The following is a 57,671-nucleotide window of genomic DNA, read 5'->3' on the forward strand; positions in this document are numbered from 1 at the left end:
TGGAATGACAATCGCAAAAAGGATTTTGAAAATCAACAAAGTTTTTGAAAGAGTCCATTATCACATTTTTATTATATTAATTATTATATTATTTATTACTTATTTTATATAAATCTTTATTATATTTCAGTACCGCTTTCACTAACAATTCTCTCACCGACAGGCTGCTCCTCTTCAAAGTTACTGAGATAATTCTTATAGATTTCATCACCTTCAGCTGAAAGCTCCATGACATATTTCACAACATCATCTCTTGAATAGCTGAAGTAAACATCATAAGTTTCTTTAATGCCCATTAAATCCCTCTGCCTTTTTAACAATTCATTGCAGTGTTTTAAAACCCATTTCTGGTCATTTGCCACATTAACAATGAATCCAGTAATAGCTGAATCGTTAATGTACTCGGCCACATTCTGGTTAGACCTTTCATTACCTGCTTGAGACTGAGGAGTTACAAAAGTCCTTAAAATATTATTTCTAAAGATTTCAGTCTGCCTAGTATAGTCTGACTGGTAGTTGTTACCCCCCAAAATTTTAGATTCAATACCTGGAGGCACAATAGCTACATTACTTCCAGCAGTTGTACCATAATCAGCATAAAGATTTTCTTTAGCTGTGGATGAAAGCTCAGTAATGTAAGGCTGGCCGTTAGCGTCCATTGCAGGCTTTACTTCAATAATATTATCCTTATTAATTCTCTCTACCTGGTTTCTTTCAAGATTGCACTTGTGATAGATATCGTCCAGGCAATTCAATATAATGCTTTGAGCTTCAGAATAGATTTCATTATACATGAAGTTAATAACCTCATCCGGCTCGTATTGGACCGTTAATGTTCCCTCTTCAACACTAACGAAGTTATTGAACTCTTCAGGACTTCCATTAACAACATCCTTAGGCATTTCATGAAGATATAGCTGCACTTCATTATCATCATTAAACTCTTTCTTAAGGCCATAACCTGTGGCGCCGATTTCTAAAAATATAGGTTTAATGTATTTCCCAATATCCTTGTCCCATCGCTCTACAGGTTTAATAACACCCTCACCATCGACCATCCCTCCTTGCAGGATATTTTTAGCAACTTGGCTGATGTCAATCTTTCTCGCCCACAGGATCAAAGTCAATTTCTGTTCAGCTGAAAGCTTGTTGTCCTTGTCCACCAGAACCAGATTTACATTAGCTTTATCAATTCTATTTTTCAAAATACCTGAAGTATAACCGTCAAGCTTAACAGCATAACGTGCATTAGCTATAGTTTTATTAATCACTGGAGGAAGTGCATCAATCAAATCAAGACCAGTATTGATTCCATCAGTTCTAGGCTGCCTTTCATCCTCTCCCCAATAGCTACGCTTAGTATTATACTGTTCCACACGATTATTCAATAATCTAGTTTTAATATAATCAGTAAGTCCCATATCAACCATTTCCAAATAAGTGTTTCTATTGAATACACTTTTATTATTTTTTTTATTATATTATTTATATAAAATTAGTAATAAAATTAATGCATATGGAACAATGAAAAAATAAAATATTAATTTAAATTTTTAATTAATTAATAAATACAGTGACAGACGTAAACACCTATCCTTAATTCTTCATTATCTATTTTTTCTTCTGCCATATTTAATTCACCTTGTACAAGTCGTGAAAAATATCTAATATATATAAAAAATTGCAATTTAAAATTAGTTTGTAAAAATTTTTACATAGTATTAGATATACTAATGTAGTTAATACACATATATAAAGCTATCCATAAAAAGCTTGGAGTAAACTTTATATACTATGAGAGAAAATCTCTTTAAAATTAGCTTTAAATTTAAAATTAACGTGAAATTTAAAGTATTAAGTCAAATAAAGGATAATTTTCCTTTTTTGATTAAATGATAAATTTAGGTTAATTTAAATTTATACTTTTTTTCTAAATTAACATGATTACTGCCGGCAGTGTAATCAAAGAGATTACAGTGTTGATCAATATGCAGTCCGAGGTCAACTCATAATCAAGTTTATATGTAATTGCAAGTAACAATGACATCATCCCTGCGGGCATTGCGGCCTCAACAATGGAAATTTTAAACTGAAGGTCAACCAGCCCAAGCTGTGTTGCAACAACAAAGGCAACAATAGGGAAAAACATCAGTTTCATGATTGAAGTAAAAACAATCATGGATTTGCTTCTTTTGATAGCTGAAAAATCAATAGACAAACCCAAGGCAATCATGATTAAAGGAATAGCCCCCTGACCTAGATAATTAACAGTATTGTCAATGACAGGCCCTATAGGAATGTTGATAAAATTAAATACAAGCCCTAAAATCACAGCCCACAACGGCGGGAAAAATGTAATCTTTTTTACTGCAGTCTTGACTGTACCGCCAAACTTTAAAATCAGCACAAAAGACAAGATTAGAAAAATGCATAATGTGGCAATATCACAGAATATGGCTCTTAAAAAACCTTCCTGGCCAAAAATACCTAAAGTAACGGGATAACCCATAAATGCAGTATTCGCAATCATTACAGTTACCAATACACTCCACAGTGTAATATCATCTAATTTCAACTGTTTTAAAATAAAAAATGAAACTATACCCGTAACAACTGAAGAAGCCAAAATAACTAGAGGCAATATTCCCAGTTTAGAGATTAATGATAAATCAGCAGAGTACAAAGCATGAAAAATCATGCAGGGAAGTAAAATATACATCACTATCTTATTGAATGGGTCTATGTCCTTTTCACTTAAAAAATCAATCCTTTTAAGGAAATATCCCAACCCAATCATTATAATGATTGATAAAATAGTAACTGCAATTTCATTCATAAAATAATATTAGATAAAAAAAGTATAAAAAAGTTTGGGTTCCGCCAAAATTGAATTTTGGCTGACTTGTTGATTTTTTTTAAAATATTGTTACATCGAGTTTTAATTGGTTTTTTATGGATGTGCTTTCGCAGAAATCTTCTAGGTCTTCTGTTGTGTTTTCTATTTCTTGTTTTATGTTATGTAGTCGTATTAAATTATATGCAAGTGCATCTAAGCATATTCTTTCTTCTGTTTTTACCATTCCGATGACTACTTCTTTTTCTATTTGGAATTGTTCTTTTAATATTCCAAATGGTCCTTCAACGCTTGATCTTTTGGCGTATTCGTCTTTATATTCTTGTTTTTCCATTTTTTGGTTCATTGCTTTTTGCATTTCTGATCCGTATTCTGTGATGGTTCTGTGTGTTTGTGAGTCTGAACAGCATTTGTTTCGTGCAGGGCAGTGTTTGCATGCTTCGTAATTGTTGTAGAGTCTTTTTATTTTGTCTGGTTTTTCTGGGTCTTTGTGTGGTTCGATATATTTTGCAAAAAAGTGCAAATAGTTTCCTTCTGGACATTTAAATGCATCTAATTCGTAATCGTAGTCGAAATGGTCTTTGTGATATGGATTTTCGTTTAATTTTCCGATTTTTTCTTTGGATTGTTTTCTTGTTGGTATCAATCCGTTAATTTTCTTATCTGCTAAGTATGATAAGCTTATTTGATTTAAGTATATTGTATCGGCGCTTATGTATTTTGGTGTTGTTTGTATGTTTCTTATTGCTCTTTCTGCGATTGGTGGGAGTTCATAATGGTCAGTAGGGTTTTGTGTGACGTTTATTGCACAGATTAATTTAGTGTCGTAATCGACTGCAGATTGGATATTATAGGCAACCATGAAGTTTCCTTTCTTTCCTTTCATAAATCTTGCTTCAATATCGTTTACTGGTATTCTGTCTTGTCCTGTGAATGTGAACTGTGTTTCTATTCCATATAATAGTTCTAATTTATCTTCATCATTCATGTCTTTCTTTTCCAATAATCTTTGGGCTGGTTTATGGAGTTTTTCAAGGCATTGAGGGTCGATTGGTCGTCCTTCATAGTAATCGACTAATATTTGTGTTTCTTTTTTGGTGATTGTGTTGTTGTTGGAATTGTATGCTTTTTTGATGGTTCCATCAATGGCAACGTGATTAAATTCTGTGAATCCTTCATCAAAGGCCTTTTTTAAGGTCATTTGCAATAATACTTCGAAATACTGGCCGTATTCTCTTCGATATCTTTGAATTGATCTCTCAGAAGGTCTGATATCATCACAAACGTATTTAAATATGTCATGGTATCTTGCCATGTCTGCAATTATTGATGTTCTATCAATATGTTGGATTTTAGCATAAATTAGCAATTTTAACATTGAATCTACTGGAAGAGAGTCTCTTCCTTTCTTTTTCTTCGGTTCTTTAATATTTAAAAGTGGAAAAACTTCTTCAACAAATTCCACAACAAAATGAGAAATATGATTCTCTGGAACGTTCCAATCAAGAGTCTTAATACCCAATTTTGTCTGATTCCTATCAAATTTTCTTTTAACCATAAATAACAACACCAAAACAACTTATACCTAATATAAAATATGTACAACAAAGTATATAAACTTAACTATCTTAAAATCATTAAAAACAAAAAATAAAAATAAAATAAAACCAAATAACAATTTAAAAAATAATAAACTTAAATTAAATAAAATAAATAAAAATTAGTTTAAAAATATGGAAAATAATGAAAATTAAGCCAAAAATTTTTTCGACAAAAAATTAAAAATCAATTTTGGCGGACACCCTCCATTTAGAAAAAAAAAACAAAAAATAAAAGGAAAAAAAAGAATTAAGGGAAAAGATTTACTCCACAAGCTTCAATCATGGACTGGAAACCTAAAATAATGATAACTACTCCACCGAATATTTCAATATAATCGGCATATTTGATAGCAACTTTAGTCCCATATGTTCCAAGCAGGAACCAAACGATTACTGCAATTAAACTTAATCCCCCTAAAATATACGGATTAACATGCGCAACTGCACCTTGTGAAGCTAGGACTAAATTTTCTATGTTCCCAAAAATAATCAAACCAGAAAATGGAGCATAGTCTTTTAAATTAACCATTATTCTCGCCTCTTTCTTTTTTTTCAATATTTTGGACAGCACCATGAATTGCTTGGACACCCAATATGACTATTGCAAGCCCCCCAATAAATGTAATATAGTTTGAATATTGGATTGCCACTTCGGTAGCTAAAGTCCCAATAGTTAACCATATTATTACAGCAATAATACTTAATCCACCTAATATTTTAGGATCAGCACCCTGAACAACACCTTGTGATGCTAGAATCAGGTTTTCAATATTCCCAAAAATAATTAAACCTATAAACGGCAAAAATGCTTCTAACAAAATTATCACCAAAAGATTATTTATCTTTAATAGTATTTAAATGTAAAATATATTATTAAGTGAAATAGATGAAATATTTACAAATTAAATAATTTACAACTAGTTAATAAACAAAACAAAATAAATGATACCGTATCAGTTTCAATATATTATTTTCCCCATTGTCATCTACTTGTCACATTTTATTAATCCCCATTAGTTTGGTGAATTGATTTTGATTTGTCAACTGCATTTATTAAACTAAACCTAAATAATTTTTAAAAAATACATTGCTAAGGTTTTATTGAATTAACCGATATTTCTGCAAGTTATTGAATAAAAAAACAAAATTTATGAAATGTAAAAATTTTTACAAATTAAATAATAAATAGCCGAAATCATATGAGAGCAATATTTTTACAACAACAATAGTAAGTATAATATATTTGTTAGGATACAAATATTATATTATAATATTTTATAAGCTTTTAATAATGTTGGAGGGAAATGATGATTAAAGTATATGTTTCAAGGTTCAATAGCGAAACTGACAAAGAACCTCATTTAGAGTGTTATGAAATCGAAAAAACACCTCAAATGAAAGTATTAGATGCACTTCAAGCTATTAACGAAAAATATGATGCAGACATCAGTTTTAGAAGTTCATGTAGAGCAGGACAATGCGGGTCATGTGGCATACTATTTAAAGGAAATGGTGCTCTTGCCTGTCAAAAAGAGATTAAAGATGGGGCAATAATTGAACCGTTGAATTTCCCAGTGATTAAAGATTTGATTGTTGATAAATCAAGTATTGAAGCTAAAGTTAAAGATTTGGAATTATCCCTTCAATGTGACCATAAATGCAATGAGCTCGATACTTCAATAACAAAAGAAGACACAAAAGATACCAAGAAAGTGAGAAGCTGTATAGAATGTTATTCCTGCCTTTCAACATGTCCGGTCGTCAATATAGCAACTGAAGAGTTTGGTGGACCATACTTGATGAGATACATAAACAAATTCGAAACCGACCCTAGAGAAAACTTCGACAGACTCAAGGAGGCACTCGATGAAGGATTATATAACTGTACCAGTTGCGGAAAATGTTTGTCTGTTTGTCCTAAAAACATAAACACATTTGGTGATGCAATCGAAAAAATGAGAGCAATTGCAGTCGCTAACGGTTCAGGACCTCTTCCAGAACATGTGGCCTTTAAAGAAAACATCTTAAAAAGTGGAAGATCTGTAAAAACGGATAAAATTCCATTCATTGAACAGGTTGAAAACTACAAAGGTTCAAAAATTGCATTCTTTACCGGATGTATGGTTGACTACAAATTCCCGGAAATCGGCGAAATATTAATTGATGTTTTAAATGAAAATGGAATTGATATTGATGTTCCGGAAGGTCAGGTTTGTTGCGGTTCCCCACTTCTAAGAACCGGACAAACTGAAATAGTTCAGAACCTTGTCGATAAAAATAAAGAAGTTTTTAAGGATTACGATACAATCATTACAATATGTTCAGGCTGTGGATCCACACTTAAAAATAACCACCCCGAATTCGGTTCAAAACTGCATGTAATGGACATTAGTGAATTTTTAGTGGACAAACTGGACACCAGTAAATTAAAAGAAGTTGACATGACTGTTACTTATCATGACCCATGTCATTTAGGCAGAGGACAAGGCATAAAAGACCAACCCCGTGAAATTATAGAAATGATTCCCGGAGTCGAGTTTAATGAAATGAAATATCCATGTCAATGCTGCGGAGCCGGAGGAGGGATAAAATCAGGAAAACCTGAAATTGCAATGGATTTATCAAAATCCAAAGCAGAAATGATAAAAGAAACTGGTGCAGATGCAGTTATTACCATCTGTCCATTCTGCAAATTAAATATTCAAGACGGATTAAATGAAATCGGCTGTGAAAACATACAAACAATGCACATGCTTGAATTACTGAAAAAATCTTACGAATAACCAAATTAGGAGTTGATTAATATAGGAGATACTGCTGTAAGTGAACAAAAAGTCGTGGAAACCAATGCAATAAGTTCACCAGAAAAAAAGGAAGAAAGCGAAGCAGAAAAAAAATCAACTTCTACAAAAAAATCCAAAGGAAGGAGTCAGTCCCGAGGAACTGCAAGAGCAAAACTTACACGTGAAAATGAAGAAAAAGAAGTGAGTTTTTTCAAGGAAAATATTTATATTGTTTTTGTGGAATGTGAAACTCCTGGAAATGTTGGATTTCTTGCAAGAACTATGGCAAACTTTGGATTGAAAAATTTAGTACTTATAAATCCTCCAAAATTAACAAATGAAGCATATTATCAAGCCACACATGGAAAATACATTGTTGAAAATGCGAAGATTTATAAAACTTTGGATGAATTTTACCAATCAAAAAGGATTGATTTTAAAGTTGCGTCTACAGGAATGGCTGGTGGAAGTTATAATCTTTCTAGAATACCTATAAAACCGGAAGAGTTAGGAAAGTCCTTGAATGTCTCAAATAAGATAGCAATATTATTTGGAAGAGAAGGGGACGGGCTTTCAAATAAAGAAATTGATGACTGCGATATCTGTGTTTCCATTCCTACAGATCCCACCTATCCAATAATGAACATATCCCATGCAGCAGCAATAATATTTTATGAATTATTTAAAAATAAGCACGAATATGGAGTGGAAGGTTTAAATGAAAGCACACCTCTAGAAAAAGATTACTTATTAAATGATATGAAGGAAATAATTGATTTCTTGAATATTCCAGAACATAAAAAGAAAAATGGATTGAAAACATTTAATAACATTATCTCAAGAGCCTTCATAACAGGTAGAGAAGCACACACATTCAAAGGCATTTTAAGACGAGTAAAAAATAAGTTGGGTGAACAATGAGAAGAATAAGTTTTGCGGACATCAGCATATTTGTCCTTAAGTATATTTTCAATTGGAGATTTAGGATAGCTGAAATCACAAAAAAATCAAGAATTTATAAAAAGTTCATAGATAAACTTCTCTTTGAGGACGATGAAATTGTAGTAATTCCCAATACAATCAATATTAATAAGAAAATTGAATCAGAAGGTTCCGAATTTCTGCCAACTGAAGTTATTAAGGACGTCATCAGACGTTGCGACGACATTGTAATCATGAATTCCTGCTTATGCAGAACTTCAAATAAATGTGAAGACTATCCACGGGATATAGGATGTATTTTCCTTGGACCGACTGCCAAAAAAATTCCAAAAAATATTGGAAAATCTGCAACTGTGGAAGAGGCATTGGCTCAAGTAGATAAAGCTGATGCAGCAGGTTTAAGTCATATTATTGGAAGAAATAAAATTGATACCGTTTGGATGAATGTGAGACCTGGAAAAGGATTACTTACAATATGCCACTGCTGTCCATGCTGCTGTCTTTGGAAAGTCTATCCGAATTTAGATACGGACATAAGTGACAAGCTAGAGAAACTTGATGGAATAACAGTCCAACTTCATGAAGAAAATTGTAGAATGTGCAAGAAATGTTTAAAAGAAGTTTGTATGTTCAAGGCAATTAGTTTAAAAGACAATAAAATTTCCATTGATTATGATAACTGCAAAGGCTGTGGTCTTTGCGTTAATGCATGTAAATTTGATGCAATCACAATCGATTATACTGATAAAACTATTGAAAATGTAGTCAATAGAATTGATAATTTATATGAAAAAGAATTATAAACTACTTGTGTGAAAATATGGCAATTTTAAGTGATAAAACTATAAAAGAATATTTAAATGAGGAAAAAATAGCTATTGAACCTCTTTTAGATGAAAAACAAATACAACCATCTTCTGTTGACATGAGACTTGGAGATGAATTTAAAGTATTTAAAGTTATTAGAAAACCTTATATTGATCCGAAAGATGAAGAAGACATTGCTTCATATATGGAATCAACAACCGTTAAAGAAGGCGAAGCATTTATAATACATCCTAATGAATTTGCACTTGCAACAACATTGGAATATGTTAAAGTGCCGGAAGATTTAGTGGCAAGAGTTGAAGGCCGTTCCAGTATGGGACGATTAGGAGTTACAATGCACGTCACTGCAGGTTTTATAGATCCTGGATTTGAAGGAAAAATCACCCTGGAAATTTCCAACATCGGTGCAATGCCTGTAGCACTTTATCCCGGACAAAGAGTGTGTCAGATAGTATTTGAAACAATGACAACACCTTCAGAAGTGCCATATGGACATCCAGATAGAAATAGTAAATATATGGGTCAGACTCGTCCCGAAAGCAGTAGAGTTAAATTAGATTATGAATTAAAAAAAGATTAGGAGATAAAGTTTATGAATCATGATAAAATGACCAATATTAGTGCAAAAAGAGGATTTTTATGGCCTTCTTTTGAAATTTATTCAGGAGTGTCCGGTTTTACTGATTACGGACCTCTTGGAGCAAGTTTGAAAAATAATATTATGCAAAAATGGAGGAAACAATATGTTTCCGGTGAAGGATTTTATGAAATTGAAGGTCCTACCGTAATGCCTAAAGAAGTTCTAAAAGCATCAGGACATGTTGACAACTTTACTGATCCCATGTGCAAATGTGAAAAATGTGGAGAAGTGTTCAGGGCAGACCACATCATTGAAGAGGTAATTGGTGAAGATGTGGAAAGCCTTGAAAATGAAGAGCTTGACCAAATTGTTATTGACAATAACATAACCTGTCCCGAATGTGGCGGTAAATTATCAAATATCTGGAACTATAACCTAATGTTTAAAACTGAAATTGGTGCGAAAGGAGATAAAGTAGGTTATATGAGACCTGAAACCGCTCAAGGAATATTTATTTTATTCAAACGTTTGGAAAGATTTTTCAGAGGAAAACTCCCATTCGGAGCAGTTCAACTTGGAAAAGCATATAGAAATGAAATTTCACCAAGACAGGGAGTTATCAGACTAAGAGAATTCACACAAGCGGAAGCTGAAATATTTTTAAATCCGAAAGATAAAACCCATCCTAAGTTTGCACAGATTGAAAATGAGATTTTAACATTAAACTCACAGGAAGTTCAGGAAAACAACACTGAACCTATACAGATTACTGCACGTGAAGCACTAGACAAAGGTATTGTAGCTAATGAAATGCTGATTTATCAATTATACTTAGCCCGTAAATTTTTAAATGAAATAGGCATTCCAAATGATGTTTTAAGATTCAGACAACATTTAAAAGGAGAAATGGCACATTATGCTCTTGACTGTTGGGATGTTGAAGTGAAAACCGATAAATACGGTTGGGTTGAAATCATTGGAATTGCAGACAGAGGAGATTACGATTTATCTTCCCACTCAAAATTCAGTAATGATGAATTAAATGTATTCGTGGAATATGACGAACCTAAAAAAGTTCAAAAAACAATCGTCAAACCAAATTTATCAAAATTCGGACCTATCTTCAAAGGAGATTCCCCTAAAGTAAAACAGGCAATCGAAAGTGCAAATCCCAAAGATATAAAAGAAGCTCTTGAAAAAGATGGTAAATTCACTGTTGAATTGGATAAAGTTTATGAAGTGGATGAGGAATTGCTCATTTTTGAAGATGTGGAAGAAGAAATTACCGGAGAAAAGATTGTTCCCCACGTAATAGAACCATCATTCGGTATTGACCGTATTGTTTATTCCGTATTATTGCATTCATTTACCGAAACTGATGAAAAAGACTATTTTAAATTTAATAAGACCATAGCTCCAGTGCAAGTTGGAGTATTTCCTCTTGTGAATAAGGAAGGACCTCGTGAAATAGCTCAGGAATTAACTGAAAAATTAAGAATGTCCGGATTTAGAGTTGAATATGATGCAACAGGAACAATCGGTAAAAGATATGCAAGAGCTGATGAAATCGGTATTCCACTCGCAGTTACTGTTGACTTTGACACCCTTGAAGACCATCAGGTCACTGTAAGAGACAGGGACAGTGAAGCTCAAGAAAGAATATCTATCGATGAATTGAATGAATATTTAGAAAAATATTATAAATGAGTTTAAAACTCATTTATTTTTATTCTTAAAATTTTCAAATAGGTTTTCTGCCCATTTGATTGAATCTTTATTTTTAGAAACCAGTAACCTGTTTTGATCAAAAAAACCATCTTCCTTAAACAAACCCAATATCATCACACTATCTGTAAGAATCAGTAAGAAATTATTTTCTTCATTAAAAGAAGATAAGTTCTCAATGTTTGAATCCTCTTTAAAAATATGAAAAATGTTTTTATATACAATGGCTTCAACATACTTGTCTCCTTCAACCAGATTATCCAACTGTTTATTGAACTTCTCATAATAAAATGGTAAAATACACCTAACTGAATTTGCCTGTTGTAAAATATTTTCAATATAATTATATGTCCTGTATGCATCAATATCATTTGACTCAATCAAAGTTGCCTGACCAAGAAGATACAATTCCGCTATTGAATCATTAGGAATCATTTCAACCAAATGCTTGTCCAGTATGTTGAAAAACTTGTTTAAAGTATGGATAATTTCATTTAACTCCAATATATTTTCTATCTTTAATTTCATGCAGTTAGATAAATAATATTTACTTGATTCCCGATAAACATAATTATCCAATTCCAATTTATGCATATTACTTGATACAGAACTATAACTTAATCCAGTATCCTGAGTTAGATCTTTCATAGTTTTTGGACATTCGTATAACGTAGCCAATATTTTTATCCTTGATAATGAATTTGTCAAGTGTTTTAGCTCTTCTGAAATTGATTTATAACTTTCTAAATAATTTTTATTTTCGACCACTGTAAGACCACCTATTAGTATTACTTATTCTATTATTTTTATTACTGAAAATATAAAATCTATTGAAGTGAACAAATGCAAAAAGTAACACTACCAAAAAGTATAAAAAGATATGAATTTTGAGATATTTTTTTAAAATATAATATACATACTAAAAAGCAGATAAAAAACACAAGGAGGATAAAAATGATTGATACACACATGCATGCAGATTCAAGAAGTGGAGAAGATTTTGAAAAAATGTATTTATCAGGCATAGACACTGCAATTACATGCAGCTACTATCCTTACAAAATAGAACATGAAATGATTCTTTTAAACCATCTGAATAGGATTCTTGAATTGGATACCTCAAGAGCTAAGGAACATGGCCTTGAGCTGAAAGTAGCATTAGGAATTCATCCAACCAATTCAAATGTAAATCCTGAAAAAATTTTTGAAATGCTATACCAATGGATAGAAAATGAGCAAATTATCGCCATTGGCGAAATAGGCCTTGAAGACTTGACAAATACTGAACTAAACATATTCAAACAGCAATTGGACATTGCAGATGAAACAAAATCAAAAGTTATCATCCATACACCAAGAAAAAATAAAAAAGAAGTCATTGCCGAAATTTTAAAAATATTGCCCCAACATCTTGATGAAAAACAGGCAGTTATCGACCACATTAATCCAAAGGTCATAAAAGATGTGATAAATACCGATTGCATGCTTGGTTTAACTGTGCAACCACAAAAAATGGACAAAACAGAAGCAATATCAATATTAGATGAATACGGCTTTGACAAATTCTTGTTAAATAGTGACATAAGCAATAAACCTTCTGACCCCCTTTCAGTTCCAAAAACAATACGGGAACTGCAGAAAAAAGGATACGAAAAAAAAGAAATAGCTAAAATATCCCATAAAAATGCTGAAAATTTCTTTAATCTAAATAATATATAATCACAAAAAATACTATTTGTTGGCAATCAGATTTCCAACAATACTTTTTTAATTTTTAAAAGATAATATACAACCATGATTGAAAAAATACCAATCCCCATTTGCGGATTAATTCTTGCATTGTTTTCCCTCGGAAATCTTTTAAATGACTATAACCCTTATTTTAAGGTAATATGTGGTACAATTGGAGGGATATTCTTAATATTGATACTTGCCAAACTAATTTTATACCCCGGTAAAATAAAAGAAGATTTCAAAAATCCGATTATTGCAAGCAATTCAGGTACTTTTTCTATGAGTTTAATGATTTTATCTACATATCTCATATCATTCATGCCGAATTTTGCATATGGTGTTTGGATATTGGGAATATCATTGCATATTCTACTAATGATTTATTTCACTTATCATTTTATAATACATAACTTTGATATTTCAACAGTCTATCCGAGTTACTGGATAGTGTTTGTGGGAATAACAATGGGAGCAATAACAGCACATGCACACAATCTTGATGAAATAGGATTTATATTTTTCATTGCTGGTTTTATAGGCATGCTGATTACATTGCCTCTAGTAATATACCGATACTTAAGATACAGAGAAATTCCGGAAAGCAACAAACCATTAATCTGCATTTTTACTGCTGTTTTAAGCATATTAATTGTAGGATATATCAATTCATATAATAATATATCAATTGAATTCTTACTGATAATGTACATTTTTGCTTGCATATTCTACATATTTGCATTGTCCAAATTCATAGAATACAGAAATTTAGAATTTTATCCGAGTTTTGCGGCATTTACATTCCCTTTCGTTATAAGCGGACTTGCAACTAAAGGAGTTTTAGCAAAAATAGATTCTAATATCTTATTAAATAACATTTTAAATATAGAAATAGTAATAGCTACAGTAATTGTAGCATATGTTTTAGTAAAATATATAAAATTTTTAAGTAGATGAAATCTACTTAATTTTTCTTAACCAATTTCACTTTCTTTGGTGAAATAATAATTAAATTTTTTTCTTCTGAACGTGCAAGCAATAATGCCTGAGCACCATATCTTTCTCTCATTTTTTTGATTTTATCTCCAGCCAATCTAAAATTAGCAGGACTTTCCTTTTCTAAGAAAGATAAATCCAATATGACCGGATTTTTTTCCTCAATAACCTGATCAACAACATAGTTAACATCATCAAGTGATTTTGGTCTTATAAGAGCAATTTCATAATATGACTGTTCAGGAGTTATAACATAATCAAAATCATCATAAACCGGAGTGGATCTCGGCATAGAATTATGATTTGTATTATAATTAGGATTATACTGTTCACGAGGATTATAATCCTGTGAAGGCATTGAACCTTGAGAATCATTTTGCAGGGAATTTTGCAAATTAGAAACTCCAGATTTTATATTATCACTTAAATCATGAAATATTTCTGTAATACTAGAACCATCATCGTTTTTTTCATTATCAGATGATTCTGTTTCTTCGAATCCTAAACTTCTTTTCAAATTATCAGTGAAACCCATTATAACTACTCCTCCAAATATTCAAAAATAGCATCCAATAATTTATCAGCGCCATTGTTATATACATCCTCAGCAGGCAATCCAAATTCAGTTTCGAAAGATTCAATAGTCATGTCTGAATCTGCATTTTTGAGGTTGACTGATAAACCTACAACTTTAGTTGGTTCAACAGATTCAATAGCTTTAATTTCTTCAGCGATTCCTCTTGGTTCCCTATAAGGATGATTTGGCCTATGTCCAACAATAACCGCATCAGGAGCAGAACCTATCAATATTGCTGCAGATAAACCTCTAGGATGAGGGTTTCCATCTTCAGTTAAGCTAGATTGACCTTCAATAAAAATAATATCCGGATTTTTTGTCTCTTCCACATATTTAATAGCAGATAATACTGCTGCTGGAACATCCATTGCAGATAAACTTCCAGCTCTAAAATTAAAATCAGTTGGCTCTTCCAATCCCATTTCATCAGTAGAAATTATTGCAGGAGTTAAATTTCTTTTAATACATGCTTTACCTAATTGTTTTGTAGTGGTTCTTTTTCCACATTCCTGAGAGGTCCCCCCTACAAAAATTACTGGAGCTTTAGGAGTATAGGAAATTTTCGGTAAAACTTCACATGACCTTTCAGGAGCAGTACCAGCTATCATTTCAACAACATCCAACCTAGGACCTATTTCCTTAATAACAACATTTTTTGAGGATGCAAATTTTTTTAATGATAAGTTTTCATTTACTGACAAAGACCTGAAAGAGGTTATTACATTCAGACCTGCATCGATAGCCTGAACTGCATATTTTAATGCTGCACCTTCAGCACCTATCGGCAACATGATGACAAGAGATTTTGCATCTGGAGCCTGCTTTAAACATTCATCAAGACTCCCCACCACATTATGTCCACAAAAATCTTTTCCTTGTTTATTTACATTATCATCAATGAAGCCAATAGCTTCAATTCCTTCAAGATTGGAGAATTTTTCTCCTCCTCCCCCACAACCCACTACAATGAATGGATTTAAATCTTGAATATCTTTAACTGATTTTACTGAATACAACAATTTCACCCCTATAAGTTATAATTTATAATTATCCCTGTAATTTATTATCCTACTATTTTTGAAAAAATCATAAAAATAATATTATATTATTAAATATAATTTTTCATATTAATAAATGTAAATGTTTTAAGAATAATAATTTATAAATATAGTATCACTAGAAAAAAATAAAGGAGAAATTCGGATGAAAAAACCTTATGTTATTTTGATTGGCAGTGCATCTGGAATTGGAAAGTCTACAATTGCTGCAGAACTAGCCAAACAACTAAATATCAAACATTTAATTGAAAGTGACTTTATTAGAGCTGTTGTTCGTGGAATTATTGGAAAAGAATATGCTCCAGCTCTTCACAGTTCATCTTATGACGCATATAAACATTTAAGAAATAAAAATCGTTTCAACAATTATGATGATCTGGTATCTGCAGGATTCGATGAACATGCAGCATATGTAATTCCTGCGCTTGAAAAAATAATTCAAAGGGCAATAACCGATTACGATGACCTCATAATTGAAGGAGTACATTTGGTTCCGGGTTTAATAGATACTGAACAGTTCAAGGAATATGCAAATATTTACTTTTTCGTATTGAGTTCAGATGAGGAATCACATAAAGAAAGATTCGTTAAACGGGCAGTCCAAATCCATAGAGGAGGAAAACAACTGGATTTCTTTAAAGAAAATAGAATTATCCATGACCATTTGCTGAAACAAGCGGAAAAAAATAATGTTGAAGTTATTAACACAGAAACAATTGAAAAATCTATCGACAGCATATTATCCATAATCAATCAGGCCTGCACAACAATAAAACTAATTAACAACGTTGATGAGCTTGAAGATGTTATAAACATTATCATTAAGGAAAATAATGGCTCAATTGAGAAAATAACATACAATATCTCCGGATTTAAAGAACCGTTAGTCAGAAACATTAAAGTTTCTGATGTTAAATCCGCTGAAAAGTTTATTAAAACTATCAGTGAAAATGAAGATAGAAAAGAGTATTTAAATAAATTATATGAATTATCAGACTACAGATCTACTGTTATCTGTGCTTCAAATCAAGAAAAAATAGATAAAATTACAAACAAATTAAAAGAAAAAGGGTATGTTTTAAATGAATGAAGAAGAAATTAATGAAATGATTATTAAATGTCCTGCATGCGGTATTGAAGGCGTAGCAAAATCAATTATGAAAGAACTTGAAATTCCTCATTTTGGTAAAGTTTTAGAAACAACAATACAATGTCCACATTGCGGATTCAGACATAGTGACGTCATAGCATTGGAACAAAATGACCCTGCAAAATATGTTATTGAAATAAATAAAAACACTTTATCAGTAAGAGTTGTAAGGTCCCAATCAGCGACTGTTTCAATACCTGAAGCAGGAGTTAAAGTGGAACCCGGTCCAAAATCAGAAGGATATGTGACAAATGTTGAAGGTATTTTGACACGTTTTGAAAGTGCTGTGAAAAAAGCATTAAACCTGTTTGATGATGAAGAATCACAAACAAATGCTAAAAACACCTTAAAACATATTCAAGAACTAAAAAAAGGAAATGGTACTGCAACCTTAATTATTTTGGATCCGTTCGGACAAAGTAATATTGTGAGTGAAAATGTAGAAATATCAGAAATTCCCGAAGAGGAATTACATGAATTAAAAACAGGTTTTATTCATATTGAAGATGATTAAAGAAGATTATTCTTCTTCAATTTCTTCATCATTGTTTGCTGAAAAGTCAGTGAATGAATCCTCTTCAACAACATCTTTTAATTTTAAAGTTTTTTGAACATCCATAGCTAATGCATTACAGTCAGCTTTAATAGCTTCTAAATGCAATAAGATTCTTTCTTTTTCTTGATTAATCCTTTCAATATTTGTGTAAGGATAAGTAGATTCCTTAAGCATTTCGTATTCAATTGTAGTGTATGGATAATCATTTAATTGTTTACATACATTTTTTAAAACATCACCTAAGAATTTGTTCATTTCAACTTTTACTCTTTCCCTAATCATTTTGTCATCGTCCAAGTTTTCTTTCATTAAACGGACAACTTCTGCTTTAGCGAAAGGTAATTTTTCTTCATCTTCATCAACAAACTCTTCAGAAGTCTCTTCAATCATTTCTTCTTCGGACATAATTACACCTCGTTTGATTAATTAAAAATATTGAATCTATATGCAATTTTTAAAAAAAATTATCAATACATCAATATCTAATTAAATATTTGTCAAAAGTTTTATATAAATGTATTGATTAAATTGGAAAAATGAAGCAGTATTTAGGCATTTAATAACGCAAGTAATAAAATAATGATAGTAAAAATTAATAATTTTGATACTTACAAATTTTTGAAAAATCGTTTGAAAAAAATAAAAAGTAGTAGCATAAAAGCTACTTTAAATTATCTTTTCTTTGAGAATGTACCTCCTACAAATACTAATGAAAACAAGACGGAAATTACTAAAAATACTAAAGGATTACCAGTAACATTAGCTTTTAATAAATTTAAACTTTCCCCATCTATTTTATCTCCATTAGATATTTTATAACTAGAATTTGGATTATTTAATTTAGGAGTATCGTTTTTAGGAACTTTTTCCTTTTCAGTGACATTTACAATAGAAACATCATCATTATTCTCCAAATTATAATCGAATGTTTCACTAATTGCTGATACTGCATTTTTCACAATGCCCTTAGATGTTGCTACAGCTTTAATTAACAATTCTGCTGATTCACCCTTATCCAATTCATCAATTGACCAAGAGTTAGTCATTTTATTAAAATTTCCTTTTGAAATCCTGAATGATTTCAATACTAATGAATCATCAGAAACTTCAGAAACTTCAATATTTTTGGCTTTATCAGGCCCATTATTAGTCAATTTTATTGAATATTTTATAATATCACCAACAGAGTAAAAATATTTAGAAGCTGTTTTTGTTATAATCAAATCACATGCCGGAGGGACAAAAATTGACTCTTCATCATTATTATTAATTAATTCAGGGTCAAATTCGTTTCCTTGAATGCTTACAACATTTTTATAAGTTCCAGTAGCCACAACTTTACAAATTATATCCAATTTTTTAACCTCTCCCACGGAGAGTTCACCAACATACCAGGTCCCATCAGAGTAAATAAAGTCACTAGCTTCAAGTAAAGTCAATCCTTTAGGCATATTATCTCTTACAAAGACACCTGTAGCATTATTTGGACCATTATTTGTAATGGTTATTGTCCATTTAATAATTTCACCATAATTAGGTGTAGATTCATTGACTACCTTAATAACTGATAAATCGGCAACAGAAACCGCATCAATAAATTCAGTATCATTATTGTTTGACATGTCCAAATCAAATTGGTTGCAGTTTGCAAAAGCATAATTATGAATTCTGCCAAGACCATCAACATTACAAGAAATATTTAAATAAGCAGTTTCTTTACTGTTCAATTGATTTATAATCCATTTGTTTTCTGCAAATATTCCGATAGATGCTTTATAACTATTGAATATTAAATTATCATCCAATACATCATATAACACAACATTTGTTGCATTATCAGGACCATGATTTTTAATAGAAATGAACCAGATAATATCTTCACCATAATACGGTTTTTTATTTGAGACCTGTTTAATTACCTCTAAATCAACTGTTAATGGAACATCAACTGTTTCATTATCATTATTATTGATAATATTCGGATCATACTCTTCAGCACTGATGGAAGCGAAGTTAGTAATCTTTCCAGTCTTATTGACTTCACAAACAATTTCCAAAGATTGCTCTTCACCATTTTCCAAACAGCAAACACTCCAAATACCATTATCATAAAATCCTTTAGTTGCCACAGCATCAACTAAAATTAAACCATTAGGCAAGACATCCTGAACTGATACTGCAGTAGCCTTATTAGGACCGTTGTTTTTAGCGATCAAAGTCCACTTGATAAGATTACCATAATATGGATTTAAGTCATCGACAATCTTAACGATTGAAACATCTGCAGTTTTATTTACTTCAATAATGTCTGAATCATTATTATTTGACAAATCATAATCAAACTCACTGGATGAAACTGAAACATTATTCTGACTTATACCGGTTGCATTTACCAATGTGATGATATTTAACTGGACAAATGCATCAGAATTTAATTGTCCGATTGTCCAATAACCAGTTTTTGGGTCATATTTACCATTGCTGTTATCACTTATCCAAATCAAGGATTCGGGAAGAACATCGAGAGCCACAACATCATGTGCCACATCAGGACCGTTATTTCTAACAATTATGCTCCAGACCACATAATCACCAAATATAGGATTGCTTTCATTAACTGTTTTTTCTACTTCTAAATCAGAAGCAGGATTTATTAATATTGATTTATTATCCTGATTATTAGATAAATTAGGGTCATATTCGTTTCCAGTGATATTTGCAAAATTAATCAATTTTCCAGTAGTTTTAACTTTAGAAATTATCTCCAAAGTCACTTTTTCACCAACAATTAATTTACCAATGCTTATAACACCATTGGAATAACTGCCTTTTTCCAATATGGAATCAACATAAACAAAACCTTCAGGTAACATATCAGTCACAACAACACCAGTTGCATCATTAGGACCATTATTTGAGATAACTAATTTCCATCTAACCAAATCATTAAAATCCGCCTGAGAAACGTTGACTGATTTAATAATAGACAAATCTGAAGCAGGAGATACTTTAATTATTTCAGAATCATTATTGTTTGACAAATCATAATCAAACTCACGGGATGAAACTGAAACATTGTTTGTTATTAACCCTGTAGAGTTTACACGACATATAACATTTAATCTAGCTTCCTGATTAATGCCAAGAGTTCCAATATTCCAAATTCCAGATATATGGTCATAATTACCATCATCACTAATCCAAATTAAAGATTTTGGAAGAATATCATTTGCTACAACATCATGTGCCACATCAGGACCGTTATTTCTGACGACAATAGTCCATTTGACAAGATCATTGAAATTTGGAAAAATTGTATTTGCGATTTTTTTCACTTCCAAATCACAGGTTGGAGGAATATTAATTTTTGCTTCATCATGATTATTGGTTAAATTAACATCATATTCCTTAGAAGTAACGTTTACCTTGTTTGATATTTCCCCAGTTTTATTGACAACAGTGAAAATATTAATAATTTTTTCTTCACCCACATCCAATTCGCCAATGTTTAAGATACCTGTTGCGGCATCATATTTTCCGCCGCTATCATCACGAATATAAATCAATCCATCAGGCAATATATCTCTTACTACAACCCCTGTTGCTTTATTTGGACCAGCATTAGTAATGTTTAATGTCCAAACAACGACATCTTCGAAATTATAACTATCTAAAGAAGGAGATTTTCTGACTTTACTGTCAATTTTAGGAGTGACTGTAAAGGTTGTCCTATTGGAAATTGCCTTATAGTATGTATCTTCATAATGTCTTGCGGTCACATAATATTTTCCAGGCTGCAAATTGTTTAATACATCTGAAACCTCACCAAGATAATTGGAGTTCAATGTTTTGTTATAAACTACTGCACCACCATCTTTTTCCACAATTAACTCAATTTCCATATTATATTCACGGTCATCCTGATATAATCTTCCATCATTAGTTGCTCCGTTAATAGGATTTTCATTGTCAATTTTTATTTTTGAATAGCTAGCGGCATTGTATATTGCATTTGAAACCGCCAGATTATTATATTTAGCAATATTGTTTCCTCCATGTATGATAGATTTTATGATTTCACTATCACCATAATAAATATCTTTGGCGAAAATTGGTAAAGCATATACCCATGCCTGATTTTGATACATAGTATTGTTTAACAGTATTGATTTTTCACTGGATTTATCCAGATAGATAGCACTGCCGTTTCTTGCAGTATTATAATAAAAATCATTGTTTTCAATGTTTGTATTGGTACTTTTTACATAGATTGCTCCACCTAAACCTTCATTATATTTATTAACATCGGGAATTGCACTGTTGTTCATAAATGATGAATTGGCAATTAATGTGTTTTTTCCTTTAGTAAAAACTGCACCCCCATTAATTTCGGCAATATTACCTTTAAAAGATGATTCTTTTAAAGTAACAGTTGTAGCTTCCATATTTATAGCTCCACCATAAGTAGATGCATAATTATCATTGAAAATTGAATTGTCGATTTCAATGTTTGATCCGCATAACTGAACTGCACCGCCCAACGGTGCTTCATTTTCAATGAAAGTACAATCTTTAATTTTCAAAACCATTGACGCAAAATTTACAAGTCCAGTAGATAATGCACCGCCAAATTCAGAAGCGGTATTGGCGATGAAAACACAATTATTTAACTTTCCAGAAGCATGATATGTTAATGCACCACCTTCATCAGCAGAGTTATTTATAAATCTGCATCCGGAATATTCCACCCCATCACGAATGCATCCAGCACCGCCATGAGTATGGCCAACTTTTGAAGATACATAATTATTAGTGAAATTGCAGTCTAAAACATAAGCTTTGCAATTAGGTTCATCCATACCAATCTGAATAGCACCACCGAAACAATCTCTTCCGACTGTATCAACTACCCGATTCAAATTAAATGAACAATTTATCACTTTAGAATTCTTACCGAACAAACCTAAAGCACCGCCTGCCAAATTTGCAGTATTCCAATTGAATTTACAGTTTTTAACAACAGTATTTAATGCCATTGAAGAATCGTAATAACTACTTATACCACCACCACCGATTGGAGCGTGGTTATTTTGAATAATACAATTGTCTATAACGACATTATCACCCAATATTAAAATTGCTCCTCCACGATATCTCTCACCATTGAAAAAATTTATATTACTTATAACCGAACCTGATCCACCCTTTTCAATCATGAAAATTCCTACTTCATGCCGGCCATTTAGAATAGCTGAAGATGACGAGGTTATTGTCAATCTTTTGTTTATAACAATGCCATCATTATCATTTTTAGATAAAAAAACACCCTTTAAAATAATTTTATCACCTGTAACTGCCTTATCCACAGCATTCTGAATATCTGAAAAACTTCCACCATTTAATGTGTATGATTTTGCCTCTAAAATTTCATCATCCTGATTATTTACCACACCCAACACTTCATTTTGAGAATTTTCTAGCTTATCTTCAACATCCAAACCAATTTCCATTTCATCACCAGTTTCATTTAAATCTGCAGCATAAGAATGATCCATGTCAAATCCCAATGTTGCACATACCAAACAAACAAATAGCAATGAAATTAGGAAATTTTTGCTAATCATTATCTTTTGAATTTTATTCAACATTTAATCACCTACACGAGGACGATGACAAATACTATTAATTAACAAAAGTTATTAACCAGCAATTAAACTTTTTACCTTAATTAAAACTCTAAAAAGAATAAATCAACATATAAAATTTAACCGTAATTCCAAAAATCTCTAGAAAAGCTATATAGTAGCATTCCAACACAATATATTTTCAGGAAATATCTGCACAAAATTCAGAACCAAAATAATTTTATAAACTAAAATAAACTTTTTTAAAATCTTGCTAAATTTACCTTAAAATAAAAGATAACCTCCTTTAAATCCTCAAAATAATTATTAAATCATTATTTATTTAAATTTTTCCATATAAAGGCCTACAATTTGATATTATTAAAAAATATTCTGTTGAAAAATAAAAAAATACAGAACACCAGAAAAAAATATTTTATTGATAAAAGAGAAATAAATGTATACAATTAGTTAAGGTAATAGACATGAGAAAAAAGATTGCAATATTAATTATGGCATTGTTATTAATTGCACCAGTTATACAGGATGTAACTGCAACAAAAACTGTTTTCATTACAACTGACAACATTGTTGACCATGATTTTGACGTAGGATTAATAACTTCCATTAAAAACTATATACAGGAACTTAGTGGTGGAGAACTACAAGTAGTAATAGATAACCAAGCCCCTGCGGCAGGGGAAGGATATCGATCAATAGCCGTTACAAGCGATGTAAGTATAGATCTGGCAGCATCAGACGCCGGAAACTATATACAATTAGCCAATTACAGTGCAAATTCCGATAAACAAATTGTTTTTGTCAATATTGGAGATTATGATTTGGATAACTCTTCAAACTATCTCAGAAGAGCATGGGATGACAATTACACAAATGAAAGTCTTGCAGGAGTTCATGACCCTGGAACCCTTCTTAGAAATGCAGGAATATTCTATGTTCAGCCAGCAAAAGAATATCCAAATAACTACAGAGACGGTGTTTTAGATAACTACGATGACGAAATGACAAAACAAATTGCTCAGGAAATTGTAGACATCATAAATACACATGATAATGATACCAAAGTATTTTCCGATGAGTTAGTAGTGAAAAACAAGATTTCTCCAAAAGGAATGGCTGATGCAAGTAAAGAGGTAGTAAACAGTGATGATAAAGAGTTAAAAGGCCCATTTGGAGCTTATAGCGGCCCACAATTATTATATCAGACCAGTTCCTATTTAAATGGTAATGGATTGGATATTCCTAAAACATTTAACGAACCTGAAAATCCAATGGGAATATCATTATTTACCAGAGACACATATTCAATTTCAGACTACTTTAAAATGGGAGGAATAGTCAGAAATTATATGGACGAACATGGACAAGCTCCAGACTCAATTGAATACGAAGGAGCTAGAATAGGATATTATGATTTACTGTATAACTTTGCAAAAATAACACAAAACCATACTGATACTGCAAATATGGGCTTTGAAAATGAATATCATTTCGATAGAGTTAATGATTCATTCTTACTCCACGCATTCCCATTCATATTAATATTATTCATATTATTCTTAGTTTATTTGGTTTATAAACGAATAAGAAGGTAGTCATTAAATATAATGAAAAACAAATTTAACATATTCATTTTAAAATGAATAAATATAAAATAGAAGGGAAAATTTATGAAAAGATATATTGCAGAATTGATAGGAACAATGGTTCTCGTCCTATTTGGATGTGGAAGTGCTGCTATAGCAGGTTCCGTTCTAGGTAACTTAGGCATTGCAATGGCATTTGGATTATCAATTGTAGCCATGGCATATGTGATTGGAGACGTATCTGGATGTCACATCAACCCTGCTGTTTCAATAGGCATGTGGATTGATGGAAGAATGGAAACAAAAGATTTAATCATGTACATTGTTTTCCAGTGTATTGGTGCAATCATAGGTATTGCACTTCTTGTTGCAATCATTAACTCCGCACCAAGTCTCGGAGGATATGCAATGACTGGATTAGGACAAAATGGTTTCGGAACTGCATCAAGTGTTGGTCTTGGTGTTGTAGGTGCAATCATTGTAGAAATTATCTTAACTTTCGTATTTGTATTCACCGTTCTCGGTGTTACTAAAAAAACAGAAAATGCTGCTGTTGCAGGTATTGTAATTGGTTTAACATTAGCATTTGTACATATTATGGGAATTCCATTAACAGGAACCTCAGTCAATCCAGCACGTAGTTTAGCTCCTGCATTATTCATGGGCGGCCAAGCTCTCCAACAAGTTTGGGTATTCATTTTAGCACCGATTGTAGGTGCAGTAATTGCAGGATTATTATACAAAGGTTTAATATCAGAGGATGCTTAAGCCCTCTGATTTCTATTTTTTTAAATTCGGACACTTCCAATATAAGTGTGTCCTTTAAGATTTTCAAAATTGCTTTTTACTTCAAATTTAAAAGTATTTTCATTGGTGACATACAAATGAGCCAAAGCAATACCTACATCAATAGGATTCCATTTTTTAAGAATTTGACGTTTTAAAATATTCTGTTTAACTTGATACACATCAAATCCTTCATCCGTACGTGTAAAATACCATGGTTGAGAATTAATAGCTGAAGGCGCCAATTGTGCAGGCATTAATCTTTCATCAACAACATTACAGATTTCACTTAATTTTTTTCTTTTAAAATCAGATATATCTCTTGTTTTATTATCAGATTTTCCAAAAGCAATCAAAATAATAAATTCAGGATCATCATTTTTTATTGAACCCATTCCAACCCAGCAGCTACCAACATCAATGCTTTGTAAAAAAAGGGAAACCTGCTGAAAGATAAATCCTATATTTACAAGATAATTCTCTTTTTTCTCAGAATATAATGCCAAATAATATGGGGCACTCCAACGAGTTTTTAAATTAACATTATCTTTTTCTAAAATTTCATATCTATAGTTAATATCTTCATTCAAAGGTTTGACCTGTGCTATAAATTCATGGATAGGACCCATATCAATAAACTCATCAACATATTTTCGACAGGATTTCCTAAGATATATCTGTTTTGCCAAATTCACAAAAATCACCTTGTTTATTAAATAGAATTTCAAAGGATATAAAATTTAAATAATATTGAAATGATACATTATATATAAGGTGAATTTATGAAAATTGTTGTTGCAATTGGAGGATCAATTTTATTGAAAGAATATGATTGTAAAAAATTCCAAGAATATAGTGCTATCTTGAAAGACTTATCCAATGAACACGAATTATTCGTTGTTGTAGGTGGTGGAAGACCTGCAAGAGATTATATTGGAGTAGTTCGTGATTTAGGTGCTGGTGAAGCACAATGCGATGATATTGGAATAGAAGTTACAAGAATCAATGCTAAACTGTTACTGTCTGCTCTTGGTGATGCGGCATATCAAAGAGTGCCTCATAACTTCCAGGAAGCTTTAGAATTCTCAGCTAGTGGGAAAATTATTGTTATGGGTGGAACTGAACCGGCTCACAGTACTGATGCAGTCTCTGCAATACTTGCAGAATACATTAATGCAGACAAATTAATTAATTTAACTTCCGTTGACGGAATGTATACCAAAGATCCAAATAAATTTGAAGATGCTGAACTCGTCCCAGAAATTTCAGCTACTGATTTGCTTGAATTTTTAAGCGGAAAAGATGTTAAAGCTGGAACTTACGAATTTTTCGACACAACAGCAGTTCAAATGATTAAAAGGTCAAATCTGGAAACTGTAATCACCAATGGTTTTGAACCTGAAAACCTGATTAAAGCTGTCAATGGCGAAAAAATTGGTACTAAAGTTATAAATGAATAGGTGATAATGTGGAAAATCTCATTGATATCGGTTTGAATTTAATGCACTCCTCTTTTAAAAAAGATAGAATTGAAATAATAGAAGATGCTAAAAAAGTTGGAGTGAATCAATTCATAATTACCGGAACCAATGTACATTCAAGCCATATGGCCGCAGAATATACATCAAAATATCCTGAAACATTATTTTCAACATCAGGAGTTCATCCTCACGATGCAAAAACTTGTAATGGACACACAATAAATGAATTGGAAAAAATTGCGGGAAATGATAGTGTGGTGGCTATTGGTGAATGTGGTCTTGATTACAATAGAAATTTTTCACCGCAGGATTTGCAAAGAAAATGGTTTGAAGCTCAAGTAGAATTGGCTGAAAGATTAGACATGCCATTATTTTTGCATGAAAGAGAAGCACACAAAGATTTATATGATATATTGAAAAGGCATGAAGATATCGTTGAAAAAGCAGTTGTTCATTGTTTTACAGGAACAAAACAAGAAGCACAAAATTACGTTGATTTAGGTTGCAGCATAGGTGTTACCGGATGGATTTGCGATATGAAAAGAGGAAGAGACCTGCAGGAAGCTGTAAGTGTTATTCCTCCAGAAAAACTGATGATTGAAACTGATGCTCCGTTTTTAATACCTAAAAACTTTGATAAAAAACCTAAAAAGAACAGGAACGAACCGAAATATTTACCTCACATCCTCGAAACAATTGCACTATGCATGGGCCTTGATGCAGAGGAACTTGCAATTCAAGTTACAAAAAATACTAAAGAATTTTTTAAAATATAAAAAGGAGATGAAAAAATGGCAGTAGAACCTCATAAACATTGTCCCATCTGTGGGACTCCAATACCTTTAAATGAACTTGTATGTTCACCAGATTGTCAAAAAGTATGGGATGCAAGATTAAACCAAACTAAAAAATCAAGAATAATATTATACATTGTTATTGCAATCTTTTTAATTATTTGGGCAATAATGACATTCATGAAATAGGGATAATCATGATTTTAACATCTTCAAATACCCTTGAAAATAAAGAAGTTATAGAATATATGGGATTGGTTACAGGAGAAGCGTTAATTGGTTCAAATATTTATAAAGATTTATTTTCCGGTGTTCGTGATGTTGTAGGTGGAAGAACCACTAGATATGAAGAGGAAATTCAAAAAGCCCGTGACATTTCATTAAACAGTATGATTGAAAAAGCTGAAAATTTAGGTGCAAATGCAATCATTGGGCTTAAAATTTCTTATGATAATCTTGGGGGCACCATGGGAAATACCATCCTTGTAACGGCTTATGGTACTGCTATAAAATTTGAATAACATGGATTCAAAAGACAAAGAACTTGATAAAAAAGAAAAAAGAAAAGCAATTCTCTGTGTAAGTTTTGGTACAGCAGTCGGGCTTGTTGTTTATGGAATTTTCTTATATTTCAAAATAGCCATATTCGGATGGAATTTGGGATTGATTTTTGCACCATTGGCAGCAGGTTATGCCGAAACCATCTTAGCAGATCGACTTATTGGCCAAAATGTAGGGGCAATAAGTGCTTTCATTCTTTTTATCGACACTACTTTTTACAGTTTTATTTTAAAAAATCCTACATTGGGTTTTAATCTGATTACTGCAGGATCAATTTTTGTTATTTTACAGGCAGCATTCCCCACATTAATCAATTATATCATATTAGTTGTAATTGGTGGAATTATAGCCAATTTCATAAATACTCTCAAAAAGTACTGGAGACAAATTAGATCAGCCCTTAGAAAGCAGCAATATGTGAAATGGGATGGACCAACAGTTGAAATAGACATCGATTCCATTGTAAAGTTTAATGAAGATGAAAGCAATGAAAGACTCAATAATTTGGATTTTTACTTTATAACCAGCACAGATATGGTAAATAAAACATATAATATTGTAGGACTTTACCAAGCTGAAATCATCTTAGAAAAAGACACCAGCTTGATAGAACTGGAACCTGAAAAAGCTGAAATCAAACAACTCTACAACTTAAAAAAGGAAAAAGACAATTGTTTAATTCAATTAGCTAAAACAATTAAATCCAATGGAGGAAATGGAGTTTTAAATTTATCCATAAACTACAATTTAGTAGGATTAAAAGGAGACAATATTCAGATTACTGCAAAGGGAATGGGAATAAACATTGAATAAAAAAAAGGAGTTATAATATGGGACGAGGAAATATCATCATACCTATCATTGGATATGTTATTGCAATAATCTCCCCATTAATTGGTTTGGTCTATGGCGCAATACTATTCTTTACACAAAAAGACATTTATCTTTACAGAAAGCATGGCAGACTTTTAATTTACTTTTCAATAGTAGTATTTGTCGTAAGTTGGATAATTAGACTTCTACTTTAAAAAAAAAAAATGAATCGAATCTTACGAAGATAAGATTCATTTAATTAAAATTGATTATACTTTAATTGTAGGTCAAATTTTGCAAATTCAGTTTCATTTAGGAATTTTTTCATATCTTTATCTAATTTCATTGCCAAATCAACAACCACACCTAAAAAATTATCGAAATCTTCCTCAGATTGTGATTCAAGGCCGTGAGCTAAAATAGAATTATTTCTCTTTTGAGTTAAATCCTTAATCCTGTTTTCATTTTCCTTATAATATTTGCCTAAATCATCACCTAATTCGTTAAGCAATAAGAAATCTGCAATTAAACCAATTTTTATTTTTCCGTCATCACGCATCTTTTCAAGATAATCAATGAACTCTTGAGAAATATTATTCTTTAAAAGTATGGACACATCAATATCTGAACTCAGGAGGTTATATTTGGACAACCTAATTTGAGCAATTAATTCAAATGATCTATATAAACGAGCAATTGCATCATCATATTTATATTCAGCAGCTTTTCTTTTAGAATTATTAATCAAACTTGCAAGAATATAACAATTTTTCAGATTTGCAGATTTTGAATTGACCATAATTCCCAAAGCATTTAAATTTTTCTTTAATTTGACCTTAACTTCCAAAAATTCCATATTGTTAATATTAACTTTAGTCAAATAATCATAAGCTTTTTCAAAATCCATTGTATCCCAGTAATAATAGGATTTGCACAAATTCAGAAAAGATTCCTTATGTATACTCAAATCAACAATATAATTTAAAATATCAATACAAGGCATGAAACGGTTTGCATTGAAATTGTTTCTTGCTCTCATTATAGCAAACCTATCATAAATCTTGTAGAGATTTTGATAATTGATAATTTCTGTTCCTGCAGAAACTTGACCTCTGGACCTATCACCACTTACGGAAATTAGATCTTTATTATAAAACATACCACAACATGCCATTGCAGCAGACATTGTTTTAGTTCCAGAGGTATAGTCCATAATAATCTGATATTCTTTTGTTATGTCCATATCAAATTCCCAAATTTTAGATTCAAATGCTTCAAAACAAGTATTAAAGTCATCTATAGCATAAAGAGGAACAATTTGATAGTCTTCACCTTCAATAAACTCATCATTATCATTTTTAAATAAATTCTCAATATATCCAATAGTTTCTCGAGATTCTTCGGATGCAAAAAAGACCACATGATTCGGATAAATTTTAGTAATAGTGGAAAATAATTTTTGAGCAAGTAATCTAAAACCCTCATCACTGGAATCTGAATTGATACCTGTTCCAACAATCATGAATAATATAACATCTTTTCGTTTCATAATATCACTTAATATTTTATAACTTTTAATTAAAAAAATTTGTGAAAATTCAGTTATTATCTAAAATTATGGAAGAATACCCAACATTTTTAATGCCATGTATAATACCAAAACAGAAAACACAATTTTTAGTTTCTTTTGAGGTACCATATGTGCTAATTTTGCACCGACTGATGCCAAAGGAACAGAAAAAGCAGCAATAAAAATAAAATTAATTACACTAACATAACCAATGGAATATGGAAATGTATTAACTCCCCAACCTGAAATAATATAAGACAGGAACCCTCCAATGGCTGTAAGTGCAATAAAAATAGATGACGTTCCAATTGCTTCAATCATGGAAAATCCTAAAAGAGAGGTTAAAATAGCTATTAAAAATACACCCCCTCCAATACCTAAAAGACCAGATAAAAATCCGACAACTAAACCTATAATCACTGTTGAAGCCAAACTGAATGAAATCCTTACCTTTTCCCGTTCCTTGTTAAGATTTAGAATATTATTTATCGCTATGAAAAGCAAGAGACATCCGAAAATTATCTCCAAAATTCCTGAAGGCAATGCCGATGCTGCAAATCCTCCTAATGCACCTCCAATTATTCCAAAGATTCCTAATCTTAAGCCTGGACTAACAATATTGTCCATTGATTTCATGTGCCTATAGGCACCACTTAATGATGTAGGAATAATAATCGCCAAACTTGTTGCTAAAGAAATAAGCATTGCAAGATCTGATTCAACACCAATGTGCTGCAACAGGAAATATTGCAGGGGAACAATTATGAAACCACCACCGACACCCAAAAGACCTGATGCGAATCCCGCACAAATACCTATTAAAATCAAACCTATGAAATATTCAATTGTAAACATAAACATCAATTTATTTAAACTATTAATACTTAAATTATTGTAATGAAAGTTAATAAAACTATCTTAGTTGGATTTATATTAATTGTTTTTTCAGGGATAATTTTTGTAACTGATGCTTTTAATCCAATCATAAGACCTATAACATATATATTTTTAATGGGATCATCTAAAGGAAAAGATATAATGTTTTTTTTCCTTCTAGGAATATTCTTAATATTATCCCAAACAATTAAAAAAGAAATTGATTCAACAAGATATCTCAAGATATCCATCATCATAGGCTCAATTTTATTGATATTAGGAATTTTAATTGAAATCCTTTTTAGATTGCAGATGGGAATAGCTTTAAACAACATCTTTGCATCAATGAACCATGGAATGAGTACCACAAGCATTTTACATACTCATCTTTTAAAGTCAATTTTAGGAGAGATACTGACTGCAATTATGGGACCATTTATCCAAAGCAACATAAATACTGGCGTCGGATTATATTCATATGTTCCAAACTTTGCAAAACTAGTCATTTTATTGATTCCTATACTATTTGTAACCTGCGTTTTAGCAAGCCAGAAAAGGCCATGGCCGACCAACTTCATACTGGCAGTAGCTTCAAGTTGTCTAATCATTGGAGCGATTGATGGAGGAATGTTTGGAACTCCAGCAATTGTTGGAATTTGCGGACTTTATCTTGTATATAGAAACGGTTATTATACTAACTGCATTATGGGCTTCCTGATAAATGATAAAAACCTGCTTGAAAAAAATGAAGAAATTCAGCCACCCTACAAAGTTCATAGCTTAAGGAAAATGAGAGATTTATTTAACCTGTCGATTTATTTATTTGTAATTGGAGGTATAATTCTTTTAAGATTTACAGTAGCTTTTGCTGGAGCTGAACCTGATTATTATACCGTTGAAATTGCGAATATGGAAGATAATGTTACATTTGGAAAAATTCCTCTTGAAAAGATTAGTCAAACAAAAAACATCACAACATATCATGTGACCTCGGAATATAATGAAATGGAATTGTTGAATGACTTGAAAGTTCCTTTAAATAATTCGTGTGAGTACTATACAGTTAGTTGGAATATTTATTCATATTTAGATTAACATGAAAAGATTATACTTGATTTTACCAATTTTAGCGGGTTTCATGTTCGGATCAAGCGGAATATTCGTTCGAACAATGACTCAAAACGGAGTAGACCCGACAACATTATTATTTTTAAGGTTTTCAATAGCAATCATTCCCATTGCTATAGCTATCCTCCTAACAGACAGAAAATTATTCAAAATCAAATTAGATGACATTCCATTATTTATCATATGTTCAATATGTATAATTGGACTTAATTTATGTTATAACAATTCAATGAATACAATCCCCCTATCACTTGCAGCAGTCCTACTTTCAACTGCACCTATTTTTGTATTGGCATTAGCATATGTATTTTTTGGAGAAAAAATTACTCAAAAAAAGTTAATTTGCATGCTGATTGCAATATTCGGATGTCTTTTGATTACTGGAGTTCTAGAAGAAAATACCATAAGCATCCCATTATCAGGAATACTTTCAGGTATTGGTGCTGCACTATTCTGGGCAGTTTATCTTATTGCCTCAAAAAAATCAATTGACTCCGGAAAACATACATTTACAATACTGTTTTATTCCGTTATATTCATATCAATTGTTTTAATACCATTTACAAGCATTTCACAGATTACTCAGTTTGTTTCAATCAACCCCCTACTGGCAACAATATTCCTGGTAGTTCACTCGACATTTTCATTTGCCCTTCCATATATTTTATCTACAGTGAGTTTGAACTATATGGACTCTGGAATTTCGTCAATATTCTTATCCGGAGCAGAACCATCAGCAGCATTAATATTTGGATTCATCCTTTACTCAGAACTGCCTACACCATTAATGTTCTGCGGATTCATTTTAACAATCATGGCAATGATAATGTTAAGCAAATATGACAATGCCAAACAGTGACATTAAAAGAGAGATATATTTCAACTGTAAATAGCTTAAAACATGAAATAGATTATTTAAAAGCTATTTTAAAAAAATAACTAATTATTATAAATATTTAATTAAACCAACATTAATAATTATGACAAATTGCAAATATGTAAAAAATATTGAGTTACTCGGAAATATTTCCGATACAGTAAACCTGAGAAAATATGTTAAATTAAAAAATTCCTACTCTCCATTTCAAATTTTAAAAATATATCACATAAATTAAATATTCAAAACTTAAAAGAAAAACAGAAACTTACATGAAAAAAATTAAAATTTTTAAAAAAAATCAATTTTTTGCAAAGTTCATATTATCTTAGAATATAATCCCATTCAAGAAAATGAACATAATCAATTGAAATAAGAAAAAAGACTATTATTACAAAAATTTATAAATTTAAAAAATAAATTTAAACATATGATTCTAAGCATTATTATTCCCACATATAATGAGGAGGAATATCTTCCAATTCTTTTAGAAAGTATTAAAACTCAAAGTTTTACTGATTATGAAGTCATAATTGCTGATGCCAATTCTACTGATAAAACTAGAGAAATAGCTGAAGAATATGGATGTATAATTGTTGAAGGCGGTCTTCCAGGAGTGGGCAGGAATAATGGTGCAAAAGTAGCGAAGGGTGAATATTTATTGTTCCTGGATTCAGATTTAAAGCTTACTGATGACTATTTGAGAGATGTGTTATATGAATTTAGGATGGAAAAACTTGGAATTGCAATTACTCAGATGTTACCTCTCTCAGATAAAGTTCAAGATAAAATATTTCACGATTTTGCCAACTATTTTATGATTAGTGTTGAAAAAATCAAACCTCATGGTGCAGGATGTTACGGGATAATTGCAAGAAAAGAATTGCATGACAAATGTGGAGGGTTTGATGAATCACTGACCTTCGGTGAAGATACCGATTACATTGAAAGATTAGCTAAAAAAGAAAAATTTCGAGTTTTGAGAAATGCAAAAATAGGTGTTTCCACCAGACGTCTTGAAGAAGAAGGTCTTGCAACATTAATAAGACAATATGGGAAAAGTACCATTAATGATTTTTTAGGAAAAAGAACAGATGCGAGTGATTTGAACTATAACTTTGGTCATGGGAAAGAAAAATTGACTACAACCAAATTATCAAGATTAGAAAGAACTACCGAACAAATAAATAAACTTAAAGGAAGTTATGACGAATCCCTTCAAAAAATACAAAATACCCGAACAAGGTTAAGGATAAATATGAAAAAAAGAAACAAAAAAGTTGTTTTTTATTGTGTTTGCGGAGAAGGAATGGGGCATGCAATAAGAACCGGAGTTATAGTAGATAAAATTAAAGACAAGTATGATGTCTACATTTTTTCAAGCGATAGAGCGTACAAATACTTAAGTTCAAAATTTGATCATGTTTACGAAATTGGCGGGTTCAATACAGTATACATTAACAACAAGGTGAATAACCTAAAAACATTATCTAATGCATTGAAAAGAAACCCTACAAATATTAAAACTGGATATGAAACTTTATATAAAAAAGCAAGGCAACTTCATCCCGACATTATTGTGACTGACTTTGAAATTTATGCTACAATGGTTTCCAAACTTCTGGATATCCCTTTAATCAGCCTGGACAACATCCACATGATTACCCAAACAAAAATTGATTATCCTAAAAACCATTATGTTGAAATGATTAAAGCCAAAGGTGTTATCAAAACATATGTTGTAAAACCTAAAATTCATATATTGACCAGTTTCTTTTATCCAAAAATCAAGGCAGGTAAAAAGGCAGTAATCTATCCCCCAATAATACGTGAAGATATCTTGAAATTAAAATCGACTGATGGAAATCACATTATTGTTTATCAAACAAGTAAGGAAAGTAGAAAACTTGTTCGCAAATTGAAAGATATCAAAGATGAAAAATTTATTGTCTATGGATTCAATGTAAACAAAAAAGATGGAAATTTAACATATAAAGAATTTAATGAAAATGAATTCTATGACGATTTGGCTTCATCAAAAGCAGTTATCAGCAATGGAGGATTTACTTTTATCTCTGAAGCGATTTATCTTAAAAAACCAATTTATTCTGTTCCTGCTAGGGGAAACTTTGAACAGACATTAAACGGATTTTACGTTCAAAAATTAGGATATGGAGAATACCACGAATCAATGAATGCTGAAAGAGTAAAATCATTTTTAACCAGACTTCCAAAATATCGAAAAATGCTTCAAAAAGTAAAAAATTCAAATAATGATGGAATTGTCAATGAATTAATTTATAGAATAGAAAAATATTCCAGATAACCAAAAAAAAACTAATTTTTATAAAAAAAAAAGAAAAAAAGGTTAATTATAACTCAGAATATAATAATCCTGTAGCCCTATAATAGAAGAATATTGTATAAACTCCGAAGATTCCCCATAATATTCCTCCAACTGTTTGATTGTAATACATAATTACTGCAGTAATAGTATTTATTACAAACCAACTAACAATCAGGATAACAAAGGTTATTGCAATCTTAGTTAATCCAACCCTAAAAATATCATTTATAGCTTCCCTAATAGCTAATGCCTCACCCAAATTATCATGTTTAGCCAATCTGCATTTTGCCATAATTTCTGCCAAACCAAAAATGACAAACAAAATTATGGTTATTAATGAAGTAAGCCATGGCTGGAAAAAAATTCCTAAAATAAAATAACAAATAAATGGGATAGCGAAATAAACTATTATAACAATTATCTGTTTGATTGCATTAGAAACTTGCCTTACAATATCAAGATTAGGAGAATCAGTTCGACAATTAATTCCCCATTTTACAATATCTAACATATAACCTAAAATCAACAGTAGAACAATTGAAAAAAGGATTATTTTTATTATACTCAATCCACCATTAATTATATCATTTAGGCCTATTAAAGTAAAAAGAAAATCCATAATGGATAATCCACCTATAACTCCTGCAATAATTCCCAATATAATAAATATTACTAATGCTTTAATATTCTGCAATGGATATAATAAAGCACCACTTACAATATCCCTAACGTCCATTTGCCGCACCTTTTAGTTAAATACTTTCACCTATAAAGTTCGGATAAGTGAAAATTTCTAATAAAAACTATATAATAATCTATTTGCATTACTATTTAAATATTAAATCAATACAAAAATAATCAAAAAAGTTTTAAAAAAAAAAATAAAAAAGTGATTAATTAAAAAATTTAATTAATCCAAAAGGCAACTATAAAGTAACGCCCATTTCTAGTTGTTCAGTTAATTCCTTGTACCTATTACGGATAGTCACTTCAGTCACACCTGCAATATCCGCAACATCTCTTTGGGTTTTTCTCTCACCAAGCAAGACAGATGCAATATATAATGCAGCCGCAGCAACTCCTGTAGGGCCTCTTCCTGAAGTCAAACCTTTTTCCATAGCCTTTTCAATGATTTCAATAGCTTTGGATTGTGCTTCACCAGAAAGACCTAATTCAGATGCAAATCTTGGAACATAATCAACAGGAGAAGTAGGTGGTAATTTAATATTCAATTCACGAGTTAAGAATCTGTAAGTTCGACCAACCTCTTTTTTAGTTACTCTTGAAACTTCTGCTATTTCATCTAATGTACGAGGCACATTACAACGACGACATGCAGCATACAATGAAGCGGCCACTACACCCTCGATACTTCTTCCTCGAATTAATTTATTATCTACTGCACTTCTGTAAACAACTGATGCTGCCTCCCTTACACTTCTTGGAAGACCTAATCTTGAAGAATCACGATCAAGTTCACTTAATGCGAATGCTAAATTTCTTTCAGTTGCACCAGAAATTCTGATTTTCCTTTGCCATTTTCTTAACCTATACCATTGAGCACGGTTTCTAGCAGGAATATCACGACCGTAGATATCTTTGTTTCTCCAATCAATCATAGTACTTAAACCTTTATCGTGAATAGTGTAGGTAATTGGAGCTCCAACTCTAGTACGTTTATCTCTTTGCTCATGATCGAACGCTCTCCATTCCGGACCCATGTCCACAAGGTTTTCATCAATAACCAAACCGCAACGAGCACAAACTACTTCTGCTCTTTCATAATCCCCAATCAATTCTTCAGAACCACATTCAGGACAAACAGTCTGTTTATTATCATCAAAAACTTTTTCTTGTTGAGGTTCTCTTCTTACTCCCCTACTTCTTCTACTTGGAGTTTGTGTTACTTCTTGTGTCGTGCTTTCATCCTCCTTTTTTTAGATTTTTTGGATTTTGGTTTAGATACAAATAGTTTTTCACCACAATTTTTTGCAATACGATCTCTATCTGCTGATTTAAATAAACGAATAGAAACGTATGGTTGTTTTGTTGGTCCAAAAACATAACTAACCTTCCCAATTTTGTTTTTATTACTGTCAAAAACAATACCACCTGGTGACGGTGTTTTAGAAGATCTAGCTATCAGTTTACCAGAATTTGCAATATGCAAACTATTTCCTAAGAATTTCATATAATCAATCTTAAAATCAAATCTGTATCGTTTTTATATTATAAAAAAAGTAGTATATAAATATATCGGTAATATTTATATACATAATAGAGTTTATATTTAAATGTTTTTCTATTTTTATTTAAGTCCAGTAATCTGTGCTAAAGTCATGCCACTATCCAACTTATCAACAATGACTGACTCTGCCAATTTCACTTCAAGAGCTGAAATCATTACTCTGCTGAACAATTTCTTAGGGATGACAATAATTCCAGTTTCATCTCCAAAGAAGAAATCACCAGGACAAATATTATTGTCTTCAATTTCGATTGGTTGATTTAAAGTTCCCAACCCTAGAGCCAAACCAGCATTAGGAACAAAATTAGATGCGAAGATTGGATAATCCATATATAATAGAGCATCCAAATCGCGAACAGATCCATAGATCACAGTTGCTTTGATTCCATTATTTTTTGCAGAGGTGGAAGCTAATTCACCCCATATTGCCTTTTCATCATCATCAACTTTAAAAAATAAAATATCCCCATCGTCTGCAGCATCAATAGCCAAAGCTGAAGTTCCCCAATCATCACTGGTTGTCTCAACAGTGAAAATACTTCCCCAAACTTTCAAATTATTAATTGGTTTAATGGATTTGATTGTACCTGAACGATGTGAAATGCCCTTATAGGCATCTGAAATTTGACAAGCAGATATATTTTCAAGTAAAGAGACAAGATTAATATATTTTTCATAATTGTTTCCATTAAATTTTAAATCATCAATAGTTACATTTTCTAAATTAATATCTTCAACATTAACTCTTTTATCTAAATTTTTATTCTTATTTAAAATATCTTTTGGAGTTACAGACATTACCTCACCATTTTTCTTTTATATATATATTTAATATTATATGTACAATGTTAAAATATTTTTTCAATATAACAGATTTTATATATTAGTTTTATCAAAATTAATACATGTAGTATTAGAAAAAATACTTAAATTTATTATATGCTCATAGAGCTCATTTACATTAATCATTTATTATAATTATTATTAATTAATTCACAGACAGGAGAAAAATCAAATATTAAGGAATCAAAGATTGGCGAGTTTTATAAAGTTCAAATTAAATCATATGGAATGAATTAATAAACCCTTAATAGTGTGACACTCCGAATGTATTGGCTCTTTTTTTAGTGTATAATAGGTAAAAATATGTTTATCGTATAATTTATGCAAGTTTATTGCCTAAAAATAATTAAATTTTTAGTTATTACATAAATTATCCCGATTAAATTAAGCTTAGGAGGCTTAAAGATGGGAAAAGGTGAAGAATTAACTACAACAAAATATTTAATTCATGCACAAATTACTGCTAATGGTATTGTTGAAAAACCAGATGTCGTTGGTGCAGTGTTTGGGCAAACTGAAGGTTTACTTAGTAACGATTTAGATTTAAGAGAACTTCAAAGAACTGGAAGAATTGGAAGAATACAAGTAAATATTCATTCCAACAGCGGAAGAGCAAAAGGTGAAATCGTTATTCCATCCAGTTTAGATCGAGTTGAGACAGCCATTCTCGCTGCATCTCTTGAAACAATTAATCGTGTTGGACCTTGTGAAGCTGAAATTCAAACTTTAAAAGTTGAAGATGTTAGAGCTGTAAAAAGAGAACAAGTCGTAAACCGTGCTAAAGAAATTTACAAAAACATGGTTGAAAGCGTTGGTCCTGCCAGCATGAAAATGATTGAAGAAGTAAGAGAAGCAATGAGAGTTCATGAAATTTCCGAATATGGAGATGATCGCTTACCTGCTGGTCCTAGCATCCACACATCAGATGCAATAATTGTAGTGGAAGGACGTAGCGATGTTTTAAACTTACTCAAGTATGGAATTAAAAACACCGTTGCTGTTGAAGGAGTTAGTGTTCCTCAATCAATTGGTGAATTAAGTAAAAAAAGAACCACCACTGCATTTGTTGATGGAGATAGAGGTGGAGAATTAATCTTAAAAGAACTCTTACAAATTGGAGATGTTGATTACATTACCCGTGCTCCTAAAGGAAAAGAAGTTGAAGACTTGGAAAAAGATGAAGTTTTAGTCGCACTTAGGGATAAAGTCCCAACAGCACAATTTTTAGCTACACACAACATCCTAAATGAATCTAACAGTTCCAACAAAAAAGACAATCATAAAAGATACCAAAATAAACATTCCAGAAAACAAAAATTCACCCCACGTGAAGAAGTTGTTGAAGAGCCAGTTGTCGAAGATGATGAAGTTAGCCTAATGAAAGATATGCTAAAAGAATTTGAAGGAACCGGCAGTGGAGCAATATTGGATGAAGCATTAAATATGACTAAAGAAGTTGAAGTGGAAAATATTTACGAAGAAATTAAATCCATTGAAGGAACTGCAGACAGTGTCATATTTGATGGTGTAATCAGTCAAAGATTAGTGGATGTGGCTTCTCAAAAAGGAATTAAAAGACTAGTTGCATTCAAATCCATGAATATAGTTAAAAAACCACATGATGTGAAATTAATAACTATAGACTAATTAAATTCAAAAAAAGGAAATGGAATTTCTATTTCCTCAATTTCTTATTTTTTAAAAATCTTCTTAAAAATTTTACAAACAGCAATTATGCAATTCTTTTTATATATTTCAGAAAAAAATAAACTGAAAAATAGTTTTAATTTGTTAAAACATCATAATTGCACAAATAATATATAATATAACTAACAGATTAATTATAGAATATGGAAATTGGAGGATGAAAATGAATATCAATATTGATAATTACTATCGTACTAGAAAAAATGTTTTCGAAAGAATTGAAGATGCTAGTACCGCAACTAAAATTCTCATGTCATTAATGATGGCATGTTTCACAGGGATAATGGCTCAAATTATTATACCTCTCCCATGGACTCCAGTTCCTATAACTGCACAAACTTTCGCGGTTTTAAGTTCTGGTTTACTATTAGGTAGAAAATATGGATGTTTAAGCCAAATTTTATATGTTATTTTAGGTATTGCATTTATTCCTTGGTTTGGAGGAATGACTGGAGGTATTGAAACATTTTTAGGATCAACCGGAGGATTCTTTATCGGATTTATAATTGCATCCTATTTCATTGGAGCAATTAGAGACAAATATGCACATGCACGTAACTTTGGAAAAATGACACTGGTTATTGGTGTAGCAAACTTTGTATGTATTTATATTCCTGGTCTTGCAGGTCTTGCATTATGGTCTGCTAATTCAGGAGCTCCTTTAGGAATTGTTGATTTATTAATGATGGGTCTTATACCATTTATTGCTGGAGATATTGTTAAAATTTTAGCAGCAGCTTCAGTATCAAAAATATTCTTACCAAAAGACTAAAAAAGGTTTTAAACCTTTTCTTTTTTTATTTATTTAGATATTATGAAACTTGTTTTAAGAGGACATCACTTATTATGTCTTCAAGGTTTTCAAGGTTATGGTTATGATGAAAATTTTGTCAAAAATATGACAGAAATTAACCAGACCAGAACATCTGAAAATACTTCCATTTCACTGACAGATTCTCCAGATGATATTTGTAAATCCTGTCCTAATTTAAAAAATAATTTATGTCAGAATGCCACACAAAATAAAATCATAGTATCAATGGATAACGAAGTACTATCAAAATTAAACCCTGAAATGGAATATGAAAGTGTAGAGTTATTTGAAAAAGTTCAAAATATATTTAATTCGAAAGAAAGCGTGAATAAGATATGTGATAATTGCATGTGGCATGACAAATGTTTATTTTATCAGAAACTTTGAACCGATACTTTTAAATACTACATAATAAATATATATTAAATGTTGTAATACAACAAATATAGTCCCGTAGGGTAGTGGTAATCCTTCTAGGCTTTGGACCCGGAGACGGCGGTTCGACTCCGCTCGGGACTATTTTAATTAACTATTTTTTACTGATATTTTATGGAAAAGCTATTACTTATTGGAATTGATACAAGAAGTATGCTTAATAGTGCATTAAAATTAGATTATGATATTTATTCTACAAGCTATTTTTCAACATCAGACACACCCGCAATTAAAAACCAAAAAATCATTCTAAACGAGGAAGACGGACTTAGCTGCGGTGTTTTCGAAGAAGAATTTAACAGCGAAAAACTTATAGAAATTTCAAAGGATTACATTGATGAAGTTGACTACATCATACCGATTTCAGGAATTTCGCCAACAGAGTTTTCAAGAAAGGATCAAAAAAAGATTTTAGGAAATACAAATGTTAAACACATTGAAAACAAATACAAATTTTATCAAAAAATTAAATATGAATTTAAAACTCCTAAGACTTTTTATATAAGTGATGTAGATGAAGCTTATGAAATAAATAATAATCATCCGGAGAGTCAATTTATTTTAAAACCCGTGCAAGGAAGTGGCGGGTATGATATCAACATATTAAATAATAATGAAGATATTCAATTTAATAAAGGAGATTTCATTCTTCAAGAATATGTTCATGGAATCAATTTAAGTTCATCTGTTCTATCAACAAAAAATGATGCAAAAACTATAATGAATTCAAGATTACTGACTATTCATGACTTTGAAAAAAACAATAGTTTCATATATGTGGGAAACATTTTGCCATTAACCGAAAAATCAATAATGTCCAATATTAATGATATCGATAAAATTAACAATCTTATGATGGAAACATCAGAAAAATTATCTCATAAATTTAATTTAATCGGATCAAATGGTGTGGATTATATTCTTAATGAAACTGGATTATATGTAATTGAAATTAACTCCAGACTTCAAGGAACATTTGAGTGCATTGAAAAGTCACTTGGAATAAACATGCTGGATGCACATATAAAAGCATGCATGGGAGAAATTGTTGAAATTCCTAAACCTAAATATTACTCCTATAAGAAAATCATATATTCACCAACACGAATGAAATACGAAAAAATAGACTTGAACAATATTTTTGACTTGCCCCATATAGGATCAATTACCGAAAAATCAGAACCGTTACTAACAATTATTGATAAAGATAAAAATTTTGAAAAATTATATGAAAAAGTTGAAATAGCCAGTAAAAAAGTAAATGATGCAGCTATAAGATACCAACAAGGTATAGAATAAACAATATCAACCCAATTGTTATCATAAATGTAGTTATAATCATCCCATGAGTTATCCAAACAAATAATTTCGCCTTATTATCAGGGTCTTTCATAAATTGGTCAATTGGATTTCTTTTCATTTTAAACACACTTTCTTGAAATTTCTAGTAAAAAAAAATTTTACAATAACTAACTTAAATTTAAATTTTTAAAAAATAAACACATTTTAAATCATTAATTTAAAAAATAATAAAAAATAAAGAAAATGAGAAGTATTAAGAAAAATTTAAGCTTCTGCATTTTCAGCTGCTTCAGCTGCAGCAGCTGCCTTTTCATTTTTCTCAATAGTGGACCTAATCATTTTCAATCTTACGAAGTTTTCCCTTTCCATTTCTTGGAGTCTCATATCAATATACTTTTCAGTATTTTGGAATCTTGGAATCATAATATGTTCCAAAGCATTTACTCTACGTTTAGTAGCTTCGATTTCTTCAGCGAGTAAGAAAATTGTTTTTTCTACTTCACCCAGTTCGATTAAGTACTTTACAGATTCCTCGAATTTTTTAGCAGCTTCGTCTAATTGAATAGTAGTATCAGAAAATCCATAACCCCTATCAATAATGGATCTTTCACCCATTTTGACATCAGTGACCGGTACTGATACACCCATAACACTTCTTGAAGTAATTTCAACATCAATAGATTCTTTTACAGATAAAGCAGCTTTTCTAACTGCTAAATCTCCCATTGCAATTTGAGCTTCAAGTAAAGCATCATTAGCTTCTTTTAAACTTTTTTCTGCGTTTTCACGAATACCTTTGACACGATCCAAGATATCAAAAAACTCTTTAATTAAAGCGTCCCTTTTCTCTTTAAGTAAACCATGCCCTTTAACAGCAAGTTTAGTCCTATTTTTAAGAGATAATAATTCCATACGAGTTGGATTAATTCCATCTATAATATCTTGTGCCATTTAATCACCTACATTACTGTAATGAGATTAGTCATCTTTTGGAAGGTATTGTTCAATAAATTCTTCTTTAACCCTTTTAAGTTCAGATTTAGGTAAGATTTTGAGTAAACTCCAACCAAGATCTAAAGTTTCAAAGATAGTTCTGTCTTCATCTTTACTTTGGGTAATGAATTGGTCTTCAAATGCTTGAGCAAATTCTAAGAATTTTTGATCCCTTTCAGTAAGTGCTTCTTCCCCTACAACCGCAACGAGGTCTCTTAATTCACGACCTTCTGCATATGCAGAATAAAGTTGGTCAGATACACCACTGTGATCATCCCTAGTTTTTTCTCCACCAATACCACCACTCATCAAACGAGAAAGTGAAGGAAGTACGTCTACAGGAGGGTAAATACCTTTCCTTGAAATTTCCCTACTTAATACAATTTGTCCTTCGGTAATATAACCGGTTAAGTCAGGAATTGGGTGAGTAATATCGTCTTGAGGCATAACTAAGATAGGCATCTGAGTAATTGAACCTTCTTTACCGTCAATACGTCCTGCTCTTTCATAGATACCAGCAAGGTCAGTGTACATGTAACCAGGATAACCTCTTCTTCCAGGTACTTCTTCCCTTGCTGCAGAAATTTCCCTTAAAGCTTCACAGTAGTTGGTCATATCTGTTAAGATAACCAATACTTGCATACCTAAGGTAAATGCGTAATATTCAGCAGTAGTCAAAGCCATTTTTGGAGTTAAAATCCTTTCAATAGCAGGGTCATCTGCTAAGTTCATGAATACTGTTAATTTTTCTAAAGCACCAGTACGTTCAAAGTCTCTCATAAAGAAGTTAGCTTCTTCGTTGGTAATACCCATTGCAGCAAAAATTACTGCGAACTCATCGTCAGCACCTAATACTTTAGCTTGTCTTGCAATTTGTACAGCCAAATCGTTGTGAGGTAAACCAGATCCTGAGAAAATAGGAAGTTTTTGTCCTCTTACTAATGTGTTCATTCCGTCAATGGTAGAGATACCAGTTTGAATAAATTCTTCAGGGAATTCACGAGAAGCAGGGTTCATTGGTGCTCCGTTAATATCTAATTCTTCATCAGGTATGATTTCTGGTCCACCATCAATAGGTTTACCGATACCGTTGAAGATACGGCCCATCATGTCCCTGGACACACCGATTTTAGCAGTTTGACCAGTAAATCTGGTTTTAGTATCTTTAGTGTTTAAATCGTTAGTTCCTTCAAAAACTTGAATAACAGCAACATCTTTAGTTACTTCTAGAACTTGTCCACTTCTTTTTTCACCAGTAGGTGTTTCAATATCTACAATTTCATTGTAACCAACGCCTTCTACTCCTTCAACAACCATCAAAGGACCTGAGACTTCAGATACAGTAGTATATTCTCTAGTTTTAATATTTGTATTCATTTTTAAGCCTCACTGCATTGTTTAGTAATTGCGGATTGAATTTCTTCAATTTTTGCATCAAATTCGTCTTGTGGTATGTATTTCATTTTACCGATTTCTTCTTTAACAGGTAATGCTACAATGTTAGCAATTGGTGCACCTCTGTTAACAGCTGCAAGAGATTCTTTGTAGAATAATAAAATGGTTTTTAACATTTTGTACTGTTTATCAGGAGCACAGTATGTATCTACTTCATCAAATGCATTTTGTTGTAAGAAGTCTTCTCTTAACATACGGGTAGTTTCTAAAGTAGCTTGGTCAGTTTCTGGTAATGCATCAGGACCAACTAATTGTACAATTTCTTGTAACTCAGATTCTTTTTGTAATAATCCCATAGCTTGGTCACGAGTTGCTCTCCAATCTGCTGCTACATTTTCAGCCCACCATCCTTCAATACTGTCCACATATAAGGAATAACTTTGTAACCAGTCAATTGAAGGGAAGTGACGTTTATCCGCAAGGGATGCATCTAATGCCCAGAACACTTTACAGATACGTAATGTGTTTTGAGTAACAGGTTCTGATAAGTCCCCACCAGGAGGAGATACTGCACCGACTACAGAAATAGATGCAACATTTGGTTCAGTACCAATAGTTTTTACTCTTCCAGCTCTTTCGTAGAATTGTGCTAATCTGGATGCTAAGTATGCAGGGTAACCTTCTTCCCCAGGCATTTCTTCTAATCTTCCAGAAATCTCCCTCATAGCTTCAGCCCATCTTGAAGTTGAGTCTGCCATGAGCGCTACATCGTAACCTTGGTCACGGTAATATTCAGCAATAGTAATACCTGTGTATACACATGCTTCACGAGCTGCTACCGGCATGTTTGAAGTGTTAGCAATAAGAACAGTTCTGTCCATTAATGGATTACCGGTTTTAGGGTCATCAAGGAATGGGAATTCAGTAAGTACTTCAGTCATTTCGTTACCACGTTCTCCACATCCAATATATACAACAATATCTGCGTCAGCCCATTTAGCTAATTGTTGTTGTGTAACAGTTTTACCGGATCCGAAAGGACCTGGAATAGCTGCTGCTCCTCCTTTAGCTACGGAGAAGAAAGTGTCTTGTGCTCTTTGACCAGTTACTAATGGTATATCTGGATCTAATTTTTCAATGTAAGGACGGCTTCTTTTTACAGGCCATTTTTGGAGCATTTGTATTTTTTCACCGTCAACAGCTGCAATATCTTCTAATACAGTGTATTCTCCTTCAGCTGCAATTTCAGTAACTTCACCTTCCATAGCTGGTGGAACCATAATTTTGTGTAAAACTGCAGTAGTTTCTTGTACTTCTCCGAGTACATCTCCGCCTTTTACTTTGTCCCCAACTTTAGCTACAGGTTTGAAAGCCCATTTTTTCTCTTTGTTGATGGAATCTACATCAATACCTCTTGCAATGAAGTCACCAGATTCTTCTCTGATGATTCTTAAAGGTCTTTGAATTCCGTCAAAAATAGAACTCATTACACCAGGACCAAGTTCTACAGACAATGGACCACCAGTACATTCTACTACTTCACCCGGTTGAATACCGGCTGTTTCTTCATATACTTGGATAGTTGCGGTGTCACCTTCTAACTCAATGATTTCACCGATAAGCTTTTCGTCACCTACCCTAACCATCTCAAGCATCTGAGCCCCTCTCATACCATCTGCAATAATAACAGGCCCAGCAATCTTAATAATATTTCCTTCAATAATCATTTAACCATCTCTACCCCAATAACTCTTTTAATAAGGTCATTTATTTGTTCAGATGAACCTTCTGAGGACCCATCTTTATCTGGTATTTCAATTATCATTGGTAAAACATTTGAACCAATTTTTCTATCAATGTGATTTCTTATTTCATTAGCCATTAATTGGGTAATGATAATAATTGAAATTTCTTCATCTAAAAATTTATCAAAAGCTGCGATAGCTTCTTCAGGAGTATTAACTACTTCTGCTTTTTTGACACCACCTAATCTAAATCCGGAAACAGTGTCAATATCACCTATAACTGCTACTGAACTCATATTAACATCTCCATGATTTTAGAATTAGGGAAGTCTGCTTCTCTTTTTGCTCTTGCAATAATTTTTAAATTTTTAATTTCATTTTCTTTTTGACTTAAATAACCAATAATTGGACCAATTCCTAGTGGTTTTTTAGAAGCTAAAGATTTTGAATAGTCGGAAGCATATTTATCTAATGCTTTTTCAAATAGAGCGACTGAGCCAGTTTCATTATACATTGGCATCACATCAGTCAAAGCTTCAGCATATTTTGTTCCTTCCAGACCAGAAACTACATTTGTAACATCTGGAGATTCCATTAAATCTTTAAGTTTCCATTCACGTAATTGGTACCCTTCTTCTAATATATAAGGAGAGATTGCATCATAATCTAGACCATCTTCTTTAGCCCTTATAATTAGTTTAAGATTAGCTACATCAACCTGTGTTCCAACATATGAGTATAAAATTTGTTTGTTTTCATCTGAAGGAACATCAGTAGAACGTAATAATTTGCCTAAATAATATTTGTCTAAAGCTGATTCTAATGGAAGAATCATTTTAGTATCTTCATATTGTGGAAGAGCATCTTCTAATGCTGTTGAGTATTCAGTACCATCCAAACTTGTTACAATATCAGTTACACTATCTGAGTCAGCTAAAGCATCTAACTCTTCATATAATGATCCACAAGGAATTAATAATTCCCTTGTTTCTTCTGGAGTAAGACCAACTTCTTTAGCGGTTAAAAGACTTTTGATGTTGTCCACATCAGTTTTTCTAGACATGACAGCAAAAGGTTTTTTAATTTCTTTAGGAGCCAATCTTGCAACAAAGTCATAAGTGTTAGCACGTTCAACATCTAATGCTTTATCGAGTGGATATTCATCTAAAACATCAGCATAGTCAGGGCTGCCTCTGAGATAATTTTCAACTTCATCAACATTGTTGGTTTCAACAAGTTCAGAAATTTGTTTTTCATCAAAGAGTCTTCCTTTTCTAGCTCTTACTCTTGAACTTGGGTTAAGATAAGGATAAACGTCCAAAATTGGTCTAGATGTAATGATTACAACTACTGCACCTACAACAAGTATTGCGATAACACAAAAGACAAGAAATGTGTCTTGTGTAAGTCCCATTGAACTTATTAAGGTAGCAATTTCATCTGCCATAATTTATCCTCCTAATTATTTAAATAATATTTCAGCAACTTCACTACGTAAGATACTTTTAAATCTATCTAATCTAGCTTCAATTGTATTATTTACTTCAATATCTCCATTAACGGTCTTTAAAATAGCTCCACCCATAGCGTCAATAGGTTCACCTAATGTGAACTTGATATCTTCTAATTGGAAAGAGTCTGAACCACTTGCAGATAATTCTTCTTTAATTTTTTTAGTATCAGCTTCATTTAATTGAATAATTAAATCATTTCCGCCAATTTCATCAGCAGCTTCTTTAATCATTTTACTTAATGAATCTTCATACTCGTCGTCGCCTGAAGAAGCTTTAGTTTTTAACTGATCGACTGCTTGATTGAAAGCAGCATCAATTACTTCTTCTTTAGCGCCTAATTCTGCTCTACGAGCATTCATCTTAGCTTCAGAGATAATTTGCTGATATCTCATATCAGATTGTTTTTTACCGTTATCTAAAATTTTAGTTTTTTCAGCTTCAGCGGTTTTTTCAGCTTGTGCTTGAATTGCTGAAACTTCAGCATTGGCATCTTGAATGATTACATCAGCTTTCCCTTGGGCTTCAGACATAATGCTTGAAACAATTTTATCTGTGCCTGAGCTCATATAAATTGCCTCCTTAACCTAAGATTCCACCGAATACCATAAGTAAAATAGCAATCAAGAAACCGTAAATAGCTTGTGTCTCTGGTAATGCAGAGAAAATAATACCACGAGCGAACATATCATTATCTTCTACGATTGCACCAACAGATGAGGATGCAGCAATACCTTGTCCCATACCGGAACCTAAACCAGCGAAACCAATGGATGCACCTACACCAATAGCTACAATACCTGCTTCAGTAGGTAATCCTTGTCCTCCACCTAATAATCCTGAGAATACTAATAATAAGATTGCAACCAAGAAACCGTAAATAGCCTGAGTTTCTGGTAATGCAGAGAAAATAATACCTCTTGCAAACATGTCATTGTCTTCTGCAACTGCACCTACAGATCCAGCAGCTGCCATACCTTGCCCTAAACCGGAACCTAATCCAGCAAATCCAATTGCTACTCCAGCACCAATAGCTGCTAAAGCAGTACCTAAAGCAATTTCTACCATATTTAATTCACCTTTGAAATAATATTGATTTTATAATTTAATTTAAGATATAAATGAAAAATTTTTAATTTTTAATTTTAGTAAATGTCCTTTTTGCTTTAAAAGCATCAAATTTACCTTTACCTTCCATGAAGAATTGAGAGAAGAATTCCACATAGTTAAGACGTAAAGAGTTAATGAATGCACCTAATACTTGGAAAGCAAAGTTTGCTATGTGTCCACCAATGAATATGATAACTCCTAGAACAATACCAATAACTGGAATCATGTCTCCAACTAAGTTAGTTAAGATGTTAACAGTCATAGCGATACCACCAGTAGCTAAACATAATGCTAAAAGACGTGCGTAGGATAAAACATCTCCCATGAATCCGAAGATATCCATTACACCATATGCACCGTTAGCCCATACTAACATTCCAATAGTTGCAATTATTAAAACCGCACCTATAGCTATACCAACAATACCTAATGAAGGAAGAGCTATTCCCATAATAGGACCATTAAGTACACCTAAAGCGAGGAAAATAATACCTGCTTCCAATACAAACCAACAAATTTGAGAACCAATTGCATCTTTCTTATTACCATATCTTAAATTGTTAATAGCACCAATAAGGAATCCAATATTAGTGTAAATAAGACCAATAGCAATAGCAATTAATAAGATATTTTGAGGATTTTTGAATGATTCAACAGCAGCAATAACTGTTGGTAATTTGAAACCTAACATTCTTTCTGGGAAATCTCCCAGGAAACCATTAGTAATTAAACCCAGTATAACGGACCACAGTCCTGACCAGATTAAAATCCAACCAAAGGAATGCATTGACTCTTTGATTTTTCCAAGACCCAGTAATAATACTACACCAATAAGAGAAACAATTAACCCGTAAACTGCATCGGTTAAACAGAAACCGAAGAAGAGTGGGAATGTAATTGCAACAAAAATTGTTGGATCAATTGCATTGTAACGTACTGGAGAGTACATATCAACAAGGTATTCGAAAGGTCTAGAATACCATCCATTTTGTTGTAGGATAGGAACATTTTCATCATCTGTACCTTCAACCTCTATTGTTTCAAAGGCACAATGTCCATCAGAACTTTTTTCAACCAATTGTTCAACTTTTTCAGTGTCCTTTTCAGGCACCCAACCTTCAAAGACATATGCATCTTTAGTTTGAACAAAAGATGAAAGGATTTCGTTCTTATCTTTTTCATTTTCCAATTGTTCTTTGAGAGCTAATATATCATCGTCCCATTGCTCAGCAACTGCTCTTAATTCTGATTTAACAGCAGCGCGTTCTGATTCAATGGTCAATAATCTTGAATCTGCATTTGAAATAATTTGTTGAGGAGTACCTTCGACATCTCCAATTTCAATTTTCTCAAAGTCAAATTTACGAAGTGTTGAATAAACTTCGTCACCTAATTCTTTTAATGTTACTACGACGATAATTTCTCCCGCTTTATCATCCATAGGAACAGTAAATATATCTAATTCGTCTGTCAATTTACTTAATTCATTTTTGATTTCTGAAGTAGATCCAGCATCAATCCTTCCAACAGTAGTAGAAGTGTACTTTGAATCCTTTAAAAGAGCTAAATCCATGTCAAAATTAGATAAACGATTAGCCAAACTTTTATTAGACTGTAGTTCACTTGTTTCAGTGTCGAGTGCGGCTAGTTTTCCTTCAATGACACTAGTTTTGGACTCAACTTGAGCCAATGTATCTTCAGCCTTTTCAATAAAGGCAGGAGTGTCTAATTTCTCCACTTCTTTTTGAACTGGCATGTCTGGACTAATAAAAGACATTAAAGTGTCTTTTAACCCATGGCCTTCTGATAAAGAATTTCCTAATAGTTCAGATATACCATTTGTTTTCATAAGAAGAGAAGATAATTTACCAGTGTACGGAGTTGCTTTCGCAGGAGCAACTAATTCCGCCAATTCAGGATCTTGCTGAATGCTTTCAGAAATATCACTGACTTGTATAAGCCCTGATTCATGGAGAGCATCCACTGTAGGAGCTACATACTTATCAAGTGTAACTATTCTTATTTTACGCATTCTAGCTGTCTTGAACATATAATCTCACACTACAAAATATTTTTGACAATAACTGAAGCAGCTTCATCTACATTTGCCATTGCAGCATTTTTAATAGATGCAACGTCCTCATCGGACTTTTTAGCAATAGATTCTGCTTCTACTTTAGCTTTATCTTCTGCATCAAAAACAGTTTTTTTTGCTTCTTCTTCTGCTGCTTGTTTAGCTTGAGAAATAACTTCTTCAGCTTTTACTTTTGATTCAGCAATTAAGTCTTTAGATTGAGACTCTGAATCAAGAATAAGTTGTTCAGCATCAAATTCAGCTTTTTTTATCATTGCGATTGCGTCTGATATCTCTGCCATAATTAATCACCATGGTACACTTATTTTTATTGTGCAATATATATATCTTTTACTATTTAATATAAGTAAAAATAGCTGAAATTTAATTTAAATTAAAAAAATCTATTCAAATGACAAAATTTACATGAAAAAATTTAATAAAAAAAAGAATAAAAGATAAATAATTTATCTATAAAACCATTTTAAAATACTAGGCGGTAATTTTTGCAAATAAGCAAGAATAGCAATTATTATAATAATTAAACCTACAACAGCCAATTCAATATTATAAGGATAATCCAATAACATATATCCACTTACACCAATTACAATTCCTTCAAAAAAGAAAACTGCTTTTGTCCAGGAAGGATTAAACATTATCACAAAGTATGCAATAGCAATCAATATTAAAATAATTGCAGTGGCCAAAACATCATTAGTTAATGGTTGATGCCTTAAAATTGGAGCAATACCCCAAACGATTAGCATCACAGCCAACATCACACCCAATAATTTAAACATCTTTACATTTGCCATAATAACACAAATTTTAATATCAACTTCATAATATTTATATCATTTTATCTAATGAATATATATGGAACGAGCAGTTTGGATTATTTTAAATAAAAACTTTTCAATTACAATGGACAGCGAAATAAAAAACGGCAAAATCACCGATAAAAAATTTTCTCCCGGAGAAGATATCTGGACAGATGAACTTCCAAGATTAGGTTTCAGCAGCGAAAATATTCAAAAAGATTATGATGAATTCATAATGGACATTATTTCCTTATTTAGTGAAGTTGATGCCGATAAAGTATTCATTGATGCAAAACTTGGCGAAGAATCTGAATACGTAAATGCAAAAAGTCCATTATTAATAAGAAAAATAGAAGAATATAGCGTCGATGAAATTATAGAATAGCATTTGCCTTATCTAATACCTCATCCATGCTATTAAATTCAAGTTTTTCACCATCTTCCCCTACTTTTTCTGTTGTAATCAGTACATGAGGGGATGCCCACAAATATGAATATGTGAAATAAATCAGATTAATGGCCAAAAATAATACTGATACGCTTAATGCCAATAATAAACAAACAATCTGAATCAGTATATTTCCAAATCTTCTCTTTTTCATTAAGATAAATTTGTCACCATTTTCAACAGTTATAAATTTTTTTTCAGATAATTCTTTAGAAATTTCATCCATTTCCTTAGAATTATCCGCACTAAGAATAAAAAGTTTCATTTTAATCTACATACACAACAAATTCATCTAACTCTTTTCTTGGAGTTTCTCTTGGTTCAGCATTTCCATAGCCTAATGGAGTAAATAATACTGCTTCCTCATTTTCTTCCAAGTTTAAAAATTTATGAGCTTTATTTTTCTTAAATGCACCAATATAACATGTACCTAATCCCACATCAGTAGCTGCAAGAATAATATGATCCATGACAATAGTTGCATCAATGTCAGCGATGTTTTTACTATCCCATGGCCTGGTCCATGCTTTATCCCTTAAAGCGACAACACATAATACATAAGGAGCTTCAACAAACCATTTTGCACCATAAATTTCAGACAATTCCTGCTTATATTTTTTTGCATCTATTACAAATACCTTGAATGGCTGAGCATTGACCCCTGTTGGAGCTATTGTGGCTGCTTTTAAAACATATTCCAGTTTCTCTTTTTCAACTTCCTTATCCAAGTATCCTCTGACACTATATCTTTCATTTATTACATCAATAAATTCCATCTAAATCACCTTCCGTGATATTCAATATCATCTAAATCACAAAATCGTCTAAATTCATCCTCTTCCATTCTTTCTTCATTAATATGGGCCACAATACCAGGAACCCTGCCTATGATAAATACTCCTAAGCCGGACTCGGGATCAAAACCCAAATCAGATAAGATAGCTGCATTTGCACCATCAACATTCAGCCGGATTCCTTTCTTTTGATATGCCAAATCTTCAACTGCCAGTGCAAGCTTAACATGAGGGCCAACAAAACCTTCCTTAATGACTATGTCCATAAGTTTATCAGCCCTTGGATCAACATCATGATACCTATGGCCAAAACCAGGTATTTTTTTATCACCCAATATATACTCAGTGTAAATATCAATGGCAAGACTTGCAATTTGTTTATTGTCAAGATGTGAATCTTCAGTTAAATAAAGGGAATCAATTTTGGACTGATATAATTCCATAGCCTGTTGAATTGCACCTGCATGCTTATGCCCAAAGGACAATAAAGCACCTGCAACAGCGGCATTAATTGGAGATCCTGAAGAAGCAATCAAACGAGCAGTCTGAGTGCTTGGCGGAGTAACACCATGATCACAAAAGGAAACCAATACATGATTAAAGATTTTTCCTTCTTTTATTGAGGGCAATCTTCCTTTTAAAAGCAGATAAACCATATCACTGTATCTTATTTTTTCTATCAAATCTCTCTGATTATATCCTCTAGTTATAATCTTATCGGTTTCGACTTTAGAAATAGCAGTTTTCAATGAACGAGGATTGACCCTAAAATTATTTTCTCGCATGATTTTCTTTTCCTTTTTTAATTAATTAAAAATAATATCGATAAAGTATATAAATTTTACAATTTTAAACAAGAAACCCTAGGTTCAACAAAACAAGACGGTCTAACGGAAACAATTCTAACACCACTTGCCCTTTGATTTCCAATATTTACATATGAACCTAAAACCGTGGTTTTTCCCCCAAAACCTAACGGACCAATATTGCTTTCATTTAATTTTGTTGACACATATTTTTCAACATCACTCTGATTATCCAAATTTCCATATGCAATTGCTTTTAATAAAAGGGATGTTGCCTCGAAATGTGTTCTTCCAATGCCCACTGCAGGTATTGAAGGAGTACATCCCAACATTTTTAAAGAATCATTTAGCCAGCCAACTGCAGTGTCAATAACATTATAAAAAGAACGTTTATGATACACTCTGAATGTTTTGGCCCTTATCTCAGGACCTCCCCCTTCAAGCAAAAAGTGAATATTTAAAGTATCAGGTGAAATATCTCTTTTATATGACGATTGATCACAATGAGAATCAATCAAAATTGGAGCGGGTTTAAGCATTCCAGGTTTTTCAAATAATCCTCTGCTTTGTTCAACTCTTTCAATTTCATTTCCCTTTACAGCCATAGGCCTTGCAGGAAGATTATTTAATCCCAATTCAATTCCTTCATAAATTTGGCCAATAAGCTGACCTGATATCTCCCTTTCCTTTCCAACTTCAATAATTACATGAGCAATACCCGTATCATCACATAAAGGAAAATTGATACTTTGAGCAACATGATAGTTTTCTAAAATTTGAGATAAACACCAGGAAGCATTTTCATTAGTTTCTATCTCAATGGCTCTTTTTAATGCATCCAATTTATCATCAGTCAAATTTGTTGAAGCTTCAATAATGGAATTAGAAACAGAATCAATTATATCCATAAAATCACTCCGGAATTGATAAATAACCGGAATCTTTTGGAGAAGGAACAGCGTCAGACAAATATTCATCAATTACTCTTTTGACTAATTTCACTTGTTTAATGCGAGCAATAGCTTCTTTTTCTGTTGTATCCCAATTATGATTGGCCGCAACAGATCCTCCAGTTTTTAAATATACCGGAGATGCAACTTTAATAAAATCAGGGACTTCATAATGTCTTATGAATCCGCCAGTAGATTTAGGATTTTCAGTGTGTAAATCAATAGGAATGTTAATAGCCCTGCGAATAGCTGCAATCATAGGAATTTGTAAATCTCGAACAGGATTTAATGAATTAAGACCTATACTTTCAAGTAATTTTGCAGAAGCCGGATTAGAATGGCCTGCATGAGCTGACAATTTAAAATGAACGTTTAATGGTATTTCACAGGATTTTCTCAATTTATTTAAAACCCAAAGCAAACCTTCATCATACAACAATATTCCCCTAACACCCAATTTGCATGCTCTTTTAACATCTTCAATAGCATAGACAAGATTATCATAACCTCTCAACCTGTACCCTATTCGACTACCTTCTTTGGTATGAACTGTAGCTGAGGTATCATAAGTTGCTCTTGGACCTACAGATAAAAACAATTCACAACCATAATCCTTAGCCAGGTTAACCATTTCTGAAATCTCCTCATCAGTCAACATCATTATTCCTTTTGTTTGTGTAACCCTATGAATAAAAATGTCATTTTTAACTGATTCATTTAGAAGCGCATCCATAGTTTTTGGAGATTGAATTCCAGGAACTTCAAAACGATACTGGCCGCCATCCTTAAATCTTTTATCAGATAGAAAATCCCTGTCAGTTTCTTCAATTCCTATTTTTTTAAGAAAATCCTTTGTATCATCCATATTATCTACCTATTCAATTTTTCAACAACATAATCCATAGAATAATCTTCCAAATTATCAATAACTGTTAAATTTTTCACATTATAATAAGGGTTTAATCCTTTGAATTTATCAATCAGTTCCCTTAACTGAAGAGGATTTTCAAAATCACCTTTAGGAATCAATGTTAAATTTTGGAACAGTCCATTTCTGAATTGTTTATCCAACTTAATAATTACATTTGAAGGCCTTTTATCAGGATACAATTTATTTAAATCATCATCTGAAATCAAAATCATCCTATTGGCAATATTCTTAATGCTTTTTACAACATCTACACTAGAATAGTTATCCAAAAGACCATATTCCAGTAACTGGTTAATTCCATCTACACTTATCTCTCCAACCACCAGAGATATTGCAACAGCATAAGGTAAACTCTGTTTAAGTTCTTCCAAATTCTTTGGATTAAAATTATCATGTTCAGCGGCGATTTTATATGTTTTGACGGCAACATTCTCAATATGATCATATTCCTCCCCAATACTTGCCTTAAGTTTCAGTGCAGTGTCAATTGAGGAATGCAAATGCCTGCAAAAAGGATATTTTTTAAAGTAAATATCTCTTACTCTGACTTTGCCTACTTCCTTCAGGGCATTTTCAAAAGAAAAATCATCTACATCATAATCTGGATTATCCATAACCATTGTTTTTAAAAATCCTTCATCGCCTTCAAAAATTGTTTCACTACCAGTAAACCCATTTCTGGCCAATAATGCTGATAATAATCCATTATATGATGCTTTACCTGCATGTAATGCTTTACCCATAGATCCACCATGGTCAGATTCTAAAAGACCTGCCGCCTGTGTTCCACATAAACCTAAAGCATTGGTAATCTGATTTTCATCAAGTTTCAATAATTTAGAAGCAACAGCCCCTGCAATAAAAGTGCCGATAGTTCCAGTAGTGTGAAAACCCTT

The 57,671-nt window shown here is 31.9% G+C and carries 57 protein-coding genes, 1 tRNA gene and 1 pseudogene (1 of these 59 running past the window's edge); 26 read left to right on the top strand and 33 right to left on the bottom strand.

Translation table 11 applies throughout. The features are described from left to right. Window positions 1–119 precede the first annotated feature (119 nt). From Q0P94_RS01490 to Q0P94_RS01510, 5 genes are all read right to left on the bottom strand, one after another. Entirely contained in the window at window positions 120–1,421 is a 1,302-nt protein-coding gene (locus tag Q0P94_RS01490; RefSeq protein ID WP_295112969.1) for a hypothetical protein, read from the bottom strand. Window positions 1,422–1,930: 509 nt separating this feature from the next. Then, window positions 1,931–2,836, bottom strand: a complete 906-nt coding sequence (locus Q0P94_RS01495; protein WP_292744735.1) for an AEC family transporter — start codon at window positions 2,834–2,836, stop codon at window positions 1,931–1,933. A 79-nt stretch (window positions 2,837–2,915) separates the two neighbouring features. Then, window positions 2,916–4,412, bottom strand: coding sequence for a transposase (locus Q0P94_RS01500; RefSeq protein ID WP_292744737.1), 1,497 nt, complete (start codon window positions 4,410–4,412; stop codon window positions 2,916–2,918). Window positions 4,413–4,702: 290 nt separating this feature from the next. Continuing rightward, entirely contained in the window at window positions 4,703–4,984 is a 282-nt protein-coding gene (locus tag Q0P94_RS01505) for a hypothetical protein (protein WP_295112974.1), read from the bottom strand. Continuing rightward, the gene (locus tag Q0P94_RS01510) at window positions 4,977–5,273 is read right to left on the bottom strand and encodes a hypothetical protein (RefSeq protein ID WP_295112977.1); all 297 of its coding nucleotides are present in this window, start codon (window positions 5,271–5,273) and stop codon (window positions 4,977–4,979) included. Before Q0P94_RS01510 ends, Q0P94_RS01505 begins: the two co-directional genes overlap by 8 nt. A gap of 489 nt (window positions 5,274–5,762) precedes the next feature. Between Q0P94_RS01510 and tfrB the strand changes: the two genes are divergently transcribed. The 5 genes from tfrB to glyS are packed head-to-tail and all read left to right on the top strand — an operon-like array spanning window position 5,763 to window position 11,295. Then, complete coding sequence (gene tfrB / locus Q0P94_RS01515; protein WP_295113183.1) at window positions 5,763–7,238, top strand: fumarate reductase (CoM/CoB) subunit TfrB; 1,476 nt, start codon at window positions 5,763–5,765, stop codon at window positions 7,236–7,238. Window positions 7,239–7,250: 12 nt separating this feature from the next. After that, window positions 7,251–8,159: a TrmJ/YjtD family RNA methyltransferase gene (locus Q0P94_RS01520; RefSeq protein WP_295112980.1), complete on the top strand. Its 909-nt coding sequence runs from the start codon at window positions 7,251–7,253 to the stop codon at window positions 8,157–8,159. Further along, on the top strand, window positions 8,156–8,983 hold the full coding sequence (locus Q0P94_RS01525; protein WP_295112983.1) for a 4Fe-4S binding protein: 828 nt from the start codon (window positions 8,156–8,158) through the stop codon (window positions 8,981–8,983). Before Q0P94_RS01520 ends, Q0P94_RS01525 begins: the two co-directional genes overlap by 4 nt. 17 nt (window positions 8,984–9,000) lie before the next feature. Next, a complete protein-coding gene (gene dcd / locus Q0P94_RS01530; RefSeq protein WP_295112987.1) occupies window positions 9,001–9,588 on the top strand; it encodes a dCTP deaminase in 588 nt (195 codons plus the stop codon). 12 nt (window positions 9,589–9,600) lie between these two features. Further along, a complete protein-coding gene (gene glyS / locus Q0P94_RS01535) occupies window positions 9,601–11,295 on the top strand; it encodes a glycine--tRNA ligase (RefSeq protein ID WP_295112990.1) in 1,695 nt (564 codons plus the stop codon). 9 nt (window positions 11,296–11,304) lie between these two features. Here the strand turns inward: glyS and Q0P94_RS01540 are convergent, their stop codons facing one another. Continuing rightward, a complete protein-coding gene (locus tag Q0P94_RS01540; protein ID WP_295112992.1) occupies window positions 11,305–12,081 on the bottom strand; it encodes a winged helix-turn-helix domain-containing protein in 777 nt (258 codons plus the stop codon). A gap of 186 nt (window positions 12,082–12,267) precedes the next feature. Between Q0P94_RS01540 and Q0P94_RS01545 the strand changes: the two genes are divergently transcribed. Further along, a complete protein-coding gene (locus tag Q0P94_RS01545) occupies window positions 12,268–13,032 on the top strand; it encodes a TatD family hydrolase (RefSeq protein WP_295112995.1) in 765 nt (254 codons plus the stop codon). 75 nt (window positions 13,033–13,107) lie between these two features. After that, complete coding sequence (locus tag Q0P94_RS01550; protein ID WP_295112997.1) at window positions 13,108–14,001, top strand: TDT family transporter; 894 nt, start codon at window positions 13,108–13,110, stop codon at window positions 13,999–14,001. A gap of 7 nt (window positions 14,002–14,008) precedes the next feature. On the opposite strand, the gene Q0P94_RS01555 is transcribed toward Q0P94_RS01550, so the two are convergent. Further along, on the bottom strand, window positions 14,009–14,575 hold the full coding sequence (locus Q0P94_RS01555; protein WP_295112999.1) for a cell division protein SepF: 567 nt from the start codon (window positions 14,573–14,575) through the stop codon (window positions 14,009–14,011). Between the two features lie 5 nt (window positions 14,576–14,580). Further along, window positions 14,581–15,633: a DUF1611 domain-containing protein gene (locus Q0P94_RS01560; protein ID WP_295113002.1), complete on the bottom strand. Its 1,053-nt coding sequence runs from the start codon at window positions 15,631–15,633 to the stop codon at window positions 14,581–14,583. Window positions 15,634–15,820: 187 nt separating this feature from the next. Between Q0P94_RS01560 and Q0P94_RS01565 the strand changes: the two genes are divergently transcribed. Further along, window positions 15,821–16,765 carry a 3H domain-containing protein gene (locus tag Q0P94_RS01565; RefSeq protein ID WP_295113004.1) on the top strand — a complete coding sequence of 315 codons (945 nt, stop codon included), beginning with the start codon at window positions 15,821–15,823 and terminating at the stop codon, window positions 16,763–16,765. Next, window positions 16,758–17,339: a ZPR1 zinc finger domain-containing protein gene (locus Q0P94_RS01570; RefSeq protein ID WP_295113006.1), complete on the top strand. Its 582-nt coding sequence runs from the start codon at window positions 16,758–16,760 to the stop codon at window positions 17,337–17,339. The genes Q0P94_RS01565 and Q0P94_RS01570 overlap by 8 nt, the downstream gene beginning before the upstream one ends. A gap of 6 nt (window positions 17,340–17,345) precedes the next feature. On the opposite strand, the gene Q0P94_RS01575 is transcribed toward Q0P94_RS01570, so the two are convergent. Then, window positions 17,346–17,786 (bottom strand): hypothetical protein, encoded by a 441-nt coding sequence (locus tag Q0P94_RS01575; protein ID WP_295113009.1) that lies wholly within the window; start codon window positions 17,784–17,786, stop codon window positions 17,346–17,348. 266 nt (window positions 17,787–18,052) lie between these two features. Beyond that, window positions 18,053–23,029, bottom strand: coding sequence for a hypothetical protein (locus Q0P94_RS01580; RefSeq protein WP_295113012.1), 4,977 nt, complete (start codon window positions 23,027–23,029; stop codon window positions 18,053–18,055). Window positions 23,030–23,490: 461 nt separating this feature from the next. On the opposite strand from Q0P94_RS01580, the gene Q0P94_RS01585 reads away from it, so the two are divergent. Both Q0P94_RS01585 and Q0P94_RS01590 read left to right on the top strand, forming a co-directional pair. Then, on the top strand, window positions 23,491–24,621 hold the full coding sequence (locus tag Q0P94_RS01585; RefSeq protein ID WP_295113015.1) for an adhesin: 1,131 nt from the start codon (window positions 23,491–23,493) through the stop codon (window positions 24,619–24,621). Window positions 24,622–24,696: 75 nt separating this feature from the next. Further along, window positions 24,697–25,380, top strand: coding sequence for an MIP family channel protein (locus Q0P94_RS01590; RefSeq protein ID WP_295113017.1), 684 nt, complete (start codon window positions 24,697–24,699; stop codon window positions 25,378–25,380). A 20-nt stretch (window positions 25,381–25,400) separates the two neighbouring features. Here the strand turns inward: Q0P94_RS01590 and Q0P94_RS01595 are convergent, their stop codons facing one another. Then, a complete protein-coding gene (locus Q0P94_RS01595) occupies window positions 25,401–26,093 on the bottom strand; it encodes a nitroreductase family protein (RefSeq protein ID WP_295113020.1) in 693 nt (230 codons plus the stop codon). An 87-nt stretch (window positions 26,094–26,180) separates the two neighbouring features. On the opposite strand from Q0P94_RS01595, the gene pyrH reads away from it, so the two are divergent. From pyrH to Q0P94_RS01625, 6 genes are read left to right on the top strand one after another with little or no spacing between them, the layout of a single operon-like run. Continuing rightward, window positions 26,181–26,858, top strand: coding sequence for a UMP kinase (gene pyrH, locus Q0P94_RS01600; RefSeq protein WP_295113023.1), 678 nt, complete (start codon window positions 26,181–26,183; stop codon window positions 26,856–26,858). An 8-nt stretch (window positions 26,859–26,866) separates the two neighbouring features. Continuing rightward, entirely contained in the window at window positions 26,867–27,655 is a 789-nt protein-coding gene (locus Q0P94_RS01605; RefSeq protein ID WP_295113025.1) for a TatD family hydrolase, read from the top strand. A gap of 15 nt (window positions 27,656–27,670) precedes the next feature. After that, on the top strand, window positions 27,671–27,862 hold the full coding sequence (locus tag Q0P94_RS01610) for a DUF2116 family Zn-ribbon domain-containing protein (protein ID WP_295113028.1): 192 nt from the start codon (window positions 27,671–27,673) through the stop codon (window positions 27,860–27,862). 8 nt (window positions 27,863–27,870) lie between these two features. Continuing rightward, a complete protein-coding gene (locus Q0P94_RS01615) occupies window positions 27,871–28,194 on the top strand; it encodes a YbjQ family protein (RefSeq protein ID WP_295113031.1) in 324 nt (107 codons plus the stop codon). Between the two features lies 1 nt (window position 28,195). Further along, the gene (locus Q0P94_RS01620) at window positions 28,196–29,047 is read left to right on the top strand and encodes a hypothetical protein (RefSeq protein WP_295113034.1); all 852 of its coding nucleotides are present in this window, start codon (window positions 28,196–28,198) and stop codon (window positions 29,045–29,047) included. Between the two features lie 17 nt (window positions 29,048–29,064). Continuing rightward, window positions 29,065–29,262, top strand: a complete 198-nt coding sequence (locus Q0P94_RS01625; protein ID WP_295113036.1) for a hypothetical protein — start codon at window positions 29,065–29,067, stop codon at window positions 29,260–29,262. A gap of 44 nt (window positions 29,263–29,306) precedes the next feature. On the opposite strand, the gene Q0P94_RS01630 is transcribed toward Q0P94_RS01625, so the two are convergent. Both Q0P94_RS01630 and Q0P94_RS01635 read right to left on the bottom strand, forming a co-directional pair. Beyond that, window positions 29,307–30,596 carry a TIGR02710 family CRISPR-associated CARF protein gene (locus tag Q0P94_RS01630; RefSeq protein ID WP_295113039.1) on the bottom strand — a complete coding sequence of 430 codons (1,290 nt, stop codon included), beginning with the start codon at window positions 30,594–30,596 and terminating at the stop codon, window positions 29,307–29,309. A 66-nt stretch (window positions 30,597–30,662) separates the two neighbouring features. Beyond that, on the bottom strand, window positions 30,663–31,472 hold the full coding sequence (locus Q0P94_RS01635; protein WP_295113042.1) for a sulfite exporter TauE/SafE family protein: 810 nt from the start codon (window positions 31,470–31,472) through the stop codon (window positions 30,663–30,665). Window positions 31,473–31,514: 42 nt separating this feature from the next. Here Q0P94_RS01635 and Q0P94_RS01640 point away from each other — a divergent pair, with 42 nt between their 5' ends. The 3 genes from Q0P94_RS01640 to Q0P94_RS01650 all read left to right on the top strand — a co-directional run bounded on the left by Q0P94_RS01640 (window position 31,515) and on the right by Q0P94_RS01650 (window position 35,824). Next, window positions 31,515–32,588 carry a hypothetical protein gene (locus Q0P94_RS01640; protein ID WP_295113045.1) on the top strand — a complete coding sequence of 358 codons (1,074 nt, stop codon included), beginning with the start codon at window positions 31,515–31,517 and terminating at the stop codon, window positions 32,586–32,588. 1 nt (window position 32,589) lies between these two features. Then, a complete protein-coding gene (locus Q0P94_RS01645; RefSeq protein ID WP_295113047.1) occupies window positions 32,590–33,480 on the top strand; it encodes a DMT family transporter in 891 nt (296 codons plus the stop codon). Between the two features lie 448 nt (window positions 33,481–33,928). Further along, complete coding sequence (locus tag Q0P94_RS01650; RefSeq protein ID WP_295113051.1) at window positions 33,929–35,824, top strand: MJ1255/VC2487 family glycosyltransferase; 1,896 nt, start codon at window positions 33,929–33,931, stop codon at window positions 35,822–35,824. A 46-nt stretch (window positions 35,825–35,870) separates the two neighbouring features. On the opposite strand, the gene Q0P94_RS01655 is transcribed toward Q0P94_RS01650, so the two are convergent. The 4 genes and pseudogenes from Q0P94_RS01655 to Q0P94_RS01670 all read right to left on the bottom strand — a co-directional run bounded on the left by Q0P94_RS01655 (window position 35,871) and on the right by Q0P94_RS01670 (window position 38,891). Next, a complete protein-coding gene (locus Q0P94_RS01655; RefSeq protein WP_295113054.1) occupies window positions 35,871–36,581 on the bottom strand; it encodes a DUF4013 domain-containing protein in 711 nt (236 codons plus the stop codon). A 190-nt stretch (window positions 36,582–36,771) separates the two neighbouring features. Next, a pseudogene (locus Q0P94_RS01660) lies at window positions 36,772–37,692 on the bottom strand (transcription initiation factor IIB); the annotation flags it as partial. Window positions 37,693–37,748: 56 nt separating this feature from the next. Then, entirely contained in the window at window positions 37,749–38,036 is a 288-nt protein-coding gene (locus Q0P94_RS01665) for a Gar1/Naf1 family protein (protein WP_295113057.1), read from the bottom strand. A 117-nt stretch (window positions 38,037–38,153) separates the two neighbouring features. Beyond that, the gene (locus Q0P94_RS01670) at window positions 38,154–38,891 is read right to left on the bottom strand and encodes an RraA family protein (RefSeq protein ID WP_295113060.1); all 738 of its coding nucleotides are present in this window, start codon (window positions 38,889–38,891) and stop codon (window positions 38,154–38,156) included. A gap of 450 nt (window positions 38,892–39,341) precedes the next feature. Between Q0P94_RS01670 and dnaG the strand changes: the two genes are divergently transcribed. The 5 genes from dnaG to Q0P94_RS01695 all read left to right on the top strand — a co-directional run bounded on the left by dnaG (window position 39,342) and on the right by Q0P94_RS01695 (window position 43,191). Then, entirely contained in the window at window positions 39,342–40,583 is a 1,242-nt protein-coding gene (gene dnaG / locus Q0P94_RS01675; RefSeq protein ID WP_295113063.1) for a DNA primase DnaG, read from the top strand. Window positions 40,584–40,812: 229 nt separating this feature from the next. Further along, on the top strand, window positions 40,813–41,415 hold the full coding sequence (locus tag Q0P94_RS01680) for a biotin transporter BioY (protein ID WP_367270192.1): 603 nt from the start codon (window positions 40,813–40,815) through the stop codon (window positions 41,413–41,415). Between the two features lie 42 nt (window positions 41,416–41,457). Further along, window positions 41,458–41,844 (top strand): DUF1284 domain-containing protein, encoded by a 387-nt coding sequence (locus tag Q0P94_RS01685; protein ID WP_295113070.1) that lies wholly within the window; start codon window positions 41,458–41,460, stop codon window positions 41,842–41,844. A 60-nt stretch (window positions 41,845–41,904) separates the two neighbouring features. After that, window positions 41,905–41,976: transfer RNA gene (locus tag Q0P94_RS01690), tRNA-Gln, on the top strand. Between the two features lie 30 nt (window positions 41,977–42,006). After that, on the top strand, window positions 42,007–43,191 hold the full coding sequence (locus Q0P94_RS01695) for an ATP-grasp domain-containing protein (RefSeq protein WP_295113073.1): 1,185 nt from the start codon (window positions 42,007–42,009) through the stop codon (window positions 43,189–43,191). Between the two features lie 267 nt (window positions 43,192–43,458). Here the strand turns inward: Q0P94_RS01695 and Q0P94_RS01700 are convergent, their stop codons facing one another. The 10 genes from Q0P94_RS01700 to Q0P94_RS01745 form a co-directional block, all read right to left on the bottom strand. Continuing rightward, the gene (locus tag Q0P94_RS01700) at window positions 43,459–44,145 is read right to left on the bottom strand and encodes a V-type ATP synthase subunit D (protein ID WP_295113075.1); all 687 of its coding nucleotides are present in this window, start codon (window positions 44,143–44,145) and stop codon (window positions 43,459–43,461) included. A gap of 27 nt (window positions 44,146–44,172) precedes the next feature. Continuing rightward, window positions 44,173–45,564, bottom strand: coding sequence for a V-type ATP synthase subunit B (locus Q0P94_RS01705; RefSeq protein WP_295113078.1), 1,392 nt, complete (start codon window positions 45,562–45,564; stop codon window positions 44,173–44,175). 2 nt (window positions 45,565–45,566) lie between these two features. Beyond that, a complete protein-coding gene (locus Q0P94_RS01710; RefSeq protein WP_295113081.1) occupies window positions 45,567–47,309 on the bottom strand; it encodes an ATP synthase subunit A in 1,743 nt (580 codons plus the stop codon). Then, complete coding sequence (locus Q0P94_RS01715) at window positions 47,306–47,623, bottom strand: V-type ATP synthase subunit F (RefSeq protein ID WP_295113084.1); 318 nt, start codon at window positions 47,621–47,623, stop codon at window positions 47,306–47,308. The genes Q0P94_RS01710 and Q0P94_RS01715 overlap by 4 nt, the downstream gene beginning before the upstream one ends. Then, window positions 47,620–48,774, bottom strand: a complete 1,155-nt coding sequence (locus Q0P94_RS01720) for a V-type ATP synthase subunit C (RefSeq protein WP_295113087.1) — start codon at window positions 48,772–48,774, stop codon at window positions 47,620–47,622. Before Q0P94_RS01720 ends, Q0P94_RS01715 begins: the two co-directional genes overlap by 4 nt. 15 nt (window positions 48,775–48,789) lie before the next feature. Continuing rightward, window positions 48,790–49,407: a V-type ATP synthase subunit E gene (locus Q0P94_RS01725; protein WP_295113089.1), complete on the bottom strand. Its 618-nt coding sequence runs from the start codon at window positions 49,405–49,407 to the stop codon at window positions 48,790–48,792. Between the two features lie 13 nt (window positions 49,408–49,420). Beyond that, the gene (locus tag Q0P94_RS01730; RefSeq protein ID WP_295113092.1) at window positions 49,421–49,906 is read right to left on the bottom strand and encodes a V-type ATP synthase subunit K; all 486 of its coding nucleotides are present in this window, start codon (window positions 49,904–49,906) and stop codon (window positions 49,421–49,423) included. Window positions 49,907–49,970: 64 nt separating this feature from the next. After that, entirely contained in the window at window positions 49,971–51,998 is a 2,028-nt protein-coding gene (locus Q0P94_RS01735) for a V-type ATP synthase subunit I (RefSeq protein ID WP_295113095.1), read from the bottom strand. Window positions 51,999–52,009: 11 nt separating this feature from the next. Next, a complete protein-coding gene (locus tag Q0P94_RS01740) occupies window positions 52,010–52,324 on the bottom strand; it encodes an HrpE/YscL family type III secretion apparatus protein (protein ID WP_295113098.1) in 315 nt (104 codons plus the stop codon). Between the two features lie 165 nt (window positions 52,325–52,489). Beyond that, window positions 52,490–52,840, bottom strand: a complete 351-nt coding sequence (locus Q0P94_RS01745) for a hypothetical protein (protein ID WP_295113101.1) — start codon at window positions 52,838–52,840, stop codon at window positions 52,490–52,492. A gap of 61 nt (window positions 52,841–52,901) precedes the next feature. On the opposite strand from Q0P94_RS01745, the gene Q0P94_RS01750 reads away from it, so the two are divergent. Further along, a complete protein-coding gene (locus Q0P94_RS01750; protein WP_295113104.1) occupies window positions 52,902–53,231 on the top strand; it encodes a hypothetical protein in 330 nt (109 codons plus the stop codon). Here the strand turns inward: Q0P94_RS01750 and Q0P94_RS01755 are convergent. The 6 genes in view from Q0P94_RS01755 to Q0P94_RS01780 are tightly spaced (at most 56 nt apart) and all read right to left on the bottom strand, a layout consistent with a single transcriptional unit that may run on beyond the window. Next, entirely contained in the window at window positions 53,221–53,559 is a 339-nt protein-coding gene (locus tag Q0P94_RS01755; protein ID WP_295113107.1) for a hypothetical protein, read from the bottom strand. The genes Q0P94_RS01750 and Q0P94_RS01755 overlap by 11 nt on opposite strands. A 1-nt stretch (window position 53,560) precedes the next feature. Continuing rightward, window positions 53,561–54,070 (bottom strand): nitroreductase family protein, encoded by a 510-nt coding sequence (locus tag Q0P94_RS01760; RefSeq protein WP_295113110.1) that lies wholly within the window; start codon window positions 54,068–54,070, stop codon window positions 53,561–53,563. A gap of 5 nt (window positions 54,071–54,075) precedes the next feature. Continuing rightward, a complete protein-coding gene (locus tag Q0P94_RS01765; protein WP_295113113.1) occupies window positions 54,076–54,873 on the bottom strand; it encodes a citryl-CoA lyase in 798 nt (265 codons plus the stop codon). 56 nt (window positions 54,874–54,929) lie between these two features. Next, the gene (locus Q0P94_RS01770) at window positions 54,930–55,802 is read right to left on the bottom strand and encodes a fumarate hydratase (RefSeq protein ID WP_295113116.1); all 873 of its coding nucleotides are present in this window, start codon (window positions 55,800–55,802) and stop codon (window positions 54,930–54,932) included. Between the two features lie 4 nt (window positions 55,803–55,806). Then, window positions 55,807–56,709: a peptidase gene (locus Q0P94_RS01775; protein WP_295113119.1), complete on the bottom strand. Its 903-nt coding sequence runs from the start codon at window positions 56,707–56,709 to the stop codon at window positions 55,807–55,809. Window positions 56,710–56,714: 5 nt separating this feature from the next. Continuing rightward, window positions 56,715–57,671, bottom strand: the 3' portion of a protein-coding gene (locus tag Q0P94_RS01780) for an MmgE/PrpD family protein (RefSeq protein ID WP_295113122.1). It continues 453 nt past the right edge of the window; 957 of the gene's 1,410 nt are visible here — the last part of the coding sequence; its start codon lies beyond the right edge, outside the window; its stop codon occupies window positions 56,715–56,717.

The sequence above is a fragment of the uncultured Methanobrevibacter sp. genome (assembly GCF_946184425.1).
Lineage (GTDB): Archaea > Methanobacteriota > Methanobacteria > Methanobacteriales > Methanobacteriaceae > Methanocatella.

Excerpts from the sequence above, each read along its gene's own strand:
- Q0P94_RS01490 (WP_295112969.1), bottom strand. The coding sequence starts at position 1,421 with ATGGGACTTACTGATTATATTAAAACTAGATTATTGAATAATCGTGTG.
- Q0P94_RS01495 (WP_292744735.1), bottom strand. The coding sequence starts at position 2,836 with ATGAATGAAATTGCAGTTACTATTTTATCAATCATTATAATGATTGGG.
- Q0P94_RS01500 (WP_292744737.1), bottom strand. The coding sequence starts at position 4,412 with ATGGTTAAAAGAAAATTTGATAGGAATCAGACAAAATTGGGTATTAAG.
- Q0P94_RS01505 (WP_295112974.1), bottom strand. The coding sequence starts at position 4,984 with ATGGTTAATTTAAAAGACTATGCTCCATTTTCTGGTTTGATTATTTTT.
- tfrB (WP_295113183.1), top strand. The coding sequence starts at position 5,763 with ATGATTAAAGTATATGTTTCAAGGTTCAATAGCGAAACTGACAAAGAA.
- Q0P94_RS01525 (WP_295112983.1), top strand. The coding sequence starts at position 8,156 with ATGAGAAGAATAAGTTTTGCGGACATCAGCATATTTGTCCTTAAGTAT.
- dcd (WP_295112987.1), top strand. The coding sequence starts at position 9,001 with ATGGCAATTTTAAGTGATAAAACTATAAAAGAATATTTAAATGAGGAA.
- glyS (WP_295112990.1), top strand. The coding sequence starts at position 9,601 with ATGAATCATGATAAAATGACCAATATTAGTGCAAAAAGAGGATTTTTA.
- Q0P94_RS01545 (WP_295112995.1), top strand. The coding sequence starts at position 12,268 with ATGATTGATACACACATGCATGCAGATTCAAGAAGTGGAGAAGATTTT.
- Q0P94_RS01550 (WP_295112997.1), top strand. The coding sequence starts at position 13,108 with ATGATTGAAAAAATACCAATCCCCATTTGCGGATTAATTCTTGCATTG.
- Q0P94_RS01555 (WP_295112999.1), bottom strand. The coding sequence starts at position 14,575 with ATGGGTTTCACTGATAATTTGAAAAGAAGTTTAGGATTCGAAGAAACA.
- Q0P94_RS01565 (WP_295113004.1), top strand. The coding sequence starts at position 15,821 with ATGAAAAAACCTTATGTTATTTTGATTGGCAGTGCATCTGGAATTGGA.
- Q0P94_RS01570 (WP_295113006.1), top strand. The coding sequence starts at position 16,758 with ATGAATGAAGAAGAAATTAATGAAATGATTATTAAATGTCCTGCATGC.
- Q0P94_RS01575 (WP_295113009.1), bottom strand. The coding sequence starts at position 17,786 with ATGTCCGAAGAAGAAATGATTGAAGAGACTTCTGAAGAGTTTGTTGAT.
- Q0P94_RS01580 (WP_295113012.1), bottom strand. The coding sequence starts at position 23,029 with ATGTTGAATAAAATTCAAAAGATAATGATTAGCAAAAATTTCCTAATT.
- Q0P94_RS01585 (WP_295113015.1), top strand. The coding sequence starts at position 23,491 with ATGAGAAAAAAGATTGCAATATTAATTATGGCATTGTTATTAATTGCA.
- Q0P94_RS01590 (WP_295113017.1), top strand. The coding sequence starts at position 24,697 with ATGAAAAGATATATTGCAGAATTGATAGGAACAATGGTTCTCGTCCTA.
- pyrH (WP_295113023.1), top strand. The coding sequence starts at position 26,181 with ATGAAAATTGTTGTTGCAATTGGAGGATCAATTTTATTGAAAGAATAT.
- Q0P94_RS01610 (WP_295113028.1), top strand. The coding sequence starts at position 27,671 with ATGGCAGTAGAACCTCATAAACATTGTCCCATCTGTGGGACTCCAATA.
- Q0P94_RS01615 (WP_295113031.1), top strand. The coding sequence starts at position 27,871 with ATGATTTTAACATCTTCAAATACCCTTGAAAATAAAGAAGTTATAGAA.
- Q0P94_RS01620 (WP_295113034.1), top strand. The coding sequence starts at position 28,196 with ATGGATTCAAAAGACAAAGAACTTGATAAAAAAGAAAAAAGAAAAGCA.
- Q0P94_RS01625 (WP_295113036.1), top strand. The coding sequence starts at position 29,065 with ATGGGACGAGGAAATATCATCATACCTATCATTGGATATGTTATTGCA.
- Q0P94_RS01630 (WP_295113039.1), bottom strand. The coding sequence starts at position 30,596 with ATGAAACGAAAAGATGTTATATTATTCATGATTGTTGGAACAGGTATC.
- Q0P94_RS01635 (WP_295113042.1), bottom strand. The coding sequence starts at position 31,472 with ATGTTTACAATTGAATATTTCATAGGTTTGATTTTAATAGGTATTTGT.
- Q0P94_RS01640 (WP_295113045.1), top strand. The coding sequence starts at position 31,515 with ATGAAAGTTAATAAAACTATCTTAGTTGGATTTATATTAATTGTTTTT.
- Q0P94_RS01645 (WP_295113047.1), top strand. The coding sequence starts at position 32,590 with ATGAAAAGATTATACTTGATTTTACCAATTTTAGCGGGTTTCATGTTC.
- Q0P94_RS01650 (WP_295113051.1), top strand. The coding sequence starts at position 33,929 with ATGATTCTAAGCATTATTATTCCCACATATAATGAGGAGGAATATCTT.
- Q0P94_RS01655 (WP_295113054.1), bottom strand. The coding sequence starts at position 36,581 with ATGGACGTTAGGGATATTGTAAGTGGTGCTTTATTATATCCATTGCAG.
- Q0P94_RS01665 (WP_295113057.1), bottom strand. The coding sequence starts at position 38,036 with ATGAAATTCTTAGGAAATAGTTTGCATATTGCAAATTCTGGTAAACTG.
- Q0P94_RS01670 (WP_295113060.1), bottom strand. The coding sequence starts at position 38,891 with ATGTCTGTAACTCCAAAAGATATTTTAAATAAGAATAAAAATTTAGAT.
- dnaG (WP_295113063.1), top strand. The coding sequence starts at position 39,342 with ATGGGAAAAGGTGAAGAATTAACTACAACAAAATATTTAATTCATGCA.
- Q0P94_RS01685 (WP_295113070.1), top strand. The coding sequence starts at position 41,458 with ATGAAACTTGTTTTAAGAGGACATCACTTATTATGTCTTCAAGGTTTT.
- Q0P94_RS01695 (WP_295113073.1), top strand. The coding sequence starts at position 42,007 with ATGGAAAAGCTATTACTTATTGGAATTGATACAAGAAGTATGCTTAAT.
- Q0P94_RS01700 (WP_295113075.1), bottom strand. The coding sequence starts at position 44,145 with ATGGCACAAGATATTATAGATGGAATTAATCCAACTCGTATGGAATTA.
- Q0P94_RS01705 (WP_295113078.1), bottom strand. The coding sequence starts at position 45,564 with ATGAATACAAATATTAAAACTAGAGAATATACTACTGTATCTGAAGTC.
- Q0P94_RS01710 (WP_295113081.1), bottom strand. The coding sequence starts at position 47,309 with ATGATTATTGAAGGAAATATTATTAAGATTGCTGGGCCTGTTATTATT.
- Q0P94_RS01715 (WP_295113084.1), bottom strand. The coding sequence starts at position 47,623 with ATGAGTTCAGTAGCAGTTATAGGTGATATTGACACTGTTTCCGGATTT.
- Q0P94_RS01720 (WP_295113087.1), bottom strand. The coding sequence starts at position 48,774 with ATGGCAGATGAAATTGCTACCTTAATAAGTTCAATGGGACTTACACAA.
- Q0P94_RS01725 (WP_295113089.1), bottom strand. The coding sequence starts at position 49,407 with ATGAGCTCAGGCACAGATAAAATTGTTTCAAGCATTATGTCTGAAGCC.
- Q0P94_RS01730 (WP_295113092.1), bottom strand. The coding sequence starts at position 49,906 with ATGGTAGAAATTGCTTTAGGTACTGCTTTAGCAGCTATTGGTGCTGGA.
- Q0P94_RS01735 (WP_295113095.1), bottom strand. The coding sequence starts at position 51,998 with ATGTTCAAGACAGCTAGAATGCGTAAAATAAGAATAGTTACACTTGAT.
- Q0P94_RS01740 (WP_295113098.1), bottom strand. The coding sequence starts at position 52,324 with ATGGCAGAGATATCAGACGCAATCGCAATGATAAAAAAAGCTGAATTT.
- Q0P94_RS01745 (WP_295113101.1), bottom strand. The coding sequence starts at position 52,840 with ATGGCAAATGTAAAGATGTTTAAATTATTGGGTGTGATGTTGGCTGTG.
- Q0P94_RS01750 (WP_295113104.1), top strand. The coding sequence starts at position 52,902 with ATGGAACGAGCAGTTTGGATTATTTTAAATAAAAACTTTTCAATTACA.
- Q0P94_RS01755 (WP_295113107.1), bottom strand. The coding sequence starts at position 53,559 with ATGAAACTTTTTATTCTTAGTGCGGATAATTCTAAGGAAATGGATGAA.
- Q0P94_RS01760 (WP_295113110.1), bottom strand. The coding sequence starts at position 54,070 with ATGGAATTTATTGATGTAATAAATGAAAGATATAGTGTCAGAGGATAC.
- Q0P94_RS01765 (WP_295113113.1), bottom strand. The coding sequence starts at position 54,873 with ATGCGAGAAAATAATTTTAGGGTCAATCCTCGTTCATTGAAAACTGCT.
- Q0P94_RS01770 (WP_295113116.1), bottom strand. The coding sequence starts at position 55,802 with ATGGATATAATTGATTCTGTTTCTAATTCCATTATTGAAGCTTCAACA.
- Q0P94_RS01775 (WP_295113119.1), bottom strand. The coding sequence starts at position 56,709 with ATGGATGATACAAAGGATTTTCTTAAAAAAATAGGAATTGAAGAAACT.